The organism is Pectinatus haikarae (genome assembly GCF_015732185.1).
Taxonomy (GTDB): domain Bacteria; phylum Bacillota; class Negativicutes; order Selenomonadales; family Selenomonadaceae; genus Pectinatus; species Pectinatus haikarae.
In genome coordinates this window covers 288358-346028 of sequence record NZ_WIQM01000008.1, presented here as the reverse complement: position 1 = coordinate 346028, position 57671 = coordinate 288358, and the positions used below count along the sequence as shown (strand labels likewise).

Here is a 57671-nt window from a genome sequence, read left to right as displayed (position 1 = left end):
AAATTCCGGCAATCCCGGAAAAACGTCCAAGAGGGCTCCATGCGGGCCTTTTAGTTTCTGAATTACAAAATTCGGCGGTTCTATCCCCGACCACTCCTGCACTCCAAAATTAGCGGCCGATAAGTCTATGTGTATATTTGCCGCATGTGCCAGCGGTGACATATCACCCGGACCATGCCATGCAGTTTTGACTCCGAATTGTTCTGCAAAAATCTGCAATTTTCTTGCCGGTGTAATACCGCCAATCTGACTGATATGAACACGTATATAATCGATAAGTCTTTCTGTGATAAGATATCTCCATTCCGCAGGATTATTAAAAAGTTCTCCCTGTGCCAGCGGAGTGACTGTTTGTTCACGCAGTCTTCTGTACCATTCCCCCTGTTCAAGAGGAATAGCATCTTCCACAAAGAACAACTTGTACGGTTCAAGTTCCTTAACCATTTGTACTGCCGCATGAGGAGATATGCGTTCATGTACATCATGCACCAGCTCGATCTCAAATCCCAGCCTGCTGCGAATCCCATCAAAAAGTTTGACAGTATCTCTCATATATTTTCTGCCATCAAGATAAATTCCCGATGCAGCTCCGGCAGGTGCATATTCGGGAGCCGTATGATAACCTGCCCCACCGTAGCCACCGCATTGGCAGCGAATATAGCGTATGCCCATTTCTTGAAAACGTTCAATATTCTCACATATTTCACCGAGATCCTTGCCGTCTGCATGACGATATACAGGCACTGCTTCTCTGCATTTTCCCCCAAACAACTGATATAATGGCATATTTGCCATTTTTCCTTTTATATCCCATAGTGCCATATCGATACCGGAAATAGCATTATTCTCTATCGGCCCATTGCGCCAATAGCCATTCTGATGCATAAGCTGCCAAAGATCTTCAATATTTTCAGCACACCTGCCCGTTAACAACGGTTTCAAATATTCTTCAATAACGCATTTTACAGCCAAATGCCGATACGCAAATGTCGCACATCCAAGACCGTACAATCCATCCTGATTAGTTTCGACTTTGACCACCACGAGATTTATTCCTTCCGGTGCAGTCAAAATCACCTTGATGTCAGTAATAATTGTAGACATGTTCTTCCTCCAGTATTCCTGTATTTGTAAGTCGTCCTACAAGACGTCCCAAAAAGAAAACAGACCTAGTCTGTTTTCAAATTATCTATAGCCTGCCGTATATGCGCTTTCATAATATGTTTAGCCTTTTTTGCGTCTTTACACCGTATAGCTTCCAGAAGCAACGTATGAAAATACACTCCATCTTTATAACCGAAGAGGTCATTAAGTTGTTTATGATTTTTGGCTGTTCTCTCTAAAACATCACTTAATGCCATCTCCAGAATCTTATTTCCTGATGCCCTGCAGATTTCCTTGTGAAAAAGCATATCCTGTCGCACAAATTCATCTGATTTGTTGATATTTTTTTTCATTTTTTCGAGACATTCTTCCAGATTTTTCAGATTTACCATTTTCGCATTATTTGCAGCTAAATAGGCGCTTTCTTTTTCGATAATTTCTCTAAACTGCAGTACCTGGCATATATTATCGTAATCGGCATCATTAAGTGTATTGACTGTGCCTATTATACCGCTTATATCATTACGCTTTACAAAAGTCCCCTTGCCATGCTGACTTTCTAAAACTTCCAGTGCTATGCACTGCTGTATGGCCAGCCGTATACTGGACCTGCTGACTGCCAAAAGCTCCGTCAATCTGTTTTCTGATGGGATCTTTGAACCGATCGGCCAAGTACCACTTTCGATATTTTTCTTCAGATACTCGAACACCTGCTGTGTAACATTTGTCTTTACGATATGCATTATATATTCCTCAATCTTTTAACTTGTAAGTCGACTTTCAAGTTAAAAATATTTTAACATATAACTTTCATAAATGCAATCATATATATTGATTCATTCATGAAAAATTTATACAACAAATTCTTTTTTATATTATCTTCAACTAAAAGTCCCGGATATTATATTATTATGCGTTTTTCAATATTTGCATCATTTATTCAAAATATCAGGTCTCAGCATTTTAGCACGGCGCAGATAAATATGCCTTATTTCGTCCTGCGGTTTATCAGTATCGACCAGCAGTAAAACCCTGATGCATTTTTCTATGCTCCCATCCACAGTCATTTGCTGTGCATCAAAAAGCGGCACCAGATCCCACCCTTTCATTTTGCGTGCGGCAGCTGCCGGAAAAACTGCATCTATATCATTCGTGCCCGAAAAGATAGCTGCTCCTATATCTTTCGCAGCAAGTTCATTTTCGGAAATAATAGCCTTCAGCATTTCCTGTACTGCATTACAAATTTCCACACTATCATTTTTCTCTACAGTTATCGCACCGCGTATTCCGCGCAAACGAATCTCCCCTTTCAAAATTGTACAGCATAATTTTCTGTGTATAATAAAACAATTGCTAATTTAGCTTAATTCAGAAATTTTTCTCACTCGAAAATTCTACACCTTTTACACCGGTATTTGCAATCCCCTGTGTCTGTTAAAATAACAGTATACCTCTTCATTCCTCTGCCCGCAAACAATTTTGAACTCTATTCCTGTTCTGTTCAAATAATTTCATCATCGATGCCGCCAGATGCTTATCAATAAACGGGCGCATAAAAGCAATGCGGACAAATATCCCAAAATCCCCAGAAAGGGTATCTCCAAAAATTTAGGTGTCATATTGGTAGTACAGATTATCGACGATCCCAATAAAAGTGCCGCACTTATTATGCCGATTATAAGTTTATTGATCATTTTATCTATGCGTTTCAATGGTTCTTCTGATCCTGTCAGGTCCAGATTGACTTTCGTCTGCCCGCTCATAGTCATTTTGATCATATCGGATAACTGCTCCGGCAGCTGCATTGATCTGTATATCAGCGAATATCCTTCCTGGCGCATCTTTTTCAATTCATTACGCCAATTAAAATTTTTAGAGAATTCACTTTGCATCTGATCCTTCAATATATCTACAAAATTTATATCAGGACAGGTAATCTGCATAATACCGTCAATGGTCATAATACCTCTTGCAAACATGCTCAGGCCCGGTATGATACCCATATTATGGCGGCGTAAGACAGCTATGATGTCATGTGATAACCTGCCGAGATTAAGTTCCTCAAAACGCAGATCACTGTAGCGCAGCATCAATATATCTATATCTTCATACAGCTTTATATGATCTATTTTCCCCTTAGGCACACCTAATGACAATATAGCTGATTTCATAGCAAATGTATCGTTATGCACTAACGCATAAATAGCTTTTTTCAGAGCATTTCTTTCCTGTTGAGAGAGACGCCCCATCATACCAAGGTCCAGCCATATTATTTTTCCGCCGCGCACCCAGACATTGCCGGAATGCGGGTCGGCATGAAAATAACCGTCCTTTATTATTTGCTTTATATAATTTTTCCCAAGATTGCGGCCTAAAGCCTCTACATCATAACCGGCCTGCTTCAGTTTATCTATTTCATCTATACGTATGCCATCCACATATTCCATAACAAGGATACGGGCTGTTGTCAGTTTCCTGTAAACTTGAGGACATTCAACGTTTGAATCGTCGCTGTTCAGATGACGAAATTCGTCGATGTGATCAGCTTCCATCATAAAATCCATTTCCTGTTTGGTAATTGTCCACATTTCATCAAGAACTGCTGTAAAATCAACTACATCACGTGATTTACTGAAAATTTGCAGCAACGCGACCGTTCTTTTCAACAGCATGATATCCTGCGCCATTATTTCATATATTCCCGGACGCTGTACCTTTATAACAACTTTTTCTCCGGTCTTAAGCACGGCGTGATGGACTTGAGCTATTGACGCCGATCCCAATGCTTTTTCATCAATCTGCGCAAAAACATTATTCCATTTCTGCGCATACTCCTGCTCGATCACCTCTTTTATGATCTCAAAGGGAAGGGGATTAGCTCGCGTCTGCAGCTTGCTCAGCTCATATATGTATTCTCCCGGCAGAAAATCAGGCCGCATGGATATAACCTGTCCCAGTTTTACAAAGGTAGGACCCAGCGCTTCGAGGATCAGCCGCATACGTACGGGATTCATTCCGCGCACAGCATCATATTTACGCAGCACCGACAGCATTTGACGCAGCCGAAGAGATGAACTTATATAACCATATTTATTGCTTGTCAATATATTTTTCAGCATCATGTTATTCCCGCCCGCTTCAATAAAAACTCTTTAATCCAAAATTTCTTTAGAAATCCACGCACCGGCTGCCATATGATTTAATGGGCCGTTTCCCTTTCCCAGATCCAGTCCTGCGTTCAACAGTAAATTGATATATTTTTTTGCATATTTTACACTTTCATATATATTGAACCCATTTGCCATATTGCAGGCTATAGCCGAGGAGAGCGTGCATCCCGTTCCGTGCGTATTGGCAGTATTGATTTTTGTTCCATTATAAACATACGTAACTGTCTGGTCTCTTAATACATCAGCGGCATCATCTGTCAAATGCCCGCCCTTTATCAATACTGCGGCTTCGCGGTCACAATTTTTATAAATTTCCGCAAAAATTTTCTTTGCGGCCTGCTCCATTTCTTCCTCGGACCGGGGAACGATACCGCACAATATACCGGTCTCAAATATATTAGGAGTTATAACATCGGCCATTGGCAAAAGTTCCTGTTTTAACGCCTCCACCGCATCCTTTTCCAAAAGGCTGCTGCCGGAAGTAGCTACCATGACAGGATCTACCACTATATTTTTTGCATTATATTCACTCAGTTTTGCCGCAATGATTTTTATAATATCCGCATTAGCTACCATTCCTATTTTTACCGCATCAGGAGGAATATCTGAAAATACGGCGTCCAGCTGTGCTGCCACAAAATCTTTTTCTGCTTCCATTATTTTACTTACGCCTGTAGTATTCTGGGCAGTCAATGCCGTTATGACACTCATAGCATACATTCTGTGTGCCGTTATTGTTTTTATGTCAGCCTGTATCCCTGCTCCGCCGCTGCAATCAGAACCAGCAATCGTTAGAATTTTTTTCATAATTACCCATCCGTTATTCATAATAGTCTCATACCAAAACAGCGGCATCATCGGTCGGCCTCTGTTTCCTTTATTTATCGATATACATAGTATATATTATATTATTTACTGTATCATAGCAATTGTTTGCCCTATTTATTTTGCCAATTAAATACGTTATAATAACCCCAGCGGTTAATATTAAAATCTACAGTCTTGTACAGCTGCATTGAGTATATACATTTTTGAAAAATAAAAAGGGATGAAATCTTATTATGCCTATAAAACTTATTGTCACCGATCTGGACGGAACATTGTTAAATGAAGAAAAATTAGTAAGCAGAGCCAACATAGAGGCCTTTCATATTGCCCGCAAAAATGGTATTGCGGCTTCTATCGCTACCGGGCGGATGCATCTTGCCGCTGCCTTTTTTGGCAGAGAAATCGGCGCTCAGGTTCCTGTAATATCCTGTAATGGTGCCATGATACGCAGTATTGATACCGATGAAAAAATATATGAAAAATACATTGATGATGATGCCGCGGCTGAAATATTGGCCTTTCTTATTAAAAATAACATTTATTGCAGCTGGTATATAGGAAAAAATCGATTTGCTCCATATTTTTCCTGGGATATGTTTTCCGGTTACCATACTGTGAAAAATTTTGATCTTATTGAGGTAGGCAATAATTATAAAGCTTACACCAAAAATGTCACTCAAATAGTTTTAAGAAGCAGCACAGACAGACTTCCCGCATACATAATCCAGCATTTGCAGGAATATTTTTCCGGCGCTGTGAAATTACAGCAAAATACCGGCTATACTATTGATGTAACGCCTCCTGATATTAACAAGGCTGTCGGCTTAAAATATCTTGCAGATTACCTCGGTATAGCAAAGGAAGATATTCTCGTATTCGGCGACGGAGACAATGATATTGCCATGCTGGAATACGCCGGTATATCCATAGCGACGGCAAATGCTATCCCTGCAGCAAAAAAAGCCGCTTCCTTCATCACTGATGATTGTAATAACGACGGTGTGGCAAAAGGCATAAGCAAAGTGCTGTCGGCTGCTTTCCCAAAGTAAATACGCAAAACAAAAACTGCTGATAATCCCCATCAGCAGTTTTTGTTTTGCGATAATTATTAATTTATCATAATCAATTTAATTCTTCCAGTTGTGCACAAACCTTATCGGCTACCACTTCCAATTTTCCGCAGTCAAATAATAACTGGAGAACCCCGTATCGATTACGCAGTTCCTTTGCATAGATCAAGGCATTTCTAAGCAATTCATGTGATATTCCCACATGCTGCGGCAAATATGGTTCATGAATCTTTTTCATGCGATTTATCATTACATCCACATCCGGCAGAGTTTTTATCAAATCTATAATTTCTGCTTTGTGTGCAAGAACGCTTTTCATGCGCTGCGCGGATTTATCATCGCAGTTTTTGCCGACTTCATTTTCCAGCTTCAATACTCCGTTGGCAGCAGGCCCGTAAACTTCTTTGATTTTGGATTCCCATGCAGCTTTATCAAAAGATTTTTTAACAAAATCCGTTTCTTTCTCCAATATTGCCAATGCTTCTTTATATATATGCAAGGCAGCGACAGTTGCTATCCCTACAAGCGTTCCATGCAGAAGTTCATGATGGCCTTGCTGCAGAAACATCATTTCCCAAAAATGTGCTATTTGATGTTCGCAGCCTGAAGCGGGACGGGAATTGCCGCAGTAGCTTATTCCGGTTCCTGCCCATACCAGCCCTTCCATTACTGAAATAATGGCATCCTTATCTCTTTGCGCTATCCCGTTATCCGCAGCTTCTGCTGTTTTATTTACAGCATTATACATGATATCCACAATGCTTGGGCAATAATATTCATCATTTACGATATGAGCCAGCTTCCATTCAACAAGACATACATACTTACCGAAAACATCACCTGTTCCCGCTGTTATCATATGTTCGGGTGCATTTTTCAAGATATCGACATCACCTATGACAGCCCAGGGGAACCCAAGTTTTTCATAGGTCACTTTCATATCATCTACGATCAGCGGAGATACGGCAGATGCGTAACCGTCCATTGAAGGTGCTGTAGCTACGATAACATACGGACATTTCAGTTTTTGTGACACAAACCGTATCAAATCATTGATAACGCCTGAACCAACGGCTATTATAAAATCACAGTCATATGGTATATGTGTAAATATTCTTCCAATATTAAGCTCATTGGGGACTAATTCATCATCCTGAAAAATGAATTCCGAATAATCCGCCTTGGCGTTTTTCAGTGCTTTATATACCTTTTCCCCTGCGACTTTGATCGTATTTTTATCAGCTACTATGCATATGCTTTTATACTGTTTTTCCCCGACATATCCAGCTAATTTTTCTATGACATCCTGTCCTATTTCCACATGGGCTATATCACACTCATGATCGCGCCCGCATGCACAACTTATTTTTTTATTCAAATGTTCATTCCAATTTACCATATTCATACTCCTCACATAATAAAATCCATAAACAGACCTTCGCCAAATTTTGTGTATTTTTCCGGCGGTTTTAAGGACGGAATACAATCTTCCCGTCAGTATACTTATCCGCAGCCGCTGCAAAAACTTCCGGTCCTTCTGATAAGGGAACGTTCCTGCTTATCAAAGGGGCCGTCTTTAAAATCCCTTTCCCCAAGAAATGCACGCACGTTTCCCATTCCCTGCCCGGGAACGGTCCCGATATCGCATTCCATGTGCCATACACAGAAAGTTCATTGCGCACTATTCTTTCGAAGTGAAAACGGTTTATCAGCACATCACTATATGGTATGCCCATATAGATTACTGCTCCGCCTTTTCCCGGCAGTGCGAGTACTTGCGCGGAGGTTTCAGCCGTCCCTGCTGCCTCGACAGCAAAGTCGACACCTTTTCCTCCTGTCATTTCGCAAACGGCATCATAGGGATCTTTCCCCGCAGTATTGATAATAATGTCCGCTCCCACTTTCAGGGCAGTCTGCAATCTGTTTTGATTTACATCAATGGCAATTATTTTCTCAGCCCCGGATATGGCTGCCCATTGCACTGCCATAGTACCAACTGTCCCGCAGCCCAAAACAGCTGCTGTACTTCCCGGCTGTATTCCTCCTGCATTATAAATGCCATGCAGGGCAACACATGACGGTTCTATAAGTGCCGCCTCCGCATAATCGACAGTGTCAGGCAGCGCGACTACATTATTCTCCGGCAGGACTATATATTCCGCAAAGGCACCCTGCCTGTATGCTCCGATAACAGATAATTCCTCGCACTGCGCATACCTGCCTTTTTTGCACGGATCGCATTTTTCGCAGCATAAAGCAGGACATGCCGTAACTTTTTGACCCTTTGTATATTTTGTAACAGCCCTGCCTACCTCTGTTATTTGTCCGGAAAATTCATGGCCCCATACCATCCCTTTAACATACGGGCCCAGTTGTGAATAGCGATGAATATCCGAACCGCATATTCCTACGGCTTTTACTTTTATTTTTACATCGCAGTCATTTTTAATCTGCGGCTCGTCAACATTTTCAAATCTGATATCACGAACTCCATACAGGCATAATGCTTTCATAATTTCCCTCATCTTTATATTTTAAAAATATTTTTTCTGACAGACATTATTACATTCCCGTATATTACTTTTACCGGTCTCACCCCTGCATCGTTTCAAGCTGTATAGGGGCGAGCAATTTTTCTATATTCTGCTGGATGCTGCCTTCCTTCAAAAATAAACCTGAAGTGCCTCCGGTGAATATCGTTGCCCCCGCCTGCGCCAACATTTTTATTGTTTCTTTATTAACATTTCCGTCAGCTTGAATACGTGTATCCAAGCCGGCATTTTTTAACATGTCATGCATAGTCTTTATATGCTCAATTGATTCTTGTTTTATTTTCTGTCCGGAAAAGCCTGGATTTACCGTTAGTTTAAGCACCCATGCACATTGTCCGGCCAATTCAGAAAAATCCTCTTTTGGTGCTGTATCAGCCTTATATGCCAGCACAGGCTGCATGCCCCTCGCCCTTATTTTTGCAAAAATCTCATGCGGTTTTTTCATGGCTTCATAGTGTACTGCTATATAGTCTGCGCCTTTATCCGCAAAAACTTCTATATATGGTTCTATATCATATACTGCCAGATGGACTTCAACAGGCAATTTTGTGTTATTTTTTATATACTGGCAGAGTAAGTCCCCCAATATATAGCACTTATTGAATTTACCGTCTACCACATCATAATGAAAAAAAGAAACCGAACTGTTTTCGACAGCTTTTATATGTGCGTGCATATGACCCAAGTCCATGCAGGAAACTGATGCCGACACAGCCGGCATAGGTAAATTTATCTCCATCAACTTCCCCCTCCTCCGATTTTTTCATAAGCATTATATATGAAACGCCTGTGATCCGAATATTATACGGATACAGGCGTTTTTATCATGCTCATCACTTAACGGCGGTTCTCATAATCCATCATAGCCTGTACCCTTTTTGCATATTTACCGCCAAGATGTTCCGTGGCAAGCCATTTTTGAGCAAATTCCCAAGCCATATAATTTGATATTATTCTTGCGCCCATACATAAAACATTTGCGTCATTATGAGCCCTTGTCATTTCTGCCGAAAAGAGGTCTGAAACAAGTGAAGCACGTATGCCTTTTACTTTATTCGCCATCATCGACATACCTATTCCCGTTCCGCAAATCAGTATCCCTCTTTTTTGGGGATCTGCAGCCACCGCTTCACCGACAGCAGCGGCATAGATTCCCGCATCTACAGATGATTCATCATAGGTGCCTTTATCTTCAACAGCATATTCTGCTTCTTCCAGTTTTTTTATGATGAATTTTTTCATCTGAAACCCGGCATGATCACTGCCGATCACTATAGTTGATTTCAAAATATACACCTCATTTAACTGCTGTTACAATTTCTGTCTGACTGGAATAATTTCAAGCAAGCGGTTTAAAAATAACTTTGATCGCTTCGCCGCTTTTTATCAAGTCGTAAGCTTTATCCCATTCATCTATATTAAGCTCGTGCGTTATCATTTTAGCCGAATTAATGGCACCCTTGCTCATTAATTCCAATGTGGGTTCCCAATCATGCGTATTTTGGCTTCTTGTCCCTGTAACATATAGTTCTTTTTGAATAATTTTTGAGAAATCCACATCCACCACATCTTTTGCAAAAAGACCGACCTGCACATACTGCCCTTGTTTACGCAGCAAATCCATTCCTAAATGCATTGAGGGAACTGCACCGGTACAATCGAAGCAAACATCCGCACCATATCCGTCCGTAAGATCTTTAACCAGTTCCTCTGCGCTTTCTGTCTGAACATCGACAATATAATCCATACTAAATTTTTCTTTGGCAACATCAAGGCGTTCTTTATCTTTAGTAAGTCCAGTCATTACAACGATTCCGCCATATGATTTTACTATCTGCGCAACCAAAAGTCCGATCGGCCCCGGTCCCAGCACCAAAACGATATCGCCTTTATTTATTTTCGCACGACTGACTCCATGATATGCGCATGCTGCCGCTTCTGTTATAGAAGCATCTCTGCAGCTTACATTATCAGGCAGCCGATGTACACTGGCCGCACGTGCGAGCACATAATTTGCAAATGCACCGTCCTGCTGTGTCCCGAGCCCTTTGCGCGAACCGCAGAGATTATACTGTTTTTCTTTGCAGTATTTGCATTCGCCGCAAATTACAAACGTCGTTTCCGATGTCACTCGGTCACCTACTTTGAATTCGGTCACGCCTTCACCTACTTCGGCAATCGTACCGGCAAATTCGTGGCCCAGTGTCAAATCAGAAGCATTGTAATTGTAATGTCCTTCGAAAGTATGAATATCACTGCCGCATACACCTGCGTATTCTACTCGAATTTTTACCTGTCCTGCACCTGCTGCGGGTTCCTTTTTATCAATAATTTCGAAATGGCCGCCGCCCGGCTGTGTTTTTACCAGAGCTTTCATACTATTATCTCCTCCATAGACTTTTCATAGCCTTAATATTTTCCGGCATATCTTGCCCATAAATGTATTTTATAAGCAAGATATGCCGGCGCTGCCGCTTTTGCCAGCAGCGCCGCATTTTCTTTCACTGTCGGACTAAGAAAATCGTTACGGAATTTTCTCAGTTGAACAAAGCAAACAATTTGAAAATAACGAAATGTATCAAATTACCGCCTTGGTCAATACTGGAAATCATCGTTGTGCCTTCAGGCATTTTAAACTGTGCCGCAATAGCCATTTGTGTATGGAACTGAGCTACAGCCGTCGCCATCAGAAGAGACAGACTGATAACAATGATACCGGCTATGACCGAATGAACTATATTGCCTCTGGCTGCTGCTACGATCATTGCCACTATAAACGGAATGGTAGCCAAATCGCCGAACGGCAAAACATTATTTCCCGGAATAATAACTGCCAGAAATACAGTGATTGGAACGAGTATAAGCGCTGTGGCAATAACTGCCGGATGCCCTGTAGTAACAGCTGCATCAAGACCTATATAAATATTGTGGCCTTCGCCAAATCTCTTCTTCAGAAATTCCCGTGCAGCTTCAGATATAGGAATAAGCCCTTCCATCAAAAGTTTGACCATACGCGGCATAAGAACCATTACCCCTGCCATTGCCACACCTACTTTTACGATGTTGCCGGGAGTATAACCGGCCAAGGCACCTAATATGCAGCCTAAAACCAAGCCCATAAAAATTGGTTCACCGAAAATGCCAAATTTTTGCTGTATATAATCAGGATCTGCTTTTAAATCCTTTATTACAGGAATTTTTTGGATAAGCCAAATGAGAGGTATACCTATGGGAGCATATGAACAAGTGGAGCCTGTAGGAACAGAAATACCTTCCAATTCAAAATAGTTTTCCATATATGGTGCTGTCCAGTCCGCTATTTTCAAAACTACTATTTCAAACAAGATAGCAGCTATCATGGCCTGCACCAGACTGCCTGTCCACGTATAAACGAATGCACCGCAGAAGGCAAAATGCCAGTAGTTCCAGATATCGACATCCATTGTTTTTGTTGTTTTAGTAAAAAGCATAATAGCGTTAACAATGAGACATACCGGCAAAACGAGCGCCGAAACAGGAGAAGCCCATGCTATGCTTGCCGCTGCCGGCCAGCCAACATCAATTACATTAAGATGTATACCGAAATTTTCTACCATGGCATGTGCCGCAGGTCCCAAATTTTCAGTAAGCAGGCCAACTACCAGAAAAACTCCCGTAAAACCCACACCGATGGTAAGCCCGGAACGAAATGCCTTAGCAGGACCGCAGCCGAAAATCAAGCCTAAAATAAAGATAAATACCGGTAAAATTACAGTTGCGCCCAACCCCAGAAAAGATTGGAACATTGGAATTAAGTTATCCATGTATATATCCTCCTTAAAATTTTATTTTATTTGTATTTTTTGAATTTTATGTTAGCTAAAAATTGTTCATCATCCAAATCGAAATAATTATGAGAAGCGGTATCCGTTATTTTTTCTATTCTTCTAAAAAAGTAGATCAGTGATCGTAAATACTTCCCATAACTTTTTCGCATATTTTGTTATTTCTGTAATTCTGCTAAAATCTGATCCTCTACTTTATCCAAACCTATTCCTGTCAAAAATGCTCTGGCGCTTATTACCGGAAAAGCATATTTTGATTTATCTATTACTGTTGTTGTTACTAATAAATCTGCTCCGTCAGAGTACCCCGGCACCTCCATGATCTTGCATTGAATAATTTCAACAGGTATATTATTTTTCTTTGCCAATTTACTTACAGCTTCATTCACTACTGTTGATGTAGCGATCCCTGTGCCGCATGCCACCAAAACTAATTTTTTGCCATTTTTCACGATAATCTCTCCTTACAAACCTAATTTTTTACATACAAATTCTTTAATATCAACTGGTTTTTGTGCTTTTGCTATCTCCTCCAGTGCACCGTCCTCCTGCAGTATTTTCATAAGCTTTTGCAATATTTCAAGTTGCGCATGTTGTTCTTTCATGGCTAACATAAAAACTATCTTTACCGGCACTGTCTCACATTCTTCTCCCATGATCACAAAGTCAACCGGCTTGGCAAGAGAAGCAACGCAGATAGCTGGTGCATTTACATGTTCAATGTCAGTGTGAGGAATAGCCACCCCGTAAGAAGAGGTCGGCAGACCTGTTGCAAATATTTTCTCGCGGGCACCAACAGCAGCCTTATAAGATTCCTTTACATAATCCAGTTTCTGCATATTCCCGGCCATCTTCGCAATGACATCAAACTTATCCTTCCCTTCAAGATTCAGTAAAACTAAGTTTTCATCCAATGATATTGCGCTCATAATCAATTTATCCCCCTATTGTCATAAGATTAGAACATGTCTATAAACTCTTCCAGAAAGACATCATATGACTTATTTTTCAGCATAGAATTTATGCCGCTCTTCAATTTTATATAATTGTATAATTTTAAGAACATTGTTTCCCAAAGACTTGCCTTATTCTTTCCTATATTGAGCAGAAATACCACCTGCACCGGAAGATCATCCCACATGATAGGTTTATTTAATATGAGCACCGATATAAATGAATTATTATTTTCGTTGTACATAGGATGCGGAATAGCTGCCAAATCACCTATCGAGGTAGATGCCATTTCTTCTCTCTCAAAAATCAATTCTTTTATTTTAGCAGTCATCAAACCCTTTTGAATTGCCTGATCCGTCAAAAAATTGATGCATTCATTTTTTTCTGTAAAGCTTTTATTTACATAGAAATTTTCTGAGGAAAAGAATTTTTCTATTTCTGTTTTATCCATTTTATCTTTTTGAAAAACTTTTTGCTCTATTTTCGTGATATCTTCCTTTTTGAGCATATGATTGATCATTATCACTTTATCAGAATGTATTTCCTTCAGCGGCACCGTAGTGAATACAAAATCGGTATTATCCATTATGGAACCGTCAACTTCATATCCCGGTATGATTTTCATTATGTTTAATCTATTATGGAAATGTTCTTCTATTTTCGCTTTGAGCAATACAGACATCCCCAGCCCTGCCGAACAAACTATCACGACATTTTTTACTTTTCTGTTTTCCTTAATGCCGGTACGGCTTATCGCTGCCCCAAAATGCAGCGCTATATAACCTATTTCATTTTCATTTATTTTTATGTTGTCATATTCCTCAACGACTTTTCCTGCTATTACTCCCATCTGAAAAGCGAGAGGATAATCATTTTTGATAGTATCCAGAAGTTCATTGCGTATGATCATATGGAACTCTATCCGTGTCAGGGCGATATTCAAATGCAATGTCAAACCGTCTCGCAAATATTCATCTTCCGTGAAATCAATTGCCATTTTGTCATGGATTTCCTGCAGAATAATATCTACCAGTTTTTTAACATGCGCCTTATCCGTTGATTCACCTGCATCAAAGATTTTCTTACTGGCCAGAAGGCACTGCGCAATATAATAAATTTCCGCATATGATAAATCTATGCCATTTTGTGCGTAAATTTCATCCACTATATCCTTGGCAACATCATATTCAAAGGTGCTTCCTATCTTTTGCGCCAAACTGGCCGAATATAATACAGTCTTATTATATTTGGAGCGCTGTACCGCAATGGCAGTGTGTATACAAAGATTTTCTTTTGCATCGTCGGCTAATTGCAACTTTTTCTGATTTAAAATTTTTCTGATTATCTTATCCAGCTCCGCCATATTTGCATCCGGCAATATTTTTTGATAGAACAGCTCAAAATTATGTTTATTTATTATTTCAGACATGCAGTAGCGGACTTTGATTTCCTCACCGGCAATAATCATTCCCTTTCCTTTATACTGGACAATTTTCAAGTCATACTTACTGAATATTTTCTTTACATCATTTAAGTGAGCTTTCAAGGTGGATATACTGACAAATAATTCATCAGCCAGTTCCATTTGTGTAATGGAATTTCCCGAAAAAGTATTTTCTAATAATTTAACTATTATATAATTTACTCTTTCTTCTGAAGTTTCAAAATTAATATTATCTTCTCTTGACAATTCATCCTCAAGCTGCCCCAAATTTGCAGTATCTTTAAGACTATATCCTTTATTTGGAACTGCGATGATGTTAACATTATGCTGTTCAAGCAGTTCCTGCAAGAATTTTATATCTGATCTGATGGTTCTTGACGAAACCCCCAGCTGGTTTGCCATCTGTTCGCCTGTGATCCCATTAGGATAATTCTTTAACAGTTCAAAAATTCTTTTGCTGCGCTTTTTCAGCTTGACCATTTTTGTCACTCCCTAGCTTGATTTTATTCTAGCAAATTTTTCTTTCTTGTCATAGATGGAAAAGTTTCCCTGAAATACGGAAATTTTCGACACATGTAGAAAATTTTTTCCGCATATATCAGGCAATATTTATTTATCACTATAATGATGCCATTATTTTTATTAATTAATACTATTTTCATATGCTATTTTATAGCTTTGCATCATATGCTTATAAAAAAAACCATACCCTGCCTTGGGTATGGTTTTGATTTGATTTTTTCAGCGTAAATCGGCGGCCTTGCGGAAAGCTTCCACATTTTTTTCGATCTGGCGGTCTTTGAACATGGCAGATCCAATAACAATATCTGTTGCTCCGGCATCAATAATAGTTTTTATATTATTGATATTTACGCCGCCATCAACTTGTATGATAAATTCAAAGTTATTTTCTTCCCGCCATTTTACCAGATCCGCGATTTTTCTTGTACTCATCGGCAGATATGACTGTCCGCCAAATCCAGGCTCAACTGACATAATCAAAACCTTCTTAAGCAGGCCATCCTGCGCTACATATTTTAAGGATTCATAATCGGTGGCAGGATTCAGGACCACACCGCCGTCCATTCCCAAAGTTTTAATAGTTTCCAAAGTATGATACAAGTGAACGCATGCTTCCTTATGGACCGTAACCGTGTTGACGCCGGCGTCAGCAAGTCCAGCCAAAAGCTCATCGGGGTCAGTCACCATCAAATGTGCGTCAAAATTTGCCTTTGTATGCGGTCGGAGAGATTTGATCGTCCCCACGCCAAACGTGATATTCTTTACAAAATGACCATCCATAATATCAAGATGTATATCCATGATGCCGCTGTTTTCCAATCTTTGCACATCATCGGCCAGACAGGAAAAGTCAGCCGATAAAATTGAAGGTGATAAAACTATTTTCATACTATTTCTCCTCTTGTATACAGTCACATTAATCACTGTATCATAAAAATTATCCACTGTATCATAATACTCTTACAATATCATTTTATTTATCGGCCTATGCAAATAGCCGCACAGGTGAATTTACAATTATATTATCATATAATTGCCGGCTGTTCAAATATCTCCTTTGGCAGTATTTTCCTGCACATAAAAAGGAAATTGCCTAATGTCTCCCTGTATTTTCCCTCAAAGCTCTGCTAAACGGGAAAATGAAAGGGAGCCGCCTGAACAACAAAAGCATTTATGCAAAATAAAAAGAGCTGCCTAAAAAAGCAACTCTAACAACTCTATTCTGGAGCGGGCAAGCGGAATCGAACCGCCCTCTGCTGCTTGGGAAGCAGCCATTCTACCAATAAACTATGCCCGCGGGATACTCAACTATTTTACCACAATATTTTTGCTGATGCAATTCTTTTATATAGTATCCATAGCATATAAACCACCAATAAGGTCATTGCCAATACAAGACAGTCAATCATTTTGCCTCGACAAACAATTTTGCAGTTTGGTAAAAATCCGCACGGCATTATCATAAAACACAGCCCGGTGATATTTCTCAGGAATAACGGCTTTTATTACCTCAATATAATTTTTCATATCAACAAGCGGCCAGTCTGATCCATACATAAGTTTATCATAATGATTCATATAGCCCAGCCATGTCTTCAAATGCTCTATATACCCGGCTCCCTCAGACAAAAAGATTTCTGCATTGATAAGCCCTTCTGCCAGCCCGGATAAGTCAATATAAACATTTGGATTTTTCATAGCTACTTCAGCGGCATCAATTATCCAGGGGTTGCCGCAATGTGCCATGACAAAATGGACGTTGGGGAAATCGACAGCAGCTTCATCCACAGTCAGCGGGTGTGAATATTTAAGCTTGCCATGGCTGCTGGCAGTATCACCTGTATGAATTACAACGGGTACGTTGTATTTTTCCGCCAGTCTGAAAAATGGATGGTAGACTGCATCGTCGACATAATAATGCTGATAGCCCGCATAAATTTTAAAGCCAAGACTTGTCGGCTCCTGCAACAGTTTTTCATAAGCAGCCAATGTTTGTTCACGGTTCTCAGCAGTTATCATATCCGGTGCTATGCCAAGGCATTGCGCCATAAAAGGAGGAAATTGCTCAAGTCCATGTGTTATAATTTGCGGATTGATGCTGCCGTCCACTATATCGGACGAATCGACTCCCATGCCCACACCCAGAACCACTCCGCATTTGTCGAACTCCCTTTTTAACGTAGGGATATCACATTTGCAGTTTATGTTGGCAGCAGTTTCAGCAAAGTTTCCTACGGATGAAAAATGCATATGTGCATCGATTATTTTCATAGCAGCTGCACCCCTTTATATTTAAATTTTAATGTCTCGCAAGAAATAAAATAAAACCCTATTTCTTAAGCAATAGAGTTATCTATTCGGGCATCCCACTTTATTCCAAAGAATGTTGAAAATAATATATTATCTGCGTAAATTGCTTTTGTTTACACCTTAAATTTTCTGGAAAATCAGTCATTCAGCATCATATGACATAAATTCTCCCTTGAAACGGCTCCTGTTATTTGAGCGGCAGATCGGCCATTTTTAAATATAATAATGGTGGGGATCATTGTTACATTGTATTTTTCTATCAGTTCACGTGATCTGTCCACGTTGACACTTCCTACTTTATATTCACCTGATGCATTTTCTTCCATTTCATCTATTATAGGGGCAAATTGCTGGCACGGCACACACCATTCAGCGCCAAAATGCACCAGCACCGGTATCGGCGACTGCAAAACTTCTTTTTCAAAATTCTGTTCAGTATATACCTGTGGCATATTTTTCTTCCTTTCACCAACATCTGCGGCGGCATGATGTATCTAATATACCCTTTATCAAAAATTATTGCAAGGTTGACATTAAATTTATCAGGTGATATTATATATGCAATTGAATAAAAGAGAATCAGGCGTCAGAAATGACTTAATAGGGAAACCGGTAATTGTATTTGATAGTCCGGTGCGGTCCCGCCACTGTAACACGGAGCAACCCCGCAATCTATCCATTGGAATTTTATTCTGAGAAGGAGCGGCGAAGCAATGATGTGAAGCCAGGAGAACTACCTGATTGACAGTCACCGTTATACATAACTGTATAGTACCCGCGAGCGATGGGCAGGAGATTAGATTATAGCATAAATAAATTTGGTATAGTTTACCCTCTTCTTTGCGTTCGCTCAGAAGAGGGTTTTTATTTTGGTTTCAGCCCCTTTGTATCTTCAGCTAATACACTGGGGATTGCTCATAGAGTTTTACTTCCTCTTAAACACTGCACTGGCAGGGCCTTGCTTTCACAGCAAGGTTTTTCTTTTTTAAGCACTTTTACCTTAAATTATTTTTCTTACGATTTTCTGACCTGCATCTCGGCTGTATACAGCCACTGAGCAGAATATTTTGTTATTCTCTGCTAGATTGAGAAACAGGCCTGATGGAAAACCAGGCCTGCCTCCTATTAAATTCCCTGCATAAGCTGCTGCAAATGTTCTGTCAGCTTCATGTTTTCACTATAATCGACCTGGCAGTCAATGATAGCCGGTACATCCAGGCTGAAAGCTTTTTCCAGTGTCGGAATAAGCTCTTCAGCCTTTTTGATGCGAAAACCTGCGGCATGCATGCTCTCAGCAAATTTTACAAAATCAGGATTTGTAAAATCAACACCATAACTATGTTTATAATGATCTTCCTGTTTCCACTTTATGAGACCATAGCTGCAGTCGTTGAATATCAGCGTCACAAAATTTGTGCCAAGACGTATAGCCGTTTCAAACTCTTGACAATTCATCATAAAACCGCCGTCACCGGTTATTGCCAATATTTTTTTATCAGGATTGACGAGTTTTGCAGCTATAGCTCCCGGCACGGCTATGCCCATCGTAGCAAATCCATTGGAAATAATACAGGTATTCGGTTTATAGCAGTTGTAATGACGAGCTATCCAGACTTTATTCGCCCCTACGTCTGAAATAACGATATCATCAGGTCCCATGATTTTTCGTACATCGTTGAGTATGCGCTGCGGCTTCATAGGAAAAGCTTTATCAGCAGCGTAGCTCTCGTGTTCTGCAACCATTTTTTCACGCATTGCCAAGGCTTCCTTGGGTTCCTGAAGGCGTGCAGTCCTCTGCATTATACGTTTTAATGAGTCGGGTATATCACCGACTACTTCTATATTGGCCTGATACAACTTATTGATATCGGCGGAAGCCGCATCTATATGAATTATATCCACATCACCGCGCTTATTCCATTTTGACGGTGCATATTCAATAATATCGTAACCGACGGCTATTACCAAGCTGGCTCTTTCCAATAATTTATTTTGATAATCAGAAAAAGGAATGCCTATTGTCCACATTGCATACTTGTTATCAAAAGGAATGGCCCCTTTTGCCATCATAGTATTTATTACCGGTATTTTCAGTTTTTCCGCAAACGCCGTCAATTCCTTTGCCGCATGAGAGCGAATAACTCCGCTGCCGGCGAGAATAACCGGACTTTTAGCATAGGAAATCATTTCTGCTGCTTCGTCAAGCGTATGAACAGAAGCATATTCTTTTATCGGATATTGTTTTTGCAGCGGACGTTCCGAATTATCTATAGACATCATGCCAATATTAACCGGCAGATCTATATGACATGCGCCCGGCTTTTCGCGTTCCGCATATTTAAAGGCCAGACGAACTATTTCATTCACCGTGTCGGGGCGTACCACCATTTTTGTACGTCGGGTTATCGGTTCAAACATCTTCACTAAGTCAAGAAATTGGTGTGAGGTAATGTGCATCCGTTCAGTACCTACCTGCCCCGTTATTGCAACAAGCGGGGCTCCGTCACTATCGGCATCGGCAACACCTGTTACGAGATTCGTTGCACCCGGCCCCAATGTAGCAAGGCATACACCGGCCTTTCCCGTAAGTCTTCCATAAACGTCGGCCATAAAGGCAGCGCCTTGTTCATGACGGACAGTGATAAACTGTATCTTAGAATTTTCAAGCGCACGCATAATAGCCAGATTTTCTTCACCCGGAATACCGAAAATATATTTTACGCCTTCTTCTTCCAGACATTCTACCAGTAAATCAGCGGTACACCGCTTACTTTTTTCACACATAGTATTTTTAGCAAAGCCTCCTGCAAAATATAATTAATGTCATGTTCAATAATACCTACTAAGCAAAAATTTATCAATAAAAATTTACAACAAAACAGTATTATTTTGCAAATAAATCAAGAATTATAGATCAACCAAGAATTTTATTTATGTTATAATAAAAAAAATATACGCAGGAGGATAGACAAATGAAAAAAATCGGTTTTATCGGCACCGGAATAATGGGCAGCGCAATGGCCGGACATTTATTGGAAGCAGGATATGAACTCAGCGTTTACAACAGGACCAAAGAAAAAGCCGCCGGATTGCTGGCAAAAGGAGCAAAATGGTGTGACAGTGCCGGTGAGTGCGCCCGCGGACAGGACGCAGTCATAAGCATAGTCGGCTATCCCAAAGATGTGGAGGAAAGTTATTTGGGAAGCAACGGTATTTTGGCAAATGCAGAAAAAGGAACATATGTCATAGATATGACAACTTCATCTCCATTATTGGCACAAAAAATATACGAAGCAGCGCAAAAAAAAGGCATTTACGCCATTGACGCGCCTGTTACCGGCGGTGATACAGGCGCACAAAAGGCATCACTTTGTATTTTGGCAGGCGGTGATGAAGCTGCTTTTCTGGCAGTAAAACCCCTTTTGGCAAAAATGGGCAGCAACATTATTTATGAAGGCAGTGCCGGTGCCGGACAAAAAACAAAAGCCTGCAACCAAATCGCCATAGCAGGTGCACTTGCCGGAGCGTGTGAAGCATTTTCATATGCGCAGGCCTCAGGACTTGATGCCGATAAAGTGTTCTCTGCCATTTCCAAAGGGGCTGCCGGCAGTTTCCAGATGTCAAATGTAGTTGTCAATGCTTTGAAAGGAAATTTTGAACCGGGTTTCATGCTGAAGCATTTTATAAAAGACATGAATATCGGTATTGAGACCGGTGATATTTTCTCCGTAAACATGCCTGTTCTGAAACAAGTTTTAGTGGAAGCAAAAGAACTGGAAGAAAAAGGTATGGGCGAAAAAGGCACACAAAGTTTAATAAAATATTATGAAAATGACCTCTGACATATATAAGATTACCCCAATAACCAAATATAGCATCATTTTGATATTTGGCACTTTTCAGTTCCATTTGTAACAAAATTGAACCACATACCGGAACAAACATGTTCCACGGCCTATAGTCTTATTATTATATAAGCCTATAGGAGAAATCTCCGCAAATATATTGTATACATTTTTATCCAAAAGGCATCCGGACAGGATCTTCTTTATCCTGTCCGGATGCCTTTTTTCTGTCTGTTGTTCGCTCAGACAGTCGATTGCATTTTCTGAATCATGCCTGTATTTTTGTGTATTTTTACTTGCAAAAAAATTTCTTTACTTCATTTCAAATAATTGGCATAATATTTGCTTCTATAATTAGTTGTGATCTTTAATTAATAGGGAGGTTTTTGTCATGATCATAAGTGTTATCAAGGAAATAAAAAATAATGAAAACAGAGTAGGCCTGACGCCGGCAGGCAGCGAAGCGTTAATAAAAGCGGGACATACTGTATTAGTAGAAAAATCCGCGGGACTTGTCAGCGGATTCAGTGACGAATCATACAGCAAAACAGGCGCTGCCATAACAGCTGATAAAAAAGAACTGTTTGACAGAGCAGACATGATTATCAAGGTCAAGGAACCATTGCCCGAAGAATATGATTTCTTCCATGAAGGACAGATTCTTTATACATATCTTCATCTTGCACCGGAACCAAAGCTCACAGACGCATTGCTCCAGCATAAAGTTACAGGCATTGCTTATGAAACAGTTGTGGGCCATGACGGCCATAGTCTGCCCCTGCTTTCCCCGATGAGTGAAATAGCGGGCAGAATGTCCATTCAGATCGGTGCTCATTATTTGGAAAGCCGCTATGGCGGACGCGGTGTTCTTTTGGGCGGGGTAAGCGGTGTATGCCCCGCGCAGGTAGTCATCGTCGGCGGCGGCATAGTCGGTGCCAACGCTGCCAAGATGGCAGCAGGACTCGGTGCCAGAGTGACGGTTCTCGATTTGTCCATAGACAGAATGCGTTATTTGGATGATATTTTCAACGGAAGAGTGATCACCGAAATGTCAAACAGCCACAATATAGCAAAATGGGTGGCAAAAGCTGATCTTTTAATTGGTGCTGTATTGATTCCCGGTTCTAAAACACCGAAATTGGTCACCGAGGAAATGGTCAAGACTATGAAAATCGGTTCTGTAGTAGTAGATGTTGCCATTGATCAGGGCGGCTCTATTGAGACCTGTGATCACTGCACTACACATGACGATCCTACTTTTGAAAAATATGGAGTTATTCACTATTCCGTGGCGAATATTCCCGGTGCTGTTGCCAGGACATCCACTCTTGCACTGACCAACGCAACTCTGCCTTATGCACTGGCTATAGCCAATAAAGGTTTCAAAAAAGCTGCCCTTGAAGATGCCGGGCTGATGCAGGGAATAAATACCATTGACGGAAAAATCACCTTTAAAGGCGTTGCCAATGGTTTGGATCTGCCCTGCGCTGATATAAAAGAATTACTGAAATAAAATTATACTGTCTGGCTGCAATCCCCCTCTTATCGCCCCCGATCTGAGCAGAAATGCCCTCATCGGGGGTTTATTCTTCGAAAGACAGTTTATATTTTTTCATTTTGCGCAGAATACTCGTATGCGAGAGCCCCAACGCCGCTCCTAATTTTCTTGATGTCTTATATTTTCTCATGGCTCTGCCAATAATATTTCTTTCTGTCAGCTGCATCGCAGCTTCCAAATTTTCAGGCAGCTCTTCATTCGTTTGGGCGTGTTGCCAGCCTGTGGCGGTTCTATTAAAATCAAAAACAATATCCTCTGCCATTATTTTACTGCCCGCCGCTATATTTACTGCTCTTTCGATAATGTTGCCAAGCTCTCTGATATTCCCCGGAAAATCATAATTCATCAATTTCTTCATAGCAGCCCCATCAATATCACTTATGGCTGTATTTATACTGGCCGCAGCTTTTTTCATAAGATGCCGGGCAAGCACCTCTATATCTTCGCGCCGTTCCCGCAGCGCCGGAAGATACAAAGGAATGACGTTCAGTCTGTAGTACAGATCACTGCGAAAGCTTTCTGTCTGCATCATATGTTCAAGATCACGATTAGTAGCAGCTATTATTCTTACATCGATAGGTATTTCTTCCGTAGCACCGATACGGCGCACTGTATGTTCCTGCAAAACACGCAGAAGCTTCGCCTGCAGAGCAAAGGAAATATCTCCTATTTCATCAAGGAAAAGCGTTCCCCCGCCGGCAAGCTCGAACAACCCAAGCTTGCCGCCTTTGCTTGCACCGGTGAAACTGCCTTCCTCATAGCCGAATAACTCGCTTTCCAGCAGAGTATCCGGTATTGCCGTACAATTTATTGCTAGAAACATATTGTTGAGGCGCGGTGAAGCATTATGTATGGCACGCGCAAACAGCTCTTTTCCGCAGCCTGTCTCGCCCCGTATCAAGATAGTAGAGGCACTGCCCGCATACTGCCTGGCATTTTTTACCAATAAATGCATAATATCACTCTGATATATAATATCATCGAAATTCGTGACCGGCTGAGCAGTCAGTTTCTGATATATTTTCCGCACAGCATCTATACTGCGGATAAGCGCAATGCAGCCAAAAAGCTCTCCCGTTTCATCAAAAACAGGCTGAACATTTACCAGATAGTGGACATTACTCTCGCGGGAAAACACCTCATGATTCAAAAAGCTATTTCCTGTGCATAATGTTTTTTTCAGCAGGCCATAAAAAGGAACCAATTTTTGTACATTTTTTCCTATTATATTGCTCTCGGGCAGATGCAGCAATTGTCTTGCCGCTTTGTTGATATAGGCAGCATTTCCTTCCTTGTCCGTGGCTATTACGCCTTCACTTATGGTATTAAAAACTATCTGCATCTGCTGATATTGTTTATAGCGTGGCATTAAAGCTATTTTTTTTACTTCTGTTATATTTGACAGCTTTTTTATCTCTTTTATAATGAATTTTTCTTTATCACACGGCAGTGCGGCCGTTTCCAGGTAAGTAATATTTTTTATTACCTCCATCGAAACAATATTAATGCCGTTTTTTAAAATTATTTGCGCTATATCATATACAAGTCCGTGACGATCTCTATTTTCAATTTGCAGTTTCAAAAAATTCCTCCACATCAAAGATGCCCTGCCAGGTTCAAAGCACCATGTACACAACGCATGCCCCCAAACAGTATTTTTCGAACAGCTGCCGCTGACAGCCATATTATTCCTGCATATAAATTACTCTATTTTGCGGATATTGGCAAACTTTTTCAGCAGTGTATTCCTTTACCAGCGAATAATTATAAATCCCGCTTTTAAAAAAAAATAAAAGCTGTCTGTTTTAAGCACAGAAGCTTTTATTTTATAATGCAATTATTTAAAATTCCTTAAATTAAACGGTGTCAAATAAGGGCATTGATTTTCAATACTTCTTTAATACTTTGTGCACTCCTGTGCAGTGCTTCCAGTTCACTGTCAGGGATCTGAATGGCCAGCCGTTTGTCCACTCCATTTTCCCCTATTATGCTTGGCAGGCTCAAGGCCACATCAGACAATCCATACTCACCATCAAGAGGTGCAGACACAGGCGTCACGCAGCGGATGTTTAGAAATACGGATTTTGCCAGATAGCACGCACCCATAGCTATTCCGGTATTGGTCCATCCCTTTGATAAAAGCACATCATATGCGGTCTTGACAACGGTATCCGCTATTTTTTCTTTATCAAACGGTTCACTGTAATCATAATATTTATCCAGAGCATCAAGCCGCACTCCGCCGATGCTGACGGTACTCCATGCCGGGAAAGCAGAATTGCCGTGTTCACCAAGCATAAATCCCTGTACATCTTTTGCATTGATATTGTAATGATTTGCTATTATCCGTTTGAAGCGCAGTGTTTCAAGTGTCGTTCCCGTCCCGAAAAGCTTTCCCGGAGCATAGTCAAACCTTGTAGCCGCAAGATATGCAGTAACATCCAAGGGATTGGTTATCATTATGAAAACGGCATCGCGTGTATATGAAGTTACCTCTTTCATAATACCGCTGATGACTTTTATATTGCGCTCCGCCAAAATAAGCCGGTCCAGTTTTTCATCCGGCAGAATACTGGGACCGCCCGCACAGATTATCACATCGGCATCCTTGCATTCATCGAAGCCGCCGGAATATACTTTGACATCCGGACTGCATGCAGCCGGAGTGGCGTGCGTCATATCCAGAGCCTCTCCATGTGCCTTTTTCCCATCAATATCAATGCAGACTATCTCTGCCGCGAGCTGCTGGGCCACCGCCTGTACGAGCACTGCCGAGCCCACGTTCCCCATCCCAATAATTGCAAGCTTATGCTTTTGCAATATAAACGTCTCCCTCCGAAAATAAAATAATCAATTATTGTAACATTGATATTTTACCAAATAAATTCACCAATGTCTTCAAGGCATTATCAAATTCTTTGATTTCTTCTTCGGAAAGTGTGACCAGAGTTGTCTCCAGGCGAAGCTTGATCATTTGCTGATGATCAGTAACAAATTTTCGGCCCTTTGCTGTTGTTTTTATTCTGACCCGCCGCCGGTCTTTCGTATCGGGAAACCGCTTAACCAATCCATCATTTTCCAGTCTGTCGATAAGCGGTGACAATTGCTGCTTTATTATAGAAAGCCGTTCTCCAATCTCAGAAAAAGTCATGCTCCCTTCATCCCCGAGGATGATCATTATCGCAAACTGATTGACGGGAATAGGCAGGGGGATGTGGCGCAGGATACTATGCTGCATCAGGAAAAGTACTTCTAAAAAACTATCGGAAATTTTCTTTTCATCTGGCATTTCATTATTCCTTTCATTATAGGCTGTAAAACCTTGACTTTTCAATAAATATACTATACTATAATGTTCATTGATAGTAAATATTTATTTACAAACAAAAACTTGTAGTTTTTTTATTTATAAATAATATTTATTATATGGAATATGCTGTAAAATTACTATATAATAATGGATATAAATTTCTTTTTATTTTCCTTGATATTTAGTATTATCACATGTATGGAGGTAGAACGAATTGTTAGCAAAAAGCTGGACAAAAACGATTTGTACTTTTGCTGTTCTCTTGTCAATGCCTATATTATTGTTTGGCTGCGGTGCAAAACAGCAGCAGGCTGCAACGGAGACACAGGTAAAAGCAATGGCTGCTATTCAGCAGGACACACCGCTTTCATTTGAATATGCAGGCGAGGTCAAAGGGACTAATGAAGTAAACGTACAGGCGCGTGTTTCAGGCTCCGTCGTCGCTAAGTATATTCAGGGCGGTGAGCAGGTTTCCGCAGGACAGTCCTTATATAAAATTGACGACGGCACTTATGTAAGCGCATTGAACCAGGCCAAAGCCACTCTGGCTCAGTCACAGGCACAGCTCAGCAATGCCCAGCAGGATCTATCACGTTACGCACAGCTTATAAACAGTAACGCCATCTCCGAACAATCCTATACTAATCAGCAGCAGACCGTTGCCGCTTATCAGGCAGTTGTCGAAGCAAATCTGGCACAGGTAAATAAAGCCGAAAAAGATCTCGGCGATACTGTGGTCAGAGCCCCTGTATCCGGCCGTCTTGATGTCAATGATGTCGCCTCCGGAACATATGCAACTGCCGGCAGTACGACCTTAGTTTCACTCGGTGCTGTGAATCCTGTTTATATTCAATTCAGCATAAGTGAAAATGAATATTTAAAATTCAACCAGATATTCAACGGCAATTTCATAGGTAAAGAAGTAAATGCCACTCTCAGTGATGGCAGCGATTATCCTATAACCGGCAAAGTTGTCGAAGTAGATCGGTCAATGCCTAATGACTCAGGTTCTCTGACCGTTAAGGCACTCTTTGATAATCCTGATAATCTTCTGCTGCCGGGCATGTTTGCCCGTATAAAAATGACCGGAGAAACAGTCAAAGATGCTATTCTTATTCCGCAGCGCGCCGTACAGCAGCTTTTGGATAAATCTTTTGTCATGGTAGTGGGTGACGACAATAAATCTGTTTCCCGAGTCGTAAAATTAGGCTCAAAAGTCGGCAGCTATTATATCGTTGAAGATGGTATAACTCCGGGCGATAAAGTCGTCGTCGAAGGGTTGACTAAATTACGCGAAGGCGTTCCTCTCAACGCAACAATCGTCACGGGTGAACAGCTTGGTCTGTCTTTGGATACCAATACTGATATCTCATCAGCCTCGGATTCGCAGACAAATTCAAATGATGATTCTTCAAGCTCCGGACAAAATCAGTAAGGGGTGAGATAATTTGGCACGATTTTTTATTAACAGGCCGATCTTTGCCATTGTCATATCAATCATTATCGTTCTTGTAGGCCTTATATCCATGTTAAGTCTGCCTATTGCCCAGTATCCGCAGATATCACCACCGACAATTCGTGTCAGTGCCACTTACAATGGTGCAAGTGCAAATGTCATAAATGAAACTGTCGCGCAGGTAATAGAAGAACAGGTAAATGGCGTTGAAGGCATGGATTATATGTCTGCCACATCAAGCGATAACGGTTCATACAGTCTTCAGGTAGTCTTTAATGTAGGCAGCGACGGCGACATTGATTCCGTCAAGGTTCAAAATAAAGTGGCATCAGCAAACTCCAGTCTGCCTTCAAATGTTCAGACAAATGGTGTCACAACTACCAAATCGTCATCTGATATGGCCATGGTATTTTCGCTTTACTCTCCTAATGGTACATACGACAGCATATTCTTAAAAAATTATGCGGACGTTTATTTGACGGACAAGATCAAACGTGTTTCCGGTGTAGGTGACGTAACTGTATTCGGCTCCGACTATGCGATGCGTATTTGGCTGAATCCCGCTAAACTGGCCGAATTGGGACTCACCGCCACAGATGTGATCTCTCTGATTCAAGAACAAAATCAGCAGGCTCCTGCCGGAACGATCGGCGGCCGTCCTTCCTCAGGTGACCAGGAAACCCAATATACCGGCAAGGTTCAGGGGCGCCTTGACAGTGTTGAGGAATTTCAAAATGTAATAATAAAAACAAACAGCAATGGTTCTTTAGTTAGATTGAAAGATGTAGCCCGTGTCGAAACCGGCAAAAAGGACAACAGCATATCGAGTGCATTCAACGGTAAAGACAGTGTCGGGATGGCCATTCAGCTGACCAATACTGCCAATGCCATGGATACAATTGCCGGTGTCAAAAAAGTTCTACAGGATGCGTCTGTTGACTTTCCTCCCGATTTCGCTTATAAAACAGTATTAGATAAAACGGATTATATCCACGAATCCATTGTCGAAGTCGTAAAAACTTTTGTTGAAGCTCTTGTGCTGGTTATGGTTATTATGTTCGTATTTCTGCAAAGCTGGCGGGCAACTCTTATCCCCATGCTGGCTGTACCTGTCTCTCTGATAGGTACTTTTGCTACATTTACCATGCTTAATTTTTCCATAAACACACTTACCTTATTTGCGATGGTGCTGGCCATAGGCTTGGTCGTCGATGATGCCATCGTCGTTATCGAAAATGTCGAGCGGCATATTTCTGAGGATAAGCTTGATCCCAAAGAGGCAACTCGCCGCGCCATGGATGAAGTTTCCGGGCCGGTAATAGCCATCGCATTTACATTGGCTTCAGTATTCCTGCCGGTTGCTTTTTTAAGCGGCATGACTGGTATCCTTTATCGTCAGTTTGCTCTGACCATAGCTATTTCCATGGGACTGTCCGCTTTTGTTGCCTTGTCCCTGACTCCTGCCTTATGCGGTATGCTGCTGAAACCTCATGTTGCAGATGCGCATAAGGGAATAATAGCCAGATTTTTTGCCGCTTTTAATCGTGGTTTTGATAAAATGACACGCGGTTATGTAAAAAATGTTGGTACTTTTATCGGCAAAGCAAAATTTTGTCTGATTTTCCTTGCCATTATCATAGGATTGATGGCATGGATGTTCAAAACACTGCCCTCAACTTTTGTTCCCGATGAAGATCAGGGCTTCATGATAATTTCCGTTACCATGCCGGAAGGAACATCTGCAAATCAGACAGAAAAAACCGTTGCCGCATATGCAGCTTCTCTGCAAAAGATACCGGAAATGCAAAACGTAATGGCTATAACAGGCTATGATATCCTCACAAGCGCAAGCAAATCAAATGCCGGCACATTATTCATCGGTCTTTCGCCGTGGGCCGACCGCAAAACACCACAGACGCAGATCGGTGCAGAAATAGGCACCGCATTCAAGATCGGTGCACAGTTCCCACAGGCATCCGTTATAGCCATGAATCCACCATCCCTGCCGGGGTTGGGCGCAGTAGGCGGCTTCAACCTGCAATTACAGGATATGAGCGGGCACAGTGATGAAGAATTAAACGAAATAGCTCAGAAAATTGTTGCGGCTGCCAATCAGCGTCCGGAATTGCAAAGTGTCTATACAACATTCCAGATAAATACGCCAAACTATCAATTTGATATTGACAGAGAAAAAATCAAACAGCTCGGTGTAAGCCTGGGTGATGTATTCAATGCTCTGCAAATCAATTTTGGCGGATATCCTGTGAATGACTTCAACAAATTCGGCAAAACATATAAAGTTATGCTGCAGGCTGATACAGGTTTCCGCGGTGATGTAGATTCCACCCGATTCATTTACGTAAAAAATTCGGCGGGAACTTTGATTCCACTGAACACTCTGCTCAAACCGCAATTGGAATCGGCACCTACTATCGTAACCAGATTCAATGCCGCAAAAAGCATAACGCTTCAGGGCAGTGCAAAAGCCGGCTACAGTTCGGGACAGGCAATGAATGCTATCCAGGAAGTAGTCAAACAAGCCGCACCTTCAGGTTTTGAAACAGAATGGTCAGGCCAGAGCCGTGAAGAATCAAAAGCAGGCAATACTACCACTCAGGTAATGATCCTGGCGCTGGTATTCGTCTTCTTGTGCCTGGCTGCTCTTTATGAAAGCTGGAGCGTACCTTATGCAGTACTTTTATCAGTGCCTTCAGGCATATTTGGCGCTTTACTGTCAGAAATGCTGTTGAGCCAGCAAAACAGTGTCTACATGCAGATCGGGATCATTATGCTTATCGGCCTGTCCGCAAAAAATGCGATACTTATCGTCGAATTTGCCAAGGTCAGAGTTGATACCGGAATGTCTATCGTAAAAGCAGCACTTGAAGCTGCACATCTGCGCCTTCGCCCTATACTGATGACGTCACTCGCCTTTATCATCGGCTGTCTGCCGCTCGCCATCGCTACAGGCGCAGGTGCGGGTGCACGTAACAATATGGGTATAGCCGTAGTCGGCGGAATGTTTATCGCCACGTTATTTGGCATATTTCTCATTCCTGTAATGTTTGTCATAGTCGAAAAAATTGCAGCATTCTTTGGCAGTAAAAAACAGGAGCATAAAAAGAAAAATCCTGACGAATACATGTAATCTTATTATTTGTGTATAGGGATGTGTATTTAACACATCCCTATATTTTTTTGCCAAAATACGCTATAATGTAAAATATGTGATAGGAGGGTACATTAATGAAAATAATAAACATGTTGAAAATATTTGCAGGAATTTTTGCCGTTTCCGTGTCTTTTGGTCTGCTGTCACCCGCACAGGCTTCGGCCTATACTTATGTCAGCAAAGACTATGGTTACAGCATTGAATGCCCGGAAAAACCACTCGGCGTTATCCCTTTGATAGATCCCACTCAAAAAGGCGAAGTACTCGTTTTTAAAAATGACGGTTACAATATACTGCAGGGATGGATCATCGCAACAAATGCTTTTGACTCATCACAAATACCTGATTTTGACAAAATGACTGACAAGGAATCTCAAAAATATGCCGCTAATTTCGTTATGAACAGTGAAGGAAAATATGAGACCGTATTATTTATTCCTTTGAACGGGCATAAAGTGTTATACGCTGTCGCTCCGCAGGACGTATATGTGGATGCAGACAAAAAAGAAAAGACCGATACCGTAAAAACTAATGTAAGCCAGCGTATCGAAACCTATATTCCCGGTAAAAAGACAAATTATGTCATCGTATTTTTTAAATCAGGAGAAATGACAACACAAGACAGTACCGATTATCAGAATGGCCTGTTGTCTTTCAAAGAACTGCCCGCTGAAGAAAAAACTCCTGCCGGCAGTAAATAAAAACGACTGATATTTACCATATTTTTTATACAAATCCAGTCATCATTTTAAGCAGTCAGCGTATAACTCTCGGATTATTCAAAATTCGGGAGTTATATTTACAGCAAAAGCTGCGCACATTTACGTAAATGGAATAGGAGTAATTATCATGTATAATGCTTCAGCTAAACGTTACGAGCAAATGACTTATCATCACTGCGGAAACAGCGGTCTGAAATTACCTGCAATAGCTTTTGGTCTCTGGCACAATTTTGGTGATACGGCGCTTTATGAAAACATGGAAAATCTTTGCTTAACTGCCTTCGATAACGGAATAACGCATTTTGATCTTGCCAATAATTACGGTCCGGCCCCCGGCAGCGCGGAGAAACATTTCGGCAGAATTATACGGGAACAATTATCAGCCTATCGTGATCAGCTCATAATCAGCACTAAAGCAGGTTATGACATGTGGGAAGGCCCCTATGGCAATTGGGGCAGCAGAAAACACCTCTTGGCAAGCCTGGATCAGAGCCTCCGGCGTCTTGGACTGGAATATGTTGATATTTTTTATCATCACCGTATGGATCCCGAAACACCATTAGAGGAAACAATGGGCGCATTGGCTCAGGCAGTAAAAAGCGGCAGGGCACTTTATGCAGGTCTTTCCAACTATGACGGACCGACATTGGTAAAAGCCGCAGCTATTCTGGGAGATTACCGCTGCCCGTTTATTATCAATCAAAATCGCTATTCGATTTTCGACAGAACTATAGAACAAAACGGACTTAAAGAAACCGCCAAGAAGCTTGGCAAGGGAATTATCGCCTTCAGTCCCCTGGCCCAAGGGATGCTGACAAATCGTTATCTGGACGGCATCCCTGCAGACAGCCGTATTAAAACCGACGGCCGCTTTTTAAAAGCCGGCAGTCTGACACCGCAGAAGCTCGAACAAATAAGAAAACTTGACAGCCTGGCTGCGAAGAGAGAACAAACCCTAGCAGAAATGGCCCTAAGCTGGATATTGCATGACGGAGTCGTAACAAGTGTTCTTATCGGTGCGTCTAGACCCGAGCAAATTATAAGTAATATTAAGGCTGCGGATAATACAGCTTTTTCTGAACAGGAATTAGCTGAAATAGATGCGATAAGTATCCCTGCTTTATAGAATTCCGACTTTGAAACCAAAATATTTCAGGGGCTGCCGTATGAAGTGAAAATAACTTCATGCGGCAGCCCCTGTTTTTTTACTTATTAAGCGTTCTTTCTTTTACTCTGTAAAAGTAGGGCGATGATACCACAGCTGCTATAAAGAAAACAGGTAATATATAGCGAATATACCCATTAAAATTTAAAAGTATATTGCCGACTACACGATCATTGATTATCATAGATGCTGAAGTGTATGCCAGAATGGAAGCCCCTAATATAATAAGCGCAGGATATTTATCCATGCATTTTGCTATCAGGCCGCTGCCCCATACAACGATCGGCACGCTTATTAACAGACCGGCCACAACCAGGGCAAAGCTCCCATGCGCCGCTCCCGCTATAGCTAAAACATTATCTATCCCCATAACAGCATCAGCTGCTATTATTGTTTTTACCGCACTGCTGAAGTTTGTTGCGGCATTGATTTTCTCTGTTTTTGCCGAAGGATTCAGCAGCTTCATCGCAATTGGCAGCAGCAGCAATCCGCCAACCGCCTGAATATAAGGAATCGTCAATAAATATGCCGCCAAAACGGTCATCAATATCCTTATTATTACGGCACCTGCCGTGCCTATATAGATCACTTTCTGCCGCATATCCTGCGGCAGATTGCGCGAAGCCATAGCAATGACGACCGCGTTATCACCCGCGAGGACAAGATCCAGTATTATTATTGTTCCCAGTGCAGTCAAAAAATCCATTTTTTTCTCCCTTTTAAAATTTTATTGATTTCTAAAATTTATAAAAAAAGACTTTTAATGCGTGTAAAACACACATTAAAAGTCTCACTTACGTTGTTAACGACCTCACTGCCAGATGCGCTGTAAGCTGCATCAGTGTTGTTGACAGCAAAGTTCCAGTTACTCCCTTTTAATTATGATTAAATTATATATTATCAATATAATACTTGTCAAGTAATATATATACAATCCTGTTCTCTGAGATATGTATTGCTTCTACTGTATTTTCCAAGCATCAGCAGCTGTCACAACCTTATTTGCAGTTTGCCATCGTTGCTCCCGAGCCGCAAAGATTTTCAAAATCATCAGTAAAAGCTTTTACCGCAGCCGCTACAGAATCATTTTTTAAAAGCCCCCGCAGCACAGACGGTCCAACAGTGGCTGCGCCCACACCATATTCACACAATGCCAGTACCTGCTGTGAATTTTTAAAACTGGCAGCCAATACTTCCGTATGCAGATGGTTTTTCTTGAAAATATCATGTATTGCCTTAGCCGTACGAATGCCGTCAGCGCCAAGATTATCTATCCGGTTAACATAAGGAGCAGCATAATCCGCACCTGCCTTGCCTGCTAAGAAGGCTTGCATTTGTGTGTAAATGGCCGTTGCCGTAATATTGGCTCCTTCCTTTTTCAGCATCTTGATTGCCTTAAGGCCTTCATCGACCACAGGAATTTTAATATATGTATTTTCTCCCAATTCCCTCTGAATACGATGTGCGTCCTCAACTATTCCTTCAGCATCAGCGGCAACTGCCTGAACATGCAGCATTGCTTTTTCTCCAAGGAAATCACGTATTTCACGCAGTACGGAAAATGGGGCTTTTCCGTTTTTGGCTAAAATAGAAGGGTTTGTTGTTACCCCGTCTATCGGCATAAAAGCCGCTAATTTTTTTATTTCGACAATATTTGCATCGTCGATCAATAATTGCATTCTTAATTCCCCTTTCTGATAATCAGCCTCTGGTCTTTCCTCCGGCTATATTAAGTGTTACACCGTGTACATAACCGGCTCTGTCGCTGCTCATAAAACATACTGCATCTGCTACTTCACTCAGTTTGCCGGAGCGGCCTAAAGGTGTTGTTGAGGTTTTTGAATAACCAGCCCGCAATTGATCAACCGTGATATTCCTTGTATACGCAAGTGCGGTTTCATACTTTATTGTGCGCAGACCCGTGGCTTCCATAATACCGGGAGCTATGCCTACCACACGTATATTATGCTTGCCCAGCTCTTTGCACCATGATCTTGTGAGTGAATTAAGAGCATTTTTAGTAGCAGCATAAACGCTCTGTCCTTCAGAACCTTCCAATCCGCTTTCGGATGACATATTAATGATGACTCCGCCGCCCTGTTTTATCATCTGCCGTGCCGCTGCCTGGGCACAAAAGAAAACGCCCTTCATATTGACATTGCAGACCAGATCCCAGACCTTTTCGTCCAGTTCATACTGACCGCCTTCATCCTTTGGATCCACCAAAAGACGAGGTATGTTTATTCCTGCGTTATTCACCATCACATCTACACTGCCGAACCGTTCTACAGCCTTATCTATCATGGATTTAACAGATGCCGCTTTTGTAACGTCAGCCACTGCATAAAGAAAATTGTCTTCATTCATTCCGTCTATTACCGGTGCAGCCGGATTCATATCAGCGACCACTACTTTGCTGCCCTGCGCAAGAAAAGCTTCGGTTACCGCTTTACCTATACCTGATGCACCTCCTGTAACCACAACTACTTTATCTTCAATATTTAACCAGCTCATAAAAATCCTTCTTTCCGTTATTTACCTGTCCAAACTGATAATAAGCTCCATAAATTTCTGCATATCTTCAATTTCATCAAGCCCGTCTACCAGAATTTCCAACTCATCTCCAGCTCTGACCAGCATGCCGAGAACAGCCACCATATCTGCCGCGCGAGCTAATTTTTTCCCTTTTTTACGCAAAAAAATACTGCTGCCCGATTTTCTGGCAAAAGCGGCCAGTCTGGCTGCATAAGCCGCGTGCAGTCCGAGAGGATTTTCAATAGTCATTCTGCGGGTGATCATTATTCTATTATCTCAATAACAGTACCTATTTTGATAGGTCTATGAGATTTTTTTTCCACAATGATGGCTCCCGGCAGACTATTGTCCTTTTCAGCAGTGAAATTTACCGTTAAATGTCCGAGTCCATTGAGATTTTTTTCAGCCAGCTCACCCACATGCAGTATTTCAAATTTTTCTCCGTCTATTGAAAAGAACTGCCCTGGTTTGATCGTTTTTACGGTCTGAACAATGGGAATGGTATAACAATAATCTTTCAGTGTATCCGGTGCATTGTCACCAAAGAGGATTACCATTTCTTCACCAAAAGCGGTGACATCTTTTCCTGCATTAATAATTTTGTTGCTGTAAATTACTTTCATTGTCATCATTCCCATCCTAGAATAGTTATCATTGAAGGAAAAGACTTCGTCATCCACAAAAAAATTCTACGCTGCCGACAAAGCCTTTTCTTTTTTATTTATACATACCAAAACTAAACAGCCAGCCGACTAAAACACGCGGCACGCCTATGATGAAGCGTGAATAAAGAACTGCCGGTACCCCGACTTCTACCGTTTCGGCCTCTGCTTCGGCAAGGCCAAGCCCTACCGGAATAAAATCGCAGGCATTTTGTGTATTAATTGCCATCAGTGCGGGTAATGCTAGATTCGGATCAATATGGCCCTTACCTATTTCCACACCTATCAGTGTACCAATTATTTGTGCAATGACTCCTCCGGGACCAAGCAACGGTGAAAGAAACGGCAGCGAACAGATAAAACCCAATATTACCAATCCTATCATATTTCCGGCCAATGGCACCAGCAAATTGGCAAACCAGTCACCAAAACCGGAACCGTTGATAATACCGATAAGCATGGCGACAAATCCCATAAAAGGCAAAATGGTGTTGATTATAGAATTGACGGCATCCCTGCCGGCCTGATAGAATATGGAAACGACTTTTCCGGCTCCCATGCCGATTTTTTGGATAAAGGTATTGGATGATGTTTCACCCATAGTCTGAGAAACTTTTTTATCTGCCGAATATTTAAATTTGCGTTCGCTTTCAGCCGGAACTTCCGCAGCTTCTTCTGTCACCGCAGCACTGTCTGCCGGCTTAATGTTATCCAGTGTAACGCCTGATACATAAATGTCCTCTGTTATATATTTAGCCAGAGGACCGCTCTTGCCCACAGGGTTAAGATTGATGGTCGGGATACGCTTCTGCGGATAAATGCCGCATCGCAAAGTGCCTCCGCAATCAACAATAACCAGAAAAATTTCTGTTTCCGGCACGGAAGTTTTAAAACCATTTATGACGCGGCAGCCCGTCAGCTGTTCTATTTTGTCCGCAATTTCAGGTTTAGCCCCACCGGCCGTGATATACAAAAGAACATCTTTGCCATCCTGCGGTTTAACTGTCAATGGTCCGCCAAAACCGGCGCTGCCTTTTTCTATTTTAATTGCCCTATATTCTGTCATCATTTTTTCCTCTCCTTCCTATTCTGTTTTCAATTTATTACTGAGTTCTATTTTTTGCTGTTTCATTACAATTTTAGTAGTAAAATCTGTTATCCAGCCTGCAAAAAAATTCATTACCAAACCTAAAAGCAAATATCTTAATGCCAGCGGTGTAGCATCAAGTCCCAATGTTGTTATCCCGTTGGCGATCCCCAGCCAGATGAACAATTCTCCGACATTGATATGCGGGAAAATACCGCTGTTGGTATGGCAATGATAGGCCGCCGATGCGTAATAGCTTGGTTTCATGCGTTCCGGCAAGAACTTACCCATGGAAAGAGCCATCGGATTGCCCAGCATAAATGCGGAAAGAAACGGCAGCACGCCGTAAGCGAGTAATACATTTTTAGAACATACTTTAGCAAAACTATTGATCTTGTCCTGACCGATAAAAGCGATAAGAGAGTTCATAAAAATCAATAATAGCAAAACCTTCGGAACTATGCCGGTTACCCAGGAAACAAAAGTTTCTGCGCCCAAAGTAAACAGGTTCATAAATCCTGCTGCTAAATTTACTGCAAAATCCATAATCTTTTCCTCCTAATTTAGTTGTCTTTTTTTACGGATCTGAATTTAAACATATCCAGAAGTCGTCCGAAAGGACTTTTTCTTTCCGGCAAAGTTCCGCCGGAAGTAATTATATTGTAATTATTGCGGGCATCCATAACAGCCTGTGTCAGCGACTTGGAATAATGCGCTGCCTTACAGTCTTCCTGTGTCAGACCGCCCACATATTTACCTGTAAATGATTTATTGATATCTTTGTAACCGGCGAACACTGTCACACCCTGAACATATTTACCTTTTTTTATCACACCTTTTCCGTCAATCAGAAAGAGCACTATCACACCGGCTCTTACAACACCGCTGTACCTCCCTATAGCGACCCTGCCTTCCCGCCTGAATTCACGGTAATGTTTGGTAAACTTATTCATTTGCAGAAAGGTCAGTATATACTGGAGCACAAAAGCAAAAAAACCAAAAATTATAATAGCCATAGTATTCATGAAAACCCCTCCTCAATTAAATAAATCACAATCCTTAATAAAATACATCAATATATCATTATAATTTGTAAGTTTTGACATATCTTCAACAACCTTCTGACTTGATGCCATACTTATTATTTCATCATATATCTTTACCAAAATAGCATCATCATTAGGATCTGCAGGAACGGCTACCAGAAAGATTACTTTCAGCTCCGGATACAGTTCATCATTCAGCCCGTCAGGAATAATTCCGAGAGAAATTACTATATCACCCCCACTGTCATATCTGGCATGGGGAAAAGCCACACAATGATCCAAAACCATCGAGGATTTCGCCTCACGCTGCTGTATCCTGCCCCAAAACTCTTTTTCCAGCTGCCCTTCATCCATTAAACCGGCAATCATTGTATGCACACACTCGCTATAGTTGAGATCGCTGCCCAATACCATTACTCTTTTTTCAGTAAGGAGATTAAACACGATAGACCGGACGCCATGCAGCAAGGGGATTTGCAGCTGATGGGCATACCTTATTCGATCTATACTATTTTTCAGATAATCCTCATCAACGACTTCATTGATAAAAATCACCGGAATCTGTCTGTTCATATCCGTTTTTACTGTGGATATCAGCAGATCATATCCTTCCAGATCACTTTCACTCAGCTGTTCATTGTATATAAAAATATCAATAACCGTACCGCGTTCAAAAATTTTCTGGAGCTGTGACATTATGAGCTTTGCCCTTGCTCTGCCGGTTCCGCATATCAATGCCACTTTATATGCATTAGAACTGCTCTCCTGTTCGGTCAGGAATATCTGAAAATACGCTGTCAAAAAACCTACTTCATCTTCCGGGATACGCAAGTGCATCCTTTTTTCTATGACTTTTTTTGCAATCAATGCCATATGATATGCTACCGTATATTTTTGCTTGATATCATCATTGCCTTGATTATGCATCGTCAATCCATACCGCAGTCTGTTTGTCAGAAAATAATTGTGATAGACGAATTCATCCAAAACATCACTATTTTTTTCATCCAATGTTATATCCATTTTCTCCTTGATCGCGGCTATGATTTCCTCTGTTATCTTCAGCACATCATCAGAAACCGTTATATTTGATTCAAGTGAAGAAATATCATAGGGAGTGCGCATGCTTATGAGCGGTATAGTCAAAAACAATCTTTCATTTACAGAAAGAACAATCCCCAGCATTGATTCCAGCTTGTCAAAACTATTCTGCAAAAATTTATAGTAATAATGATTAGCCAGCTCCTGATATTTTACGTCCAGAGAAATAAGTGCATGACCTTGTCTGCTGCGGTTAACACTCAAGGTCAGATAACGGAAAAAATGCTCAATGACAATCTTGTCAAGCTTAAGAGAACTGAGCTCTTTTTTTATCATATCCATAATATCAATCGGCAGCTCCGGTTCAGTGCAAATAATATTATAATTATTATCCAGCACAAAAAACCGCAGGTTCAGCTCCTCACCAAGCAAACTGATACCTATATTGGACTGCCCCTGAATAGTAAGATTATAATTTTGAAGAATCCCCTTAAGTGTGTTCATATCTTTGATCAGCGTAGACCGGCTTATATTCATTGCATAAGCAAGTTCATCAATGAGATAAGGCGAATCCGTATTCATGAGCATATCGACAATAAATGCCATTCGCATCTGCGGTGAATCAAAATTTGAATTTCTTCGTTCAATTCTGCTCCGCTGCTTTTGATATTGGGGGAAGTCTGTTATATACAACTTAGCAACCGACCGATTCAAGTCAATCAATGCACTGCCTTTTAGTTCTGCATTGATATCCCTGATATCATTTTGAACTGTCTTTGTGCTGACACCAAGGCGTCTGCTCAAATCGACGATGGCAAATTCGGATTTATATTCCAGCAGCTTGATTATTTTAATTGAGCGGTTTTCAGTATCAAACCATTTCATCTTAAAGCTCCTTTCCCCTCCGACAATTACAGTATATTATTTCAGAGAGCTCTTGTTAATATCGTCTTTTTCTAATTTTCAGAAATGACTTAATCTACATTTTTTCCTGATTTTGGAAAAATGCAATATGGCGGTCACTGAGAATATTTTATACTATATCCGCAACGTTTAACACTGTCAATTTCAATTGACTTTTTAATAGATAAATAGTATGCTACATACTGAAGAGAAAGGAATTTTAAATGATAAAAAAAGTATCATACAAAGATCAGGTCTATCAATATTTAAAACAGGCTATTGTCAAGGGCGAGATCAACCCCGGAGAAATTTATTCCGAGCAGATGTTCGCTGATCAGTTGGAAGTTTCCCGCACACCGGTAAGAGAGGCCGTTCTCCAGCTCAAACATGAGGGCCTTGTCGAAATTTACAACAACCGCGGCATCAGTGTAAAACCTATTTCCATTGACGACATAAATCAGATCCTGCAGGCAAGAACAGCTATAGAAGGCTACAGTGTCAAATATCTCACGGAACGTATCACTTCAGCAGAAGGCCAAAAATCACTTAAACAATTGCTGGCCTGTCTGAACGAAACAGAAAGCCTTTTAGAAGAATCCACTGGCCATTATAAGTACATGAAGGCTGATATAGAATTCCATGGGATCATTGTGCACTTTACAAAAAATATGTATTTTATAAAAACAGTGGATCAGATGAGAACGAGATTGGAACAGGTCACAGTCAATTCATTGACCTTCAAAAACCGCCACAGAGATGCTCTGTCCGAACATAAAAAAATTTTTGAGGGAATTTGCAGCGGCAATGCCGAAAAAGCCGAAAATATTTTTATTGAGCATATGCTGATAACAGGGAATATTCTGAAAAAAATGTTTTGATGTAAAATCAATAATATATTATATAAATTTAATATGTTATTGATTTTATATTAACTAGCATGCAACGTGCTACATGTAATATATTATAAAATATTTCAAGGGGGATTCAATATGTCAAAAATAGGTTTTATCGGTCTGGGAATTATGGGAAAACCCATGGTAAAAAATTTACTCAAGGCAGGCATCGAAACAACTGTTTACGACATCAATACGATCGCGGTGACAGAGCTTGTGAAGCAGGGCGCTAAAAAAGCGGATTCACCGAAAGAAGCTGCCGTAAATAAAGATGCCGTCATCACAATGGTGCCAAATGCAGCCATCGTCAAAAATATTTTAGAAGGCGAAAACGGTATTCTTGCCGGTGCATCCGAAGGTACGGTAATAGTCGATATGAGTTCTGTTTCACCTGTGGCTTCACAGGAATTTGCCAGACTTGCAGCCGAAAAAAGCTGCCCTTTCCTCGACTCGCCGGTAAGCGGCGGAGAACCGGGTGCTGTTGACGGAACATTGGCCTTCATGATAGGCGGTGAAGAAAAAAATGTTGAAAAAATAAAAGATGTCTTTGAAGCGATGGGCAAATCAATAACTATTGTCGGTCCGAACGGCAGCGGTTCGGTGGCAAAGCTTGCCAATCAGATCATGGTGAATCTCAACATTGCAGCCGTTTCGGAAGCGCTTGTCCTTGCACAGAAAGCAGGAGCAGATCCTAAAAAAGTATTTGAAGCAGTCCGCGGCGGTCTTGCCGGCAGCACCGTCCTGGATGCAAAGGCACCGATGATGTATAGTCGTAATTTTAAACCGGGCGGAACTCTCGCTATTAACCTCAAGGATATTACAAATGTTATGGATACAGCTAAGAGCCTTGAGGTACCGTTGATTCTCACGAGCTCATTACAGCAGATCATGCTCAGTCTTAAAGCCGACGGTCATATTATGGATGATCACAGCGGCATTGTTCAATTCTATGAAAAAATATCCGGAGTCACAGTAAAGACGGAAGAGTAAAATAATCGTTTTAGAAAGCAGGAAGCATTTATTATGGTGAAAATACTGAAAAATGATATTTTTAAGCAGATTCCATCAGTTGATGAAAATAAAGTTGATGAGCTGCTTGCTGAATCCTTCGCAAATTTTAATAAAAAAATTATAGTACTTGATGATGACCCTACCGGCGTGCAGACCATCCATGATGTTTCTGTATATACAGATTGGTCTGCCACAAGCATTGCCGCAGGATTTGCGGAAAGCCGTTCTATGTTCTTTATTTTGACCAATTCACGTGCATTTTCTGCCGAACATACTAAAAATATCCACGAAGAAATAGCACAGCGTATCATAAAGGAAAGCAAAAAAACGGGCAGGGACTTTATGATTATAAGCCGCAGCGATTCGACGCTCCGAGGACATTATCCGCTGGAAACGAAGGTACTGCGTGATACCCTTGAAAACGGCACCCCCGCAAAAATTGACGGTGAAATCTTAATGCCTTTCTTTAAAGAAGGCGGGCGTTATACGATAGGCAATATTCATTATGTGCAGGAAGGCGCTGCACTTGTGCCCGCCGGTGAGACAGAATTTGCCAAAGACAAGACCTTCGGTTATAAAGCCTCTGATATGCGTATGTATGTGGAAGAAAAAACTCATGGTGAATATAAGGCAAAAGATACAGTGTGTATTTCTCTTGACGATCTGCGGAAACTCAGCATCGATTCGATCTGTCATCAGCTTATGCAAGTGAACGATTTTAATAAGGTCATCGTTAATGCCATTGATTATGTTGATGTCAGGGTATTTACTGCTGCGCTTTTAAATGCTATGAAGGCAGGCAAAAATTTCATGTTCCGCACGGCAGCCGCATTTACAAAAGTGATCGGCAATATATCAGATAAGCCTCTCTTGAGTAAAAAAGAACTGGTCACCTCAGGAAATAAAAACGGCGGTCTTATTATCATTGGTTCTCATGTACAGAAAACCACAGAACAGCTTAATGCATTGAAAAAGGATGAAGATATAAAATTCATAGAGTTTAATCACCTTTTAGTTCTCGATCCCCCCCAATTGGAAGAGGAGCTTATCAGAATAATAAAAACCGCTGAAATTTCTATCAGGAAAGGTCAGACAGTAGCTGTGTTTACCGGCAGGACACGTCTTGATGCCGGCTCGGAAGAAGAATCACTGCGTTTTTCTGTCAAGATTTCGGAAGCTATCACAAACATAGTCAGCCGCTTGTCCATCCAGCCAAGTTTTCTTATCGCCAAAGGCGGGATCACTTCAAGCGATGTTGGTACAAAAGGGCTTTCCGTCAAACATGCTTTGGTTCTCGGTCAGGTAGCACCCGGCATTCCGGTCTGGAAAACAGGCAGTGAAAGCAAATTTCCTGATATGTCTTATATCATTTTCCCCGGCAATGTGGGAGCTGCAGACACGTTGTATAACATAGTCAGAATGCTCAGCATTCATTGAAAGGATTCAGGTGAAAAATATGCTGATCAATCTGCAGCAGGCACTTCGTTTTGCCGAAGAAAAAGGGATAGCAATAGGTTCCTTCAATATTTATAATGTGGAATCCCTGCAGGCTGTGCTGCAGGGTTCCAGTAAGACAAAAGTGCCCGTCATTCTTTCATTTGGCGAAGCTTACGATAAGCATATGCCATTGGAAGCTATGGCAGCCATGGTTCAATTTTATACGCAAAAAACAAACCGCTCATTTGTTCTTCATCTTGATCACAGCAGAAATATAAAAACCATAGAAAGAGCTCTCAACTGCGGGTTCACATCTGTAATGTACGACGGTTCTTCCATGCCTCTTCAAAAAAATATAGAACAGACGAAGCTCATATGCACCCTGGCGCATGCCGTAGGTTCAAGCGTGGAAGGGGAGCTTGGTTATATGAATGAAGAGGATGGCTCCTCTTTCGATGAAAAAGCTTTGCGGCACGGTTACACTTCTGTAGCGGCGGCAAAAACTTATGCCGCCGAATCCTGTGCGGATGCATTAGCTATAGCTATCGGTAATGCGCACGGCATTTATAAAGGAATTCCGGTACTTGATTTTACACGCCTGCAGGAAATTCACCAAGCCATACGGCTGCCTCTGGTACTGCACGGCAGCTCTGGAATTCCATACGATGCATTACGCGAAGCAATTAATCTGGGAATTCGGAAAATAAATATTAATACAGAAATATCTATTACAGGTATAAGGGCAGCCAGAAAATTTTTAGCGGAACATACCGATAAAAATACACGGTTTGAAGCAATGACCAAATTCTCTGAAGAAAATATGGCTGCAACAGTAAAAGAATATTTGGACTGCTTTACATTAGGCAAAATATAATTTCAGGAGAAAATGAATGGAAACTGCATTTTTAGTCGGCACTTTATTTACCGCGATTTTGCTGGTGGTGTTTTTGATCATGAAAGCCCGTCTGCACGCATTTGTCAGTCTTGTCGTTGCCTGTCTTTATGTCGGGTTTATAACCGGCATGCCTCTATCCAAGATCTGTGCATCAATCGAAGCGGGTATGGGAAGTACACTCGGTTTTTTAGCCACAGTGCTCGGTCTGGGCAGTATTCTGGGAAAGATGCTCGAGGCCTCAGGCGGTGCGGAAAGACTTGCCCGTACACTGATCTATGCCTTTGGTAAACGGCGGGCAAATTGGGCAATGATGGTAGTAGGGCTTATTACAGGCATACCTGTTTTTTTCCAGGTAGGCTTTGTCCTTTTGATTCCTCTTGTCATAAGTGTTGCCAGAGCTACAGGCCTTTCCATAGTTGCCATCGGCGTACCGATAGGTGTATCACTGCAAATAGTCCATTGCATGCTGCCCCCGCATCCTGCCGCAATGGCTATAGCCGCTACATTGCACGCAGACATAGGTAAAGTGATCCTGCTTGGTCTTATTGTCTGCATAATTGCCGCTGCGGTGGCCGGCCCCATTTGGACAAGTTTCATCAAAAAAAATATAAAAGCGGAACTGCCCGCTCTGTCAAAGGAGCTGAAGCAAACTCCCGACTCCGCGCTTCCCAATTTTGGTATTACGCTTTTCACCGTTCTTCTGCCTATGCTGATCATGGTGTCCAAAACTTTATTTGACCTGACTGCATCCAAAGATTTCCAATATATTGAGCTCATCAATTTTATCGGCAATCCTATAGTCGCTCTTTTGATATCGGCATTTTTTGCTTATTGGTCGCTCGGCATTAACAGAGGATTTTCTATGCAGGACCTGCTCAAATTTACCGATCAGTCTTTTGCTCCCGTTGCCGGAATATTGCTCGTCATCGGTGCCGGCGGAGCATTCAACAGAGTGCTCATTGACAGCGGCCTTGGTACCAAACTGGGTGATATACTGACCTCGCTTGATATGAGTCCCCTTATTCTGGCGTGGGTAGTAGCTGCTGTAATGCGTTTTTCGGTGGGCTCCGCCACAGTTGCCATGATGACTGCCGCCGGCATAGTATCTCCCATGCTCGCTCAATATCCATCGCTTGACCCCGCTGTAGTTGCCCTTGCCGTCGGTTCCGGCGCCATCTGCTTCTCCCATGTCACGGATTCGGGATTCTGGATAGTGAAGGAATACTTTGGCCTTACCGTGGAGGGTGCGCTGAAATCATACACGCTTGCTACATGCATAGCTTCGGTAACGGCAATAATATCCACACTGATAATTTCTAAGATTGTTTTTTAACTGATTTTTATGTATTATCCGACATTCTGTTTTTCATATTGCATTATTTCAAGCCAGGATTATTTTTAATCCCGGCTTTTTTACTTGCAATTACAGTAATTTTCAGAAAAGCCATCAGCAGAATGTCTACTCTGATCATATTATGTTAAAATATATAAATAAATTGCAGTATATGATGTGCTGTTTTCCGTTCTTCACCTGTTACCGCAAGCAAAAATACTGCTGGGGAATAATCATCTATTTAAAAGGAGGGAAGGTTCCTTCCGGGGAATCATTTATGGAACAAACAAAAATAATAACCGCCGTCAGTATATTTGGCAGCGGTCGCAGCCGCTACTTTCGTCTGCAGCTTTGCATTGAGGGCATAATCATCGGCATAATCGCCGGCCTAGTCATCTCTGCCTACCGCGGTCTTCTGGAAGCTTCGGAACTGCTGCGGCCATGGCTGTATAAACACTTTTCATGGGCTGATTGGCCTTTATTCGCCGTTTATTGCGGTTTTATTCTATTTTTTGCCTTTTCACTTTATTGGCTCGTAAAAAAAGAACCTCTTTCTGCCGGCAGCGGCATCCCCCAAATCAAAGGTATACTGCTTGGCAAAATACATATGAATTGGCTGAGCGTACTGCTCTGCAAATTCGTCGGCGGAGTTATCGCCATAGGCGCTGGTTTGTCATTGGGGAGAGAAGGCCCGAGCGTACAGCTGGGAGCTGCGCTTGCTCAGGGCATAAGCCGCGGCAGAAAGCGTTCACGTATGGAAGAACGTCTTCTGCTGACAAGTGGAGCATGCGCCGGTTTAGCTGCGGCATTCAATGCACCGCTGGCTGGCATCATCTTTGGTTTTGAAGAACTATATAAAAATTTTTCTCCTCTGGTGCTGATGGGAACAGCCGCAGCATCGGTGACCGCCGCGGCAGTAACAGCCATATTTTTCGGTGAAACACCGGTATTTCATACAGGCATCCTGCCCGTCCTGCCGTTAATAATGTACGGCCTGTTATTCTTACTGGGAGTATTTATCGCTATTTTAGGTATAGTCTTTAATGCCTCGCTCTTCAAATCTATGAATTGGTTTGAAAGACAAACCCCGTTAAAAAAAATGTGGAAACCTGCTTTACCGTTATTTACAGCTGTCGTTCTCGGCTTTATACTGCCTCAAATTTTAGGCGGTGGCAATAATTTGGTCGATGTTCTGGTGAAAGGAAATTACGGACTGGCATTTTTATGTATCCTCTATGTCGGGAAACTTTTATTTACTGCTATGTCTTTCGGTTCCGGTGTGCCAGGTGGTATCTTCCTGCCTATGCTTGTTCTCGGTGCACTGGGCGGCAGTATTTTCAGTCATCTGGCGGTATTATTGAGTACCGATGCTGCCTTTTACAATACTAATTTTATAGTCTTTGGCATGGCCGCCTATTTTGCCGCTGTGGTTAAAGCGCCCGTGACCGGCAGTATATTGATAATGGAGATGACAGGGTCTTTTCAGCACATGCTGGCATTAATCTGTGTTTCCATGACGGCTTACGTAATAACCGATCTGCTGAAGGGCAAGCCGATATATGATTCTCTCCTGACTCACTCGCTGCGCAACCATCCGAAAATAAAAGAAAAACTTCACTACAAGAGGCTCCTTTTAGAAAGAATTGTGGGCAATGGCAGCACCGCTGATGGTAAGTTTGTCAAATCAATCGAGTGGCCTGTGCACAGTCTTATCGTCAATATAAAGCGGGGAGAGGATGAGATCATACCAGATGGACAGACACGACTGCAATCCGGTGATTATATCTATGTTCTGATACACGAGAATCAAATTGAAAAATTACAGGATATCTTGTCCGAAAAAAATATTATGTAAACTTATTCATAATTATATGCAGGTTTATAAACCACAAAAAGTTCTTATTTTAGCGCATATTCAACTAAAGATAAGAACTTTTTTTATTATTCAGATCGTCCGTCATGCACGTACATATAGCACAGCAATGTTTCTCTATTTGATTTTACCGCATTAATTGAAACCGTAATAAATATACTTTTATCAGTGCGCGTTGTAAAGGCTTCTGTCAATATCACCGTCCGTTTTTCCTCATATGCATGCAAAATAGCCTTTTTCAGCATGTCCAGATTTTGTTCATCCAAAAGATTTTTCATATTTCCACCGGTAAGCGCCATAAAAGCCTTTTTCCTGTATCCTGTCAGCTTGTTGAAATTTCTGCTTACCTGCCTGGCCCACAGTTCATCATCGCAAAGCTCAAATATACCAAATGCCGCAGGTATATTGTCAAATATTTTCTGTATCTCTGCATAAATGCTGCCTTGATGTGAAACCTCTTCCAGCGCCATATAAATGATATGATAATCATTTTCTTTAACAATACAGCTGATATGTGTCAGCAGATGCAGCAGACTTCCATCTGAAGTATATCTTCTTATATGACAATGTGTCACATCGTTTTCTGCACAGGTTTTGCCGATACTCTCCAGCAATTCCATACGATCATCCTCATACACATAATCGAGAACATTGTCCTGGAGCGCATAAAAACTCTTAATACTATGCTTGAATATATAGAAATAACTGTCATTTGCCCGCAAAAGCCGTAGATTGCCCTTCGTAAATTCATAAATCCCTATCCCGCATGTTATACTATTGAAAAGCAGATTAAATTTGGCATTCGGGTCGAAGAAATCTTCTATCTGCAAAGGCAGCGTACAGGGACAAAGCTCCGCCGCCGACGGCAGATATTCCATTTGATCGATGAGTTTTTCGTAATCTTTAACGGGAATAGGCCGGGAATAATAATATCCCTGCACCCAGCTGCAGCCTATGGATTGCAGAAATTCTGATTGCTGCAAGGTTTCCACCCCTTCTATAATAATGGGCAGTTCCAAACATTTCGCCATATATACCACAGCATTCAGTATTCTGCCACTGCGGTTATTTTGGCTGGTATTCTGCAAAAACTTCAAATCCACTTTCAAAACATTTACATTTACATCTTTAAGCATATTCAATGAAGAATAACCGCTGCCAAAATCATCCATAAGAATAATAAAACCCATTTTTTGCAATTTTTGAGTAATATCAACGATTTGTTCAGGATTATTAAAATAGGCACTTTCCGTTAATTCAAGTTCTAGGAGCCGTGCCGGAATATTATATTTTTTGATAAGCTCATCCAAAAAGCCTACCAATTCATCACTATATAAATCAACCCTTGATATATTTACTGATATAGGATGGATCGGCCTGCCTTCATCCAGCCATCTGCGCAGCAGTTTACAGACCTCTTCCCATATATATTTATCAAGGCTGAAAATAAAACCATTTTCTTCAAAAATGGGTATAAATCTGTTTGGTTCAATAAATCCCTTTTGCGGATGAAGCCAACGTACAAGAGCCTCCGCGCCAATTATTCTACTTGTACTCAATTCATATTTAGGCTGTAAATAAAACAAAAACTCGCGATTTGTCAATGCCTTATTCATATCATTGATAAACCCTTGTTCATCTATCAATCGCTGATGCATTGTTTCATCATATTCACCGCAAGTCATAAAATAACGGCCTTTTACTTTTTTCAATGCGAGATTGGCCTTGTCACACATTGCGCTTACATTTATACTTCTATTGCTCACGGCATAAACACCAAAGCATAATATAACTTTATAATTGTGTCTAAATGCTGCGGCCATTTTGTTAAGTATATCCATAAAACGCTGTCTGTTGTCATTTTCTGCCGGATAGCATAAAACAAATTTATCCGCATACAGCCGGCCATAAACCAGAGGTGTTACGGCAGTACTGCGGAGACATTCGGCGATCTGCCTGAGCAGCTGATTTCCGATTTCCTCCCCAAAGATTTCATTTATGACCTTAAACCGTTCTATATCCACACACATCATTTCAAACGATATACCGCTGTTTTCTGCTATAACCATACGTGTCTTTTTATAAAAGGTTTCCTTATTATAAATGCCTGTCAATTCATCATACAACAGTGAAGATAAAAAGTGCTCATTGATTTTCTTTAGCGGACCAATGTCTATAATTACACTGTTAAGGACAAAGCTGCTTTCCTCCATTGTCATACAGCAGCCTGATTCTATTACGGAAACCGGTCTGCCATTTCTATTTTTTAATCGATATCTCAGCTGGTATGTATTATCCTTTTGCAGCTGCCGCCGCTGCTCACGCCGTATATCCTCAATATTTCCCGCATAAATCAATTCGTCCATATAATTAAGTTTATCAGAACTGCTGTACCCTAAAATGCTGCCAAAATCATCATTATAGTAGCGTATCTCATTTCTGCCGCCAATAGTATAGATAATATGCCCGTTTCTGACACAGTCATTGGCAGCCGCCTCCCCACCGGCAGGCATATACATGCTGTCTGCCGTTTTATGCATATTATTAAAATATCTGTTGACACTGTCATTCTCTTCTGCAATATGAATGCCCTTTATCGCAGGACACGATCTTCTTATATTGTAGATAAATAGGATATAGTAATATTTTAAAATCTGACTGCCGTTCAAATGCAAAATAAGCTCACTTCTGATGGTAATGCTTTCTTCATCGGCGTTATCTTCGTAAAAATGCTCATCAATTATTCTGCAAGGATTCACATAGGCATATTCATTTTTTAAAAATTCGGAAAAGGCATTTTCGCCAATAATATATTTGGCGCAGTGACAGCTGAAACCGACAACGGGTTCCTCCAATAGTGCCAATATACCCTCTATTCTGCCAAAGCCATAAAATTCATTTATAAGTTTTTCTGTCAAAACAAGCAGCTGATCTGATTCCATAAAATACCTCCACCTTCTAATTTTAATATAGCAATATGCTACATGCAAACAGCCATATATATTTTAAAAAATGCTTTGATACTTCAAATGTCTGCCATCTATTACAATTTGCTGCAAAATGCCGCAGCCCTGCCCTGATCTTTTGGCACGATTTAATCAAACCGCTGTTTTATAAATACAGATTCACAAATTTACATATGAAAAAATTATATCTTGCAAAACACTGAATATTAAGCACTACTAAAATGTAAAATGCGGAATCAACAAATTTTACTTTAATACTTAAAATTTCATTCAGAGTATATAAATATACCTGTCCTCTATATTTATATACTCTGAATGAAATATAAGAAATATGTATTTATAAAAACGCGACAATTTTTCTCCTTCGTATTTTTATTATATAGTGCTAAAGGAAATACCTTCCTTGTTTGTTATTTTCTATCATTTGTTTTGAGAAAAATACATTTCAGTCATCGATTCATAATAGTCTCTCCTGAAAAGTATACAGAAAAATGATTTTTACATATTTTTAACATGTTATTGTCTACATAATGTATATTTATCATTTAAATAATAGCCTATATATAAGGGTTAGTCAATCGAAAGTATACATTTACTAGATTCAATTGTTTTTCCATAATACGTAGATTAAACTTTTTGATGTAGGGAGGGATTTTATGCTAAAATGCCTATTTACATCAAGGCTTAGAGAGATTCGTGAGAGTAAAGGTTTAACACAAAAAGAAGCTGCTCGAAAACTTCATATAGGCTACACGAAATATAACCATTATGAAACCGGAAGAAATGAACCGGACATAGACACCATAATCCTGCTCGCACGATTTTATCATGTCAGCACAGATTATCTGATGGGCAATGATGATTTTTTAATAAACACTCATCATCTCTCATTGCTGAAGGAAACCCTCATTACCGAAATAATTTCTGCAGATGACGAGATAAATACAGAAATCGGGCATTATCTGGATTATTTAAAAACAAAACAAGAAATTGCCGGAAAAAAGAAATAATTATTTCATTTTACTGTTTTGAGCTGCCTGAAGGATATACAGTCAAAAATTTTTCTTCCTTCAAAATTTTTGTATTTAATCAATCCTCTGCTTTTTCAAAGCAATATATATTTTTTTAAAATCTCAGCTTTAAGTTTTCCAAGGATTTTTGTTTTTTTCATAGAAGTACTATAAAAGTAATTAAGAGTAATTCTCAAAACATTTTTTATTGACTTTTGATAATCTGTTTTCCAATAAAATTAACAGGAGGGATTCTCATGCAATATCGCATCGAAAAAGACTCTATCGGAGAAATAAAAGTTCCCTGTGACAAACTGTGGGGTGCACAGACACAAAGGAGCTATGAAAATTTTAAAATTGGTACAGAAAAAATACCTGTAGAGCTGGTCAGAGTTTTTTCCCGGCTGAAGAAGGCTGCCGCAAAAGTAAACATTGATCTGAAATTAATTGATCAGGCTCGTGCTGACGCCATCATGAAAGCCTGCGACGAAATAAATGAAGGAAAATTGGACGGCAACTTTCCGCTTGCTGTCTGGCAGACCGGAAGCGGCACACAATTCAATATGAATATGAACGAGGTTATCGCTCACCGTGCCGCCCAGATTCTGCACGAGGATGGTAAAGATATAAAAGTCCATCCAAACGACCATGTAAATCATTCTCAAAGCTCAAATGATATTTTTCCGACATCACTGCATGTGGTCACTGCGACTTTACTGAAGGAACAACTATTTCCTGCAATAGATGCTTTTATTACGGCACTCGACAAAAAAACTGAAGAATTCAAAGATATAATAAAAATAGGGCGCACACATTTGATGGATGCTACTCCGCTTACCCTCGGGCAGGAAATAAGCGGCTGGTCCGGTATGATGAAAAGAGACCGTGATATCTTGGCACAAGGACTGAAATATGTCCATTATTTGGCTATGGGCGGCACGGCAGTCGGTACAGGGATCAATACGCATCCTGAATTTGCAGTTCGTGTAGCTGCCGAAATAAGTAAGCTTACGGGTGAAAGTTTTGAAACAGCTCCCAATAAATTTCAGGCATTGTCCAGTAAATCTGAACTCGCCTGTGTGCATGGCCTGCTCAGAGCCCTGGCTGCTGATCTTATGAAAATAGCCAATGACACCCGCTGGCTCGCCAGCGGCCCGCGCTGCGGCATCAGTGAAATAACCATTCCAGCAAACGAGCCCGGCAGCTCAATAATGCCTTCAAAGGTTAATCCTACTCAGGCAGAAGCGCTCACTATGGTTGCCGCCCAGGTAATGGGCAACGACACGACAATAGGCTTAGCTGCCAGTCAGGGCAATTTCCAGCTGAATGTATTCATGCCGGTGATAGCCTACAATATGGTGCAAAGCATACGCCTGCTGTCCGATGCCATAAATTCCTTTAACCATAAATGTGCAGCAGGCATACAGCCGAATCTGCCTCGCATTAAAGAACATCTGGAAAACTCCCTTATACTTGTCACAGGGCTCGTTCCTCTAATAGGCTATGACAAAGCCGCTGAAATCGGCAAAAAGGCGGCAAAACAAAATATAACACTTAAGGAAGCCGCTCTCAGCTCCGGCTATGTATCTGAAAAGGATTTTGATTTTTATATGAATCCTGAGCGTCTCATAAAACCGGAAGCTTAAATTCTTCCGCAGAATATCGTCGGATCCGCAGGGCTTTCATCCAGCCCTGCGGATTTTTGTTAATTAAGACTTATTTGCGTTATATTAATAGAAGTCTATATTAACAAAATGGATTCCTCACTATGAATTAAACAGCGCTGTGGTTATTACAGAAAATTTTCTCTTAAAAAATTGATAAGAATTTTTTCATCTGCATAAATCTGCCGCCCCTTTTTCGTCACTATTCCCGTGTCGAGATAAAGGGGCGTTTCCATAGACAGGGAAACTATTCCTTCTCCTGTTAAAACAGCATGTTTCATAAGAAAGGATGAAGCAATTTTCTGTTCTATAAGATTTCTGACGGTATGAAGATACGGCGAATAGTGCAGTATATTGGGTTTTATTCCCTGTCTGGCAAAAATCTGATTTACTAAATGGGTGATATTAAAAGTACTGTCGAGCAGAACCAGCGGTTCTCTTCCTATATCTTTTACCGATATGAAGCACCTGTTGTCCAAACCTGAACCTGGATAAGTACAAAAACAGCATTCTGTCCTTCCCAGTTTTTTGTAAGAAAAACCATCCGCAAACTCTTCTGTATAATTCATTATTGATAAGTCCAAACTTTCATCTTTGATCATATGCAGCGAATTTACCGGTCCTGTCTCAATTATCTCTACTATTATCTCCGGATGTTCTTTTTTAAAACGCCCCAGCAGCAGTGGCATCATGCGTATGCCTATCTGCGGGGGAAGAGCAATGCGTATATGATTCCTCTTATGCGCCAGATCATTGATCTCATGTTTAAGATATTCCATTTCTTCCAGAATCGGTCGTATCCTTGTCAGGAGAAAATTTCCATCTTTTGATATAAAAATTTTTTTACCGTTCCTCCTGAAAAGATTGAGTCCGGTTTCTGCTTCCAAAGACTGCATTGCTACGCTTACGGTCGGCTGTGACACGTGCAGCCGCTCCGCTGCTTTTGTTATATTCTGCCATCGGCATACTTCATAAAAATATTGCATTTGAACTATATTCACTGCATATATTCCTCCCCTCATTTCATTTACATTATACATTTTTATATAGTTTTTAACTATATATTTATTCTATTATTGTATTTCCTTTTATCTAATATTGAGTTCATAATATTAATCATCAGAAAGCTCAAAGCGCCAATAATTATAAAGCTTTTATCATGCTATCGTGTTGTTGAATTTAAGGGGATAATATACATGCCGGATCAATACAATTCATTTATTTTGTGCAGACTGTTTAATTTTCTTCTCAAAAAGCTTGATGCATACGGTCAGAAAAAATCATTGCTTGCCAAAAAATGTTGTCGGCAGCGCTGCATCGCCCGCCAAAAATTCTCTTCGTATCCAGAATACGGTGATCTATCTTCATTTAATGCCAATTTTTTTATCCATCTTGAGTAAATTTATCCCGTGCCGTCCCCTTCCATGTCGATAAAAGGACCGCTGCTTTTCCAAACAAAAGCAGCGGTCCTTTTATTGCATTATTTCAATTGAAATAACGGCATATATTAAACTGTACAGCTATTACAAAAACCGTCTCTCATTACCAATTTTAGATTTTAAACCTGCGAATGGAATGTTCCAGTTTTTCTGCCATCTGAGCAAGATGTTCGCTTGCTGTCGCAACTTCTTCGATGGAAGATGATTGTTCCTGAGCGGATGCAGAAATTGTCTGCGTATGTTCCGAAGATCTTTGGCTTTCCTCATTGACACTTTTTGCTGATGTTACGACATCTTGTGTACTGCTCGTTATTTCTTCCACTGCTGCCGAAATTTCATGTATTTGTCCTGTCATATTACGCACCATGCTCAAAATTTGTCCAAAACTGTCACCGGCTCCGGATACGACCTTTGCTCCTACATCAACTTCTTTTTTACCGTCATTCATGTAAATGACGGCATTATCCGTTTTTGTCTGCACTTCACTGATGAGTTCAGTAATCTGCTTGGCTGCATCCTGAGACTGTTCGGCGAGTTTCCTTACTTCCTCTGCCACCACGGCAAAGCCCTTGCCTGCTTCTCCCGCTCTTGCCGCTTCTATTGCGGCATTAAGTGCGAGCAGGTTCGTCTGTCCTGAAATATTGGAAATAACATCCACGATCTGCCCTATCTGTTTGGACTTTTCTTCCAAATCCGCTATTACATCTGCAGTGGCATTGGTTTTGGTTTCTATGATCTCCATCTGACTTACAGCTTTTTTAATGGAATCTTCACCCTTGTTGGCGGCATTTGCTGTATCTTCCGCAGAATTTGCCACTGTTTCCGTATTTACGGCCACCTGTTCGATTGCTGTCGACATCTGTTCCACGACATTTGTCGTGTTATCAGCCGCGGCCAATTGTCTTTCCGATCCTTCGGCCACTTTGGAAACAGCGCTTGCGATCTGATCCGATGCCTGCGCCGATTCTTCAGCGTTGGCTGTCAATTCTTCAGAAGAGGCTGCTAGCTGTTCTGCGATATCAGTCAATTCTTTTACCAAAGAATGGATATTATTTTTCATTTTGTCTACCATTCTTGAAACAGTGCCAAATTCACTTTTATCATCCAGGCTTTTCTGGCTGATTGACTTAGAAAAGTCACCGCCTGCCAATATATCTATATACTTAGTAAAGTCATGCAGTCTGCCTGTTATCTGTTTTATGATCATCCAGCTAAAGCCTGCCATAAACAATATGGACAATAAAATTATTCCTACAAATATCATTCCCGCCGAAGCAGCTGTTTTTCTGCTTTCTGCGTTCATCATATCTGCCGATTTCTTTATTTCATCGGAAAAAGTGCCTAAATCTTTGACAAAACCTTCAGCCATTGGTTTTCCCTGCGTCATATAAAGATTGAATGCTTCCTGATTTTTATTCTGCACTGCCAGATCCAATATTTTACTTCTGACCTCCCGATAAGCGGCCAGCTGATCCATCAATTTCTGATATTTTACCTTTTCAGCATCACCTAAAGGTATTTTCTTGAATTCTTCCGAGTCTTTATTAAATAATTCCACGCGCGTTCTTATATCATCGATAAATACCTTTTGTTCACTGTCCTGCTGCGCCACCATCAAAGCAAATACATCCGAATCAATCTTGTTGTTCTGAGCCCGGGTATCATTTATGAACTGCACAGCTGTGAGTTTTTCACTATACATTTTTTCCATGTCATCACTAATACTCTGCAAACAGTAATAACCGATCCCCCCAACAAGAATCAGCACAACCACAGACCCCACACCCAGCAGGCTTATTTTGACGCCGACTTTCAAATCATTTAACCATCGCACTAGAAAATCTCCCCTTTAATTATAAATTACAATAAATTATTTAAAAAATTTTTGAATTATACTTTCAATAATTTCTCCCAGCTTTCCTTGTCACGAATTGCCACAATAAATATGGTATCCTCCTTCCATTGAAAATCAGAGAATAAAATGCGTCCTCCTGCAATATTGTGATTTTTAAATGAAAATTCAATTGCCTCTTTTGACAACTGCTTTATAGCATCTTTAAAAAATATTCTTGATTCCAAGGAAACCTGCTGATATCTATGCCAAAAAGGAGAGGTAACACCGCTTATTATAATTGCCACAAAAATTTTATCAAGGCTCACAACCGTGACCCATTCCGGTCCGCGTAAATTCTGCTCCCGATAATATCTGGATATATCTGCAGCCATAGAATCGTCACCGCTGCCCTGTCCTTTTGTAAGATGCTTAAATATATTATCATCATATACCGTGAGCGAGATGCTGTATGATAGCGTTTGCTGCATACAGGGATTAAACAGATGATAATAGCGGATGTGGGATGAATAATCTTTTTCTTTTTTTGGCAAAACATATTTTTTCATAAAATTCAGGATCAGCGGATAGTATTTTTTAAAATTATTGTGTTCATCTCCATAACCCAGTAAAACCTTCTCCCACTTTGAAAAATACTCCACATAAACAATGAGTTCTACCTGCCTTCCCACTGTTATATACTTTATCTGTGTCAGTTCAGGGAACTGATAATACTCATATATATTATGCCTCAGTGTTTTTTGGTAATCCAGTATTGATTGAATAGATTGCAGATAAAGATTTTTTTTTAACCACAAATATTTCTCCTTTGATATCATTATTTTCATGAAAGTCCCGATCAAGAAAAGATTATCTCCTATCACTCTTCTTTAATTGATCAGAGATCCTCCAAATTAACCATACTATTATTGCTTTTTATAAAAATATTTCAGAAAAAAAAACACCTATATCAAAAAAAGATATAGGTGTCTATATAGCCCAAGCAAAAAACAGCCCACTATTCGACTTTCCAAAATCC

The 57671-nt window shown here is 40.8% G+C and carries 50 protein-coding genes, 1 tRNA gene and 1 riboswitch (1 of these 52 running past the window's edge); of the genes, 16 read left to right on the top strand and 35 right to left on the bottom strand.

All coding sequences use genetic code 11. The features are described 5' to 3' along the window. The 5 genes from I6758_RS05820 to thiD all read right to left on the bottom strand — a co-directional run. Positions 1 to 1104: the 5' portion of an enolase C-terminal domain-like protein gene (locus I6758_RS05820; protein WP_196604253.1), read on the bottom strand. The gene continues 144 nt to the left of window position 1, outside the view; the window shows 1104 of its 1248 coding nt (coding positions 1–1104); its start codon is at positions 1102 to 1104; its stop codon lies beyond the left edge, outside the window. Positions 1105 to 1169: 65 nt separating this feature from the next. Further along, positions 1170 to 1847 carry a FadR/GntR family transcriptional regulator gene (locus I6758_RS05815; RefSeq protein ID WP_196604252.1) on the bottom strand — a complete coding sequence of 226 codons (678 nt, stop codon included), beginning with the start codon at positions 1845 to 1847 and terminating at the stop codon, positions 1170 to 1172. Positions 1848 to 2036: 189 nt separating this feature from the next. Further along, positions 2037 to 2399 (bottom strand): chorismate mutase, encoded by a 363-nt coding sequence (aroH, locus tag I6758_RS05810; RefSeq protein WP_196604251.1) that lies wholly within the window; start codon positions 2397 to 2399, stop codon positions 2037 to 2039. Between the two features lie 219 nt (positions 2400 to 2618). Continuing rightward, the gene (locus I6758_RS05805; RefSeq protein WP_196604486.1) at positions 2619 to 4223 is read right to left on the bottom strand and encodes an ABC1 kinase family protein; all 1605 of its coding nucleotides are present in this window, start codon (positions 4221 to 4223) and stop codon (positions 2619 to 2621) included. Between the two features lie 33 nt (positions 4224 to 4256). After that, entirely contained in the window at positions 4257 to 5081 is an 825-nt protein-coding gene (gene thiD, locus I6758_RS05800; RefSeq protein ID WP_196604250.1) for a bifunctional hydroxymethylpyrimidine kinase/phosphomethylpyrimidine kinase, read from the bottom strand. Between the two features lie 254 nt (positions 5082 to 5335). Here thiD and I6758_RS05795 point away from each other — a divergent pair, with 254 nt between their 5' ends. After that, positions 5336 to 6151, top strand: coding sequence for an HAD family hydrolase (locus tag I6758_RS05795; RefSeq protein WP_196604249.1), 816 nt, complete (start codon positions 5336 to 5338; stop codon positions 6149 to 6151). A gap of 73 nt (positions 6152 to 6224) precedes the next feature. Here the strand turns inward: I6758_RS05795 and I6758_RS05790 are convergent, their stop codons facing one another. The 14 genes from I6758_RS05790 to I6758_RS05725 form a co-directional block, all read right to left on the bottom strand. Then, positions 6225 to 7571, bottom strand: coding sequence for a sn-glycerol-1-phosphate dehydrogenase (locus I6758_RS05790; RefSeq protein WP_196604248.1), 1347 nt, complete (start codon positions 7569 to 7571; stop codon positions 6225 to 6227). 70 nt (positions 7572 to 7641) lie between these two features. After that, positions 7642 to 8685, bottom strand: coding sequence for a galactitol-1-phosphate 5-dehydrogenase (locus I6758_RS05785; protein ID WP_196604247.1), 1044 nt, complete (start codon positions 8683 to 8685; stop codon positions 7642 to 7644). 79 nt (positions 8686 to 8764) lie between these two features. Continuing rightward, positions 8765 to 9463, bottom strand: a complete 699-nt coding sequence (locus tag I6758_RS05780; protein WP_231038531.1) for a ribulose-phosphate 3-epimerase — start codon at positions 9461 to 9463, stop codon at positions 8765 to 8767. 98 nt (positions 9464 to 9561) lie between these two features. Beyond that, a complete protein-coding gene (gene rpiB, locus I6758_RS05775; protein ID WP_196604245.1) occupies positions 9562 to 10011 on the bottom strand; it encodes a ribose 5-phosphate isomerase B in 450 nt (149 codons plus the stop codon). 52 nt (positions 10012 to 10063) lie between these two features. Beyond that, on the bottom strand, positions 10064 to 11101 hold the full coding sequence (locus I6758_RS05770; RefSeq protein ID WP_196604244.1) for a zinc-binding dehydrogenase: 1038 nt from the start codon (positions 11099 to 11101) through the stop codon (positions 10064 to 10066). Positions 11102 to 11261: 160 nt separating this feature from the next. Continuing rightward, positions 11262 to 12527, bottom strand: a complete 1266-nt coding sequence (locus tag I6758_RS05765; RefSeq protein ID WP_196604243.1) for a PTS galactitol transporter subunit IIC — start codon at positions 12525 to 12527, stop codon at positions 11262 to 11264. A gap of 179 nt (positions 12528 to 12706) precedes the next feature. Further along, the gene (locus I6758_RS05760) at positions 12707 to 13000 is read right to left on the bottom strand and encodes a PTS sugar transporter subunit IIB (protein WP_196604242.1); all 294 of its coding nucleotides are present in this window, start codon (positions 12998 to 13000) and stop codon (positions 12707 to 12709) included. A 12-nt stretch (positions 13001 to 13012) separates the two neighbouring features. Continuing rightward, on the bottom strand, positions 13013 to 13477 hold the full coding sequence (locus I6758_RS05755; RefSeq protein ID WP_196604241.1) for a PTS sugar transporter subunit IIA: 465 nt from the start codon (positions 13475 to 13477) through the stop codon (positions 13013 to 13015). Positions 13478 to 13506: 29 nt separating this feature from the next. Then, the gene (locus I6758_RS05750; RefSeq protein ID WP_196604240.1) at positions 13507 to 15426 is read right to left on the bottom strand and encodes a BglG family transcription antiterminator; all 1920 of its coding nucleotides are present in this window, start codon (positions 15424 to 15426) and stop codon (positions 13507 to 13509) included. Between the two features lie 261 nt (positions 15427 to 15687). Continuing rightward, positions 15688 to 16356: a ribulose-phosphate 3-epimerase gene (gene rpe, locus I6758_RS05745; protein WP_196604239.1), complete on the bottom strand. Its 669-nt coding sequence runs from the start codon at positions 16354 to 16356 to the stop codon at positions 15688 to 15690. Between the two features lie 335 nt (positions 16357 to 16691). Beyond that, positions 16692 to 16765: transfer RNA gene (locus tag I6758_RS05740), tRNA-Gly, on the bottom strand. Positions 16766 to 16869: 104 nt separating this feature from the next. Then, on the bottom strand, positions 16870 to 17739 hold the full coding sequence (locus I6758_RS05735; RefSeq protein ID WP_196604238.1) for an amidohydrolase family protein: 870 nt from the start codon (positions 17737 to 17739) through the stop codon (positions 16870 to 16872). A gap of 176 nt (positions 17740 to 17915) precedes the next feature. After that, complete coding sequence (locus I6758_RS05730; protein WP_196604237.1) at positions 17916 to 18230, bottom strand: thioredoxin family protein; 315 nt, start codon at positions 18228 to 18230, stop codon at positions 17916 to 17918. Between the two features lie 112 nt (positions 18231 to 18342). Continuing rightward, positions 18343 to 18533, top strand: a riboswitch (cobalamin riboswitch). A 370-nt stretch (positions 18534 to 18903) separates the two neighbouring features. Continuing rightward, the gene (locus I6758_RS05725) at positions 18904 to 20562 is read right to left on the bottom strand and encodes an acetolactate synthase large subunit (RefSeq protein WP_196604236.1); all 1659 of its coding nucleotides are present in this window, start codon (positions 20560 to 20562) and stop codon (positions 18904 to 18906) included. Positions 20563 to 20750: 188 nt separating this feature from the next. Here I6758_RS05725 and I6758_RS05720 point away from each other — a divergent pair, with 188 nt between their 5' ends. Both I6758_RS05720 and ald read left to right on the top strand, forming a co-directional pair. Then, positions 20751 to 21620: an NAD(P)-dependent oxidoreductase gene (locus I6758_RS05720; protein ID WP_196604235.1), complete on the top strand. Its 870-nt coding sequence runs from the start codon at positions 20751 to 20753 to the stop codon at positions 21618 to 21620. 394 nt (positions 21621 to 22014) lie between these two features. Further along, positions 22015 to 23136, top strand: a complete 1122-nt coding sequence (gene ald / locus I6758_RS05715) for an alanine dehydrogenase (RefSeq protein WP_196604234.1) — start codon at positions 22015 to 22017, stop codon at positions 23134 to 23136. A 70-nt stretch (positions 23137 to 23206) separates the two neighbouring features. Here the strand turns inward: ald and I6758_RS05710 are convergent, their stop codons facing one another. The 3 genes from I6758_RS05710 to I6758_RS05700 all read right to left on the bottom strand — a co-directional run bounded on the left by I6758_RS05710 (position 23207) and on the right by I6758_RS05700 (position 26470). Beyond that, a complete protein-coding gene (locus tag I6758_RS05710; protein WP_196604233.1) occupies positions 23207 to 24763 on the bottom strand; it encodes a sigma 54-interacting transcriptional regulator in 1557 nt (518 codons plus the stop codon). 284 nt (positions 24764 to 25047) lie between these two features. Continuing rightward, positions 25048 to 26001, bottom strand: coding sequence for an L-lactate dehydrogenase (locus I6758_RS05705; RefSeq protein WP_196604232.1), 954 nt, complete (start codon positions 25999 to 26001; stop codon positions 25048 to 25050). A 34-nt stretch (positions 26002 to 26035) separates the two neighbouring features. Continuing rightward, positions 26036 to 26470 (bottom strand): MarR family winged helix-turn-helix transcriptional regulator, encoded by a 435-nt coding sequence (locus I6758_RS05700; protein WP_196604231.1) that lies wholly within the window; start codon positions 26468 to 26470, stop codon positions 26036 to 26038. A gap of 235 nt (positions 26471 to 26705) precedes the next feature. Between I6758_RS05700 and I6758_RS05695 the strand changes: the two genes are divergently transcribed. The 4 genes from I6758_RS05695 to I6758_RS05680 all read left to right on the top strand — a co-directional run bounded on the left by I6758_RS05695 (position 26706) and on the right by I6758_RS05680 (position 32967). Beyond that, positions 26706 to 27926, top strand: coding sequence for an efflux RND transporter periplasmic adaptor subunit (locus I6758_RS05695; protein WP_407947356.1), 1221 nt, complete (start codon positions 26706 to 26708; stop codon positions 27924 to 27926). A gap of 13 nt (positions 27927 to 27939) precedes the next feature. Continuing rightward, on the top strand, positions 27940 to 31095 hold the full coding sequence (locus I6758_RS05690) for an efflux RND transporter permease subunit (RefSeq protein WP_196604230.1): 3156 nt from the start codon (positions 27940 to 27942) through the stop codon (positions 31093 to 31095). 98 nt (positions 31096 to 31193) lie between these two features. After that, positions 31194 to 31820 (top strand): hypothetical protein, encoded by a 627-nt coding sequence (locus tag I6758_RS05685; protein WP_196604229.1) that lies wholly within the window; start codon positions 31194 to 31196, stop codon positions 31818 to 31820. Positions 31821 to 31968: 148 nt separating this feature from the next. After that, a complete protein-coding gene (locus I6758_RS05680) occupies positions 31969 to 32967 on the top strand; it encodes an aldo/keto reductase (RefSeq protein WP_231038530.1) in 999 nt (332 codons plus the stop codon). Between the two features lie 79 nt (positions 32968 to 33046). Here I6758_RS05680 and I6758_RS05675 read toward each other — a convergent pair whose 3' ends face one another. From I6758_RS05675 to I6758_RS05635, 9 genes are all read right to left on the bottom strand, one after another. Beyond that, positions 33047 to 33712 carry a TerC family protein gene (locus tag I6758_RS05675; protein WP_196604228.1) on the bottom strand — a complete coding sequence of 222 codons (666 nt, stop codon included), beginning with the start codon at positions 33710 to 33712 and terminating at the stop codon, positions 33047 to 33049. Positions 33713 to 34004: 292 nt separating this feature from the next. After that, positions 34005 to 34685, bottom strand: coding sequence for a fructose-6-phosphate aldolase (locus tag I6758_RS05670; RefSeq protein WP_196604227.1), 681 nt, complete (start codon positions 34683 to 34685; stop codon positions 34005 to 34007). A gap of 22 nt (positions 34686 to 34707) precedes the next feature. After that, positions 34708 to 35520, bottom strand: coding sequence for an SDR family oxidoreductase (locus I6758_RS05665; RefSeq protein ID WP_196604226.1), 813 nt, complete (start codon positions 35518 to 35520; stop codon positions 34708 to 34710). 21 nt (positions 35521 to 35541) lie between these two features. Continuing rightward, on the bottom strand, positions 35542 to 35805 hold the full coding sequence (locus I6758_RS05660; protein WP_196604225.1) for an HPr family phosphocarrier protein: 264 nt from the start codon (positions 35803 to 35805) through the stop codon (positions 35542 to 35544). Next, complete coding sequence (locus I6758_RS05655) at positions 35805 to 36221, bottom strand: PTS glucitol/sorbitol transporter subunit IIA (RefSeq protein WP_196604224.1); 417 nt, start codon at positions 36219 to 36221, stop codon at positions 35805 to 35807. Before I6758_RS05655 ends, I6758_RS05660 begins: the two co-directional genes overlap by 1 nt. Before the next feature lie 37 nt (positions 36222 to 36258). Then, the gene (gene srlE, locus I6758_RS05650) at positions 36259 to 37269 is read right to left on the bottom strand and encodes a PTS glucitol/sorbitol transporter subunit IIB (RefSeq protein WP_196604483.1); all 1011 of its coding nucleotides are present in this window, start codon (positions 37267 to 37269) and stop codon (positions 36259 to 36261) included. Positions 37270 to 37287: 18 nt separating this feature from the next. Beyond that, entirely contained in the window at positions 37288 to 37836 is a 549-nt protein-coding gene (srlA, locus tag I6758_RS05645) for a PTS glucitol/sorbitol transporter subunit IIC (protein WP_196604223.1), read from the bottom strand. A gap of 17 nt (positions 37837 to 37853) precedes the next feature. After that, a complete protein-coding gene (locus tag I6758_RS05640) occupies positions 37854 to 38315 on the bottom strand; it encodes a transcriptional regulator GutM (protein WP_196604222.1) in 462 nt (153 codons plus the stop codon). A 12-nt stretch (positions 38316 to 38327) separates the two neighbouring features. Next, positions 38328 to 40262, bottom strand: a complete 1935-nt coding sequence (locus tag I6758_RS05635; protein ID WP_196604221.1) for a BglG family transcription antiterminator — start codon at positions 40260 to 40262, stop codon at positions 38328 to 38330. Between the two features lie 242 nt (positions 40263 to 40504). Between I6758_RS05635 and I6758_RS05630 the strand changes: the two genes are divergently transcribed. The 6 genes from I6758_RS05630 to I6758_RS05605 all read left to right on the top strand — a co-directional run bounded on the left by I6758_RS05630 (position 40505) and on the right by I6758_RS05605 (position 47704). After that, positions 40505 to 41158: a GntR family transcriptional regulator gene (locus I6758_RS05630; protein ID WP_196604220.1), complete on the top strand. Its 654-nt coding sequence runs from the start codon at positions 40505 to 40507 to the stop codon at positions 41156 to 41158. 111 nt (positions 41159 to 41269) lie between these two features. Next, complete coding sequence (garR, locus tag I6758_RS05625; protein ID WP_196604219.1) at positions 41270 to 42163, top strand: 2-hydroxy-3-oxopropionate reductase; 894 nt, start codon at positions 41270 to 41272, stop codon at positions 42161 to 42163. Between the two features lie 33 nt (positions 42164 to 42196). Further along, positions 42197 to 43621, top strand: a complete 1425-nt coding sequence (locus I6758_RS05620; protein WP_196604218.1) for a four-carbon acid sugar kinase family protein — start codon at positions 42197 to 42199, stop codon at positions 43619 to 43621. Positions 43622 to 43640: 19 nt separating this feature from the next. Then, entirely contained in the window at positions 43641 to 44495 is an 855-nt protein-coding gene (locus I6758_RS05615) for a class II fructose-bisphosphate aldolase (RefSeq protein ID WP_196604217.1), read from the top strand. Between the two features lie 16 nt (positions 44496 to 44511). Further along, on the top strand, positions 44512 to 45849 hold the full coding sequence (locus I6758_RS05610) for a GntT/GntP/DsdX family permease (protein WP_196604216.1): 1338 nt from the start codon (positions 44512 to 44514) through the stop codon (positions 45847 to 45849). Between the two features lie 277 nt (positions 45850 to 46126). Then, a complete protein-coding gene (locus tag I6758_RS05605; RefSeq protein ID WP_196604215.1) occupies positions 46127 to 47704 on the top strand; it encodes a ClC family H(+)/Cl(-) exchange transporter in 1578 nt (525 codons plus the stop codon). An 86-nt stretch (positions 47705 to 47790) separates the two neighbouring features. Here the strand turns inward: I6758_RS05605 and I6758_RS05600 are convergent, their stop codons facing one another. Next, positions 47791 to 50664 carry a sensor domain-containing phosphodiesterase gene (locus I6758_RS05600; protein WP_196604214.1) on the bottom strand — a complete coding sequence of 958 codons (2874 nt, stop codon included), beginning with the start codon at positions 50662 to 50664 and terminating at the stop codon, positions 47791 to 47793. Between the two features lie 680 nt (positions 50665 to 51344). Here I6758_RS05600 and I6758_RS05595 point away from each other — a divergent pair. Continuing rightward, a complete protein-coding gene (locus I6758_RS05595; RefSeq protein WP_196604213.1) occupies positions 51345 to 51698 on the top strand; it encodes a helix-turn-helix domain-containing protein in 354 nt (117 codons plus the stop codon). Positions 51699 to 51955: 257 nt separating this feature from the next. Beyond that, on the top strand, positions 51956 to 53344 hold the full coding sequence (gene fumC, locus I6758_RS05590; protein WP_196604212.1) for a class II fumarate hydratase: 1389 nt from the start codon (positions 51956 to 51958) through the stop codon (positions 53342 to 53344). Positions 53345 to 53490: 146 nt separating this feature from the next. On the opposite strand, the gene I6758_RS05585 is transcribed toward fumC, so the two are convergent. Beyond that, the gene (locus I6758_RS05585; protein ID WP_196604211.1) at positions 53491 to 54363 is read right to left on the bottom strand and encodes a LysR family transcriptional regulator; all 873 of its coding nucleotides are present in this window, start codon (positions 54361 to 54363) and stop codon (positions 53491 to 53493) included. A 195-nt stretch (positions 54364 to 54558) separates the two neighbouring features. Between I6758_RS05585 and I6758_RS05580 the strand changes: the two genes are divergently transcribed. Next, entirely contained in the window at positions 54559 to 54762 is a 204-nt protein-coding gene (locus I6758_RS05580) for a hypothetical protein (protein ID WP_196604210.1), read from the top strand. Between the two features lie 151 nt (positions 54763 to 54913). Here I6758_RS05580 and I6758_RS05575 read toward each other — a convergent pair whose 3' ends face one another. Further along, a complete protein-coding gene (locus tag I6758_RS05575; RefSeq protein WP_196604209.1) occupies positions 54914 to 56635 on the bottom strand; it encodes a methyl-accepting chemotaxis protein in 1722 nt (573 codons plus the stop codon). A gap of 56 nt (positions 56636 to 56691) precedes the next feature. After that, positions 56692 to 57450, bottom strand: a complete 759-nt coding sequence (locus I6758_RS05570; protein ID WP_196604208.1) for a hypothetical protein — start codon at positions 57448 to 57450, stop codon at positions 56692 to 56694. Positions 57451 to 57671 lie beyond the last annotated feature (221 nt).

What these genes read in the sequence shown, in the direction of transcription:
- I6758_RS05815 (WP_196604252.1), bottom strand. Translation starts at nt 1,847, where the DNA reads ATGCATATCGTAAAGACAAATGTTACACAGCAGGTGTTCGAGTATCTG.
- I6758_RS05805 (WP_196604486.1), bottom strand. Translation starts at nt 4,223, where the DNA reads ATGCTGAAAAATATATTGACAAGCAATAAATATGGTTATATAAGTTCA.
- thiD (WP_196604250.1), bottom strand. Translation starts at nt 5,081, where the DNA reads ATGAAAAAAATTCTAACGATTGCTGGTTCTGATTGCAGCGGCGGAGCA.
- I6758_RS05795 (WP_196604249.1), top strand. Translation starts at nt 5,336, where the DNA reads ATGCCTATAAAACTTATTGTCACCGATCTGGACGGAACATTGTTAAAT.
- I6758_RS05790 (WP_196604248.1), bottom strand. Translation starts at nt 7,571, where the DNA reads ATGGTAAATTGGAATGAACATTTGAATAAAAAAATAAGTTGTGCATGC.
- I6758_RS05785 (WP_196604247.1), bottom strand. Translation starts at nt 8,685, where the DNA reads ATGAAAGCATTATGCCTGTATGGAGTTCGTGATATCAGATTTGAAAAT.
- I6758_RS05780 (WP_231038531.1), bottom strand. Translation starts at nt 9,463, where the DNA reads ATGGAGATAAATTTACCTATGCCGGCTGTGTCGGCATCAGTTTCCTGC.
- I6758_RS05770 (WP_196604244.1), bottom strand. Translation starts at nt 11,101, where the DNA reads ATGAAAGCTCTGGTAAAAACACAGCCGGGCGGCGGCCATTTCGAAATT.
- I6758_RS05765 (WP_196604243.1), bottom strand. Translation starts at nt 12,527, where the DNA reads ATGGATAACTTAATTCCAATGTTCCAATCTTTTCTGGGGTTGGGCGCA.
- I6758_RS05755 (WP_196604241.1), bottom strand. Translation starts at nt 13,477, where the DNA reads ATGAGCGCAATATCATTGGATGAAAACTTAGTTTTACTGAATCTTGAA.
- I6758_RS05750 (WP_196604240.1), bottom strand. Translation starts at nt 15,426, where the DNA reads ATGGTCAAGCTGAAAAAGCGCAGCAAAAGAATTTTTGAACTGTTAAAG.
- rpe (WP_196604239.1), bottom strand. Translation starts at nt 16,356, where the DNA reads ATGAAAATAGTTTTATCACCTTCAATTTTATCGGCTGACTTTTCCTGT.
- I6758_RS05735 (WP_196604238.1), bottom strand. Translation starts at nt 17,739, where the DNA reads ATGAAAATAATCGATGCACATATGCATTTTTCATCCGTAGGAAACTTT.
- I6758_RS05730 (WP_196604237.1), bottom strand. Translation starts at nt 18,230, where the DNA reads ATGCCACAGGTATATACTGAACAGAATTTTGAAAAAGAAGTTTTGCAG.
- I6758_RS05725 (WP_196604236.1), bottom strand. Translation starts at nt 20,562, where the DNA reads ATGTGTGAAAAAAGTAAGCGGTGTACCGCTGATTTACTGGTAGAATGT.
- I6758_RS05720 (WP_196604235.1), top strand. Translation starts at nt 20,751, where the DNA reads ATGAAAAAAATCGGTTTTATCGGCACCGGAATAATGGGCAGCGCAATG.
- ald (WP_196604234.1), top strand. Translation starts at nt 22,015, where the DNA reads ATGATCATAAGTGTTATCAAGGAAATAAAAAATAATGAAAACAGAGTA.
- I6758_RS05700 (WP_196604231.1), bottom strand. Translation starts at nt 26,470, where the DNA reads ATGCCAGATGAAAAGAAAATTTCCGATAGTTTTTTAGAAGTACTTTTC.
- I6758_RS05685 (WP_196604229.1), top strand. Translation starts at nt 31,194, where the DNA reads ATGAAAATAATAAACATGTTGAAAATATTTGCAGGAATTTTTGCCGTT.
- I6758_RS05680 (WP_231038530.1), top strand. Translation starts at nt 31,969, where the DNA reads ATGTATAATGCTTCAGCTAAACGTTACGAGCAAATGACTTATCATCAC.
- I6758_RS05675 (WP_196604228.1), bottom strand. Translation starts at nt 33,712, where the DNA reads ATGGATTTTTTGACTGCACTGGGAACAATAATAATACTGGATCTTGTC.
- I6758_RS05670 (WP_196604227.1), bottom strand. Translation starts at nt 34,685, where the DNA reads ATGCAATTATTGATCGACGATGCAAATATTGTCGAAATAAAAAAATTA.
- I6758_RS05665 (WP_196604226.1), bottom strand. Translation starts at nt 35,520, where the DNA reads ATGAGCTGGTTAAATATTGAAGATAAAGTAGTTGTGGTTACAGGAGGT.
- I6758_RS05660 (WP_196604225.1), bottom strand. Translation starts at nt 35,805, where the DNA reads ATGATCACCCGCAGAATGACTATTGAAAATCCTCTCGGACTGCACGCG.
- srlE (WP_196604483.1), bottom strand. Translation starts at nt 37,269, where the DNA reads ATGACAGAATATAGGGCAATTAAAATAGAAAAAGGCAGCGCCGGTTTT.
- srlA (WP_196604223.1), bottom strand. Translation starts at nt 37,836, where the DNA reads ATGGATTTTGCAGTAAATTTAGCAGCAGGATTTATGAACCTGTTTACT.
- I6758_RS05640 (WP_196604222.1), bottom strand. Translation starts at nt 38,315, where the DNA reads ATGAATACTATGGCTATTATAATTTTTGGTTTTTTTGCTTTTGTGCTC.
- I6758_RS05635 (WP_196604221.1), bottom strand. Translation starts at nt 40,262, where the DNA reads ATGAAATGGTTTGATACTGAAAACCGCTCAATTAAAATAATCAAGCTG.
- I6758_RS05630 (WP_196604220.1), top strand. Translation starts at nt 40,505, where the DNA reads ATGATAAAAAAAGTATCATACAAAGATCAGGTCTATCAATATTTAAAA.
- garR (WP_196604219.1), top strand. Translation starts at nt 41,270, where the DNA reads ATGTCAAAAATAGGTTTTATCGGTCTGGGAATTATGGGAAAACCCATG.
- I6758_RS05620 (WP_196604218.1), top strand. Translation starts at nt 42,197, where the DNA reads ATGGTGAAAATACTGAAAAATGATATTTTTAAGCAGATTCCATCAGTT.
- I6758_RS05615 (WP_196604217.1), top strand. Translation starts at nt 43,641, where the DNA reads ATGCTGATCAATCTGCAGCAGGCACTTCGTTTTGCCGAAGAAAAAGGG.
- I6758_RS05610 (WP_196604216.1), top strand. Translation starts at nt 44,512, where the DNA reads ATGGAAACTGCATTTTTAGTCGGCACTTTATTTACCGCGATTTTGCTG.
- I6758_RS05605 (WP_196604215.1), top strand. Translation starts at nt 46,127, where the DNA reads ATGGAACAAACAAAAATAATAACCGCCGTCAGTATATTTGGCAGCGGT.
- I6758_RS05600 (WP_196604214.1), bottom strand. Translation starts at nt 50,664, where the DNA reads ATGGAATCAGATCAGCTGCTTGTTTTGACAGAAAAACTTATAAATGAA.
- I6758_RS05595 (WP_196604213.1), top strand. Translation starts at nt 51,345, where the DNA reads ATGCTAAAATGCCTATTTACATCAAGGCTTAGAGAGATTCGTGAGAGT.
- fumC (WP_196604212.1), top strand. Translation starts at nt 51,956, where the DNA reads ATGCAATATCGCATCGAAAAAGACTCTATCGGAGAAATAAAAGTTCCC.
- I6758_RS05580 (WP_196604210.1), top strand. Translation starts at nt 54,559, where the DNA reads ATGCCGGATCAATACAATTCATTTATTTTGTGCAGACTGTTTAATTTT.